The sequence below is a fragment of the Phenylobacterium sp. FG114 genome, assembly GCF_057809855.1.
In genome coordinates, this window is sequence record NZ_JBMDKU010000014.1 from 109,325 (window position 1) to 164,581 (window position 55,257).

Genomic DNA, 55,257 nt, shown 5'->3' on the forward strand with positions numbered 1-55,257 from the left:
CGCAAACCCCGCATCAGCGCGCTGGTCCGCCGGTCGACGAACCGGGCCATCAGCTTTTCGTGCAGGGTGTCGGAGAGCCGGTCCTCCAGGGCGCGGGTCTTGCCCTGCCACTCGGCCGGGTCGACCAGCCAGTCGGGGCGGTTCGCGACATAGGCGAGCGTCCGCACGCTGGCGAGGCGGGCGGCCAGGGTGTCGATCTCCCCGTCGGTGAGATTGAGCTGTTCGTACTGCCGCGCGATCCACTCGTCGCCGATCCGGCGGCGGCGCTCGGTGAGCTGGAGGAAGAAGGCCTTCACCAGGCCGGTGTGCTCGTCCCTCGCCACCTTGCGGAAGTCGGGCGTCTGGCAGACGTCCCAGAGCCGCATCAGGTTGGTTCTGTCGCGCGTGCGCGTCTGGACGACCTCATCCTCGGCGAGGGATTTGAGCGTGGTCTCGTCCAGCGCCTCGGCGGCAAGCTTCAGACCCTGGCGATCGGGCAGGGCGGCCAGGCTCTTCTGCAGGGCGGAGAGCGAGCCGAAATCCAGCCTGTGGTTCCGCCATTCCGCCCCGGCGATGGGTTCGAAAGCATGCTGCTCGACGGCCTCGACCAGGTCGGGGTCCATGTCGTCGGCCTCGCCGGTGACCCCGAAGGTGCCGTTGGTCTGGTAGCGCCCCGCGCGCCCGGCGATCTGGCCGATCTCCTGCGGGTGCAGATACCGGGTCCGCCGCCCGTCGAACTTGCGCAGGCCCGCGAAGGCCACGTGGTCGACATCCATGTTGAGGCCCATCCCGATGGCGTCGGTGGCGACCAGGAAATCCACTTCTCCGGACTGATAGAGCGCCACCTGGGCGTTGCGGGTGCGGGGGCTGAGCGAGCCCATGACCACGGCCGCGCCGCCGCGCTGGCGGCGGATCAGCTCGGCGATAGCGTAGACATTCTCGGCGCTGAACGCGACCACGGCCGAGCGTCGGGGCAGGCGGGTCAGCTTCTTGGGGCCGGAATAGGTGAGGGTGGAGAACCGGTCGCGCGTCTGGATCTCGGCGTGTGGCAGGAGGCGCCGCACCAGCGGCGCCATGGTCCCGGCGCCCAGCAGCATGGTTTCGGACTTGCCGCGGGCGTGCAGCAGGCGGTGGGTGAAGACGTGGCCGCGCTCGGGGTCGGCGCAGAGTTGGATCTCGTCGACCGCCAGGAATTCCACCTCGACGCTGAGCGGCATCGCCTCGACGGTGCAGACGTAATACTGCGGGCGGGGCGGGACGATCTTCTCCTCGCCGGTGATCAGCGCCACGCAGCGCGGGCCACGCGCCTTGACGATGCGATCGTAGATCTCGCGGGCCAGCAAACGGAGCGGCAGCCCGATCATGCCGGACGCGTGCCCCAGCATGCGCTCCACCGCGAGGTGGGTCTTGCCGGTGTTCGTGGGCCCCAGCACCGCCACCAATCTGGACGGCGCCGCGCCCGAAGGGCGATCGCTCATGGTCTCAACGTGGGGTGGCCGCGAGAGTCGGGCAAGCGCGGCTTATCGTCATGTCCGAGCGTTCAGGATCGCCAGGAGTTCCGGCACGCATACCGCCGAATTCTCCGCCGCCATTTCGACCATCTCGGGGTAGGTGACGTGGCTGTCCTCGCCGGCGAGGTCCGACAGGGTGCGGATGACGTACAGGGGAACGCCCCAGGCCTGGGCCACCTGGGCGACCGCGCCGGATTCCATGTCGATGGCGTCGGCGCCGAATGCGGCGCGAAGCTGTTCGCGCGTGGCGGCGCAATTCAGGAAGTAGTCGGCGGTCACCACGGCGCCGCGCAGCACCGGGTGCGAGAGCCTGGACCGCGCCGAAAGCGCCAGCCGGTCGAGGTGTTCCGCGACGGCCTGGCTGACCGGCGCGGCCGCGGTCAGGGTCGGCGCGCCAATCGGGATGACGCCCGAGGGCGTGGGGACGAACCGCCCGTCCGCCACATAGCCATAGTCGTGGATCGCCAGCCGGTCGGCCAGCAGCACCGTGCCGACCTCAAGCTCGGGATGCAGGCCGCCGGCCACGCCCGAGAAGACCAGCGCCTGCGCGCCATAGGCGCTGAGCAAGAGGGTGGCGGCCGCGGCGGCGTTGACCTTGCCGATGCCGCAAAGCGCCAATGCGATGCCGGAGCCGTCGTGCTCGCCGGTCCAGACCCGGGTCGGGCCCCGGGTTTCGGGTTCGAAGGGGAGGTGGAGGCGGCTGCGGACGGCGGCCAGTTCCTCGGGTGTCGCGCAGAGAATGCCAACGGTCGTCACGGCCCGAACCTAGCGGGCGGCGCCGTCAAGGCAAACACCGTTCGCAGCTTGGGAATTGCACGCCGCCGCCCGCCCGCTAGGGTCGCGGCAATTCAATCCTCCGGGAATCCCAGACTCATGACCACCCGCCGTCACGTGCTCCTCGGAGGCGCCGCCCTCGGGCTCGCCGCCTCGCCGCTCTCCGCCATCGCGCTCGAAGGACAGGGCGTCAGCGACCCGCGCCTCGCCAAGCTCCTGGACGCCTTCGTCGAGGAGATCCTGGCGGACTCGCCCCAGACCGCCAGCAGCATCGGCAAGGACAAGGGGCCGCGCGCCGGCCTGAGGCGCCGCCTGGACGACATCTCCTCCGCCGGCCGGACGCGCCAGGTCGCCGGCTATGCCGACCGCGCCAAGCGGCTGCGCGCCATTCCCCGGACCAGCCTCTCGGGCCGCGACCTGACCACCTATGACAGCGTGCTCTACGCGCAGGACGTGGGGGCCGAGGGCGGCAAGTTCAGCTACGGCAAGGACTATGCGAACCCCTATGTGGTCAGCCAGCAGGACGGCACGGTCGCGAACACCGGCGAGTTTCTGAACGCGCAGCACCTGATCGAGACCAAGGACGACGCGGAGGCCTACATCGCGCGCCTGGAGCAGTACGGAACCGCGCTGGACCAGGAGAGCGACCGGATCAAGGACGCGGCGGGCAAGGGCGTGGTCCTGCCAGACTTCCTTCTGGCCACCGCGTTGGCGCAAGGCGCGGAACTGCGGGGGATGGACCCCGGCGCCACCCGGCTGGTGGGCTCGCTGGCGGACCGGACCAAGGCCAAGGGCATCGACGGCGACTGGCAGGCGCGCGCCACCGCCATCGTCGCCCAGAAGGTGTTTCCCGCCCTGGACCGCCAGATCGCCGTGCTGAAGGCGCAGCAGCCGCGGGCGACGCATGACGCCGGGGTCTGGAAGTTCCGCGATGGCGGCGACTACTACCGCTGGGGCCTGAAGTACAACACGACGACCGACCGCACCCCGGCCGAGATCCACAAGACCGGCCTGGACCAGGGCGCCGAGATCGACGCCATGATGGACGGCATCCTGAAGGCGCAGGGCTACACCCAGGGGACGGTGGGCGAGCGCATGGGCGCGCTGACCAAGGACCCGAAGTTCCTGTACCCGAACACCGAGCAGGGCCGGCGGGACGCCATCGCCTACATCGAGGGCCGTATCGCGGCGATCCGCCCGCTACTGCCCAAGATCTCGAAGCTGGACCTGAAGGCGCCGGTTGAAGTGCGGGCCGTGCCCAAGGAGATCGAGGCCGGCGCCGGCCTGGGCTACATGAACTTCGCCGCGCTCGATGGCTCACGGCCGGCGATCTACTACGTGAACCTGCGCGACATGGCGAACTGGCCGAAATACACCCTGGCCAGCCTGTCGATGCACGAGGCGCTGCCCGGCCACGCGTGGCAGGGCGCCTACCTCGCCGAGCGGCCCGGCGACATCCACACCATCGCCTCGCTGATGAACTTCGGCGCCTTCACCGAAGGCTGGGCGCTGTATGCCGAGCAGCTCGCCGACGAGGCGGGCCTGTACGCCGACGATCCGATGGGGCGCCTGGGCTACCTGCAGGCGCTGCGCTTCCGGGCGGCCCGCCTGGTGGTCGACACCGGCCTGCACGACAAGCGCTGGACCCGCGAGCACGCCATCGATTGGATGGTGGCGGCCACCGGCCGCTCGGCCGCGGCGATCACCAGCGAGGTCGACCGCTATTGCGCGAGCCCCGGCCAGGCCTGCGCCTACAAGACCGGGCACAACGAGATCGTCCGGCTGAGGGCCAAGGCCAAGGCGGCGCTGGGCGACCGCTTCGACCTGCGCGACTACGACGATGCGGTGGTCACCACCGGCGGCTGCCCGCTGGCGGTGCTGGAGGGCGTGATCGACCGCTACGTGACCAAGACCAAGGCCGCCTAGGCGCGGCCAGCGGCCCGCTGTCGAGCGCGCCCTACCTCTCCAGGCGGAAGCCGAGGGGTAGGAGCGCCTCGATGGCGTGGCTCTCGGTGGACCCGTCCTCTGCCACGCTGACCACCTCGCAGCCCGGCTCCGAGAACTCCCAGATCTTCTGGCGGCAGCCTCCGCAGGGCCAGATCAGGCCGGGCAGGGACGAGGCGACCCAGACGCGCGTCAGGCGCTTCTGCCCCGCCGTGATCGCCGACGAGATCGCGCTGGCCTCCGCGCAGACGCCTTGCGGATAGGCGGCGTTCTCGACGTTCACGCCGTAGTGGATCTGGCCATTCGCGCACTCGACCGCGGCGGCGACATGCACGCCGGAATAGGGCGCATGGCTGTGCGCGAGCAGGCGGCGAAGTTCGGAGGCGACGGCCGGGGGCGCGGAGGCGGTCATGTGCGGAGGAAAGGTCCCGGAAGGCGGAAGGGACGATGAAGTCTAGGGCGAGGGATCGGGGTCGTCCATGCCGCAGCGCCCAAAGGCCGCCGTCTTCCACCGCGATTGGATAACCTTCCCACCCTCGCCCGAATCGGAGGCCGGCATGCGCACCCTGCTGATCACCGCCCTGTGCGCATTCGCGCCCGGCCTCGCCATGGCCGCGCCGCTGCCCGCGGAGGTGGCCCGGATGATCGAGGCGGCCGCTGAGACGCCGGGTGCGCTGGCCACGGTGGCCGAGGTCGCGCGACGAACGCACCCGGAGTCGCTGGCCGAGATCGACGCCCAGGTGGCCGCACTGACCTCGCGCGCCGAGGAGGAGAGGATCGCCCGCATCACGTCCCTGCGTTTTCGCGATGGCTGGAAGGGCGAGGGCCAGGCCGGCGGCTTCATCAGCACCGGCAACAGCGACGACGTGGGCGTCTCGGTTGGCCTCAAGTTCGCCAAGGAGACCCTGCGCTGGCGCCACGAGGTGCGGATGGCCGGCGACTATCAGCGCTCGGACGGCCAGGTTTCGAAGGAACGCTATTTCGCGAGCTACGCGGGCCAGTGGAAGCTGAACGGACGCGCCTTCGTCGCCCCGTCGCTGTCCGCCGAACGCGACCGGTTCGCCGGCTACCGGAGCCGATTTTCGGAAAGCGTGGGCGTCGGCTATCGCCTGATCGACCGGCCCGGGCTGCGGTTCGACGTCCAGGCGGGCCCGGCGCTTCGCCAGATCAGCTACTATGACCGAGGCGACGAGATCGCCTTCGCCGGCCGCCTGGGCGGAGACCTGGCGTGGACGGTCCGCCCCGACCTGGTGTTCACCCAGAACACCACGGTGTTCCTGGACACGATGAGTTCGACCCTGACGTCGACCACGGCGCTCACCACCAAGCTGCGGGGCGACCTGTCGGCCCGCGCCTCGTTCGACATCCGGGTGGAGACCGAGCCGCCGTCGGACCGGGAGCACACCGACACCACCACCCGGGCCAGCCTGGTCTACAGCTTCTAGTCCAGGGTGCGGCGGTAGCGAGCCATGGCCAGCGCCGTGACCACCAGCACGAACGCCGTCAGGGCAGAGAGCTCGCGCCACTGGTCGCCCAGGTCCTGCGATTTCAGCAGCGAGCCGCGCACGACACGCAGGAAATGGGTGACCGGGATCACCTCGCCGATCCACTGGGCCCAGGCGGGCATCCCGCGGAACGGGAACATGAAGCCCGACAGCAGGATCGACGGCAGGATGTAGAAGAAGCTCATCTGCATCGCCTGGAGCTGTGACCTGGCCACCGTGGAGATCAGGAAGCCCAGCGCCAGCGAGCCGGTGATGAAGAGGGTGATGCCTGCCGAGAGGCCCAGCCAGCCGCCGGCCATCGGCACCTGGAACAGGACCGCCGCCATGACCAGGATGATCGCCGTCTGCACCAGCCCGACCATGACGTAGGGCGCGAGCTTGCCGATCATCACCTCCAGCGGCTCAAGGGGCGTGGAGAGCAGCGTCTCCATCGTCCCCCGTTCGGTCTCGCGGGTGACGCTGAGCGCCGTCATCATCACCAGGGTCAGCGACAGGATGATGCCCAGCAGGCCTGGCACGATGTTGTAGGCCGTGATGGCCTCGGGATTGTACTTGCGGTGGACGACCACCTCGAACGGCGCGCTCCCCATGCGCGGCGCGAGCGCGCCGGTCAGGTCGTGCGCCAGGGCTTGGTTGGGCAGGGCCGCCAGGGCGGCGACCGCCCCGCCGGTGGCCGAAGGATCGGTGGCGTCGGCCTCCACGAGGATCTGGGCCCTGTCGCCGCGCGCCACCCGGCGGCTGAAATCGCCGGGCACGGTGACGGCGAACTGGGCGTCGCCGTTGCGCAGCAGGCGGTCCAGCTCGGCGGGGCTGCGGGCCTGGGCCACGAAGTCGAAGTAGAGCGAGTTCTTCAGCGCCGCCGTGATCGAGCGCGCATAGCGGCTGTCCTCCTGCATCAGGACGGCGGTGGGAAGGTGGCGCGGCTCGGTGTTGATCGCGTAGCCGAAGAGGGTGAGCTGGACGACCGGGATCGCCAGCATCATGGCGTAGGTGATGCGGTCGCGGGTGAGCTGCTTGAACTCCTTCACCAGCACGGCGAACACGCGGATCCAGGACAGACCGGTCATTGGACGTTGTCCTGACTCTGGCCCATGAGCTGGATGAAGACGTCCTCCAGGGTCGCGGGGACCTCGGTCCAGCGGTAGGGCTCGCGGCGATAGGGCAGGATCGCGGCCTCCAGCGCCGCGCGGTCGGTCCCGCTGACGTGGATCGCTGCGCCGAACGCCGCGGCGGTCTCGACGCCGGGCTTACCCGTCAGTTCGTGCGCCAGCTTGTCCGCGTTGGCTCCTTCGCCGTGGAAGGTGATCAGGCCCGACCGGGCGATGACCTCGGCGGCGGTGCCGCGTGCGATCAGCCGGCCGTAGCTGATGTAGGCGATCTCATGGCACCGCTCGGCCTCGTCCATGTAGTGGGTGGAGACCAGGACCGTGAGGCCTTCGGCGGCCAGGGCGTGGATCTCGTCCCAGAAGGTGCGCCGCGCCTTGGGGTCGACGCCGGCGGTGGGCTCGTCCAGCAGCAGCAGGCGGGGCTCGTGCAGGGTGGCGGTCGCCAGGGCCAGCCGCTGCTTCCAGCCGCCCGACAGCGTGCCGGCAAGCTGGCTCCGCCGGCTCGTGAGGCCCAGCCTTTCCAAGGCGCGATCCACCCGTTCCCGGCGGCGGTCCAGGCCGTAGACGCGGGCGGTGAATTGCAGGTTCTCGGCGATGGTGAGGTCCTCGTAGAGCGAGAACTTCTGGGTCATGTAACCCGTGCGGCGCTTCACCTCCTCAGCCTGGGCGATGATGTCGAAGCCCAGCGCCTCGCCCGACCCGCTGTCCGGCGTCAGCAGGCCGCACAACATTCGCAGCGTGGTGGTCTTGCCCGAGCCGTTGGGGCCGAGGAAGCCGCAGATCCGGCCTTGCTCCACCTGGATCGTCACGTCGTTGACCACATGCTTGGTCCCGAAAGACTTGTTCAGGCCACGGACGTCGATGGCGAGGTGAGAGGCGGGCGCCGTCAAGACAGCGGTTCCACATCCACCGGCTGGCCGGGATTGAGGCGGCTGCTGGGGCGGGCCTCGACGAGGTAGACCAGCCGGTCGCGAGCCTCGCGGCTGTAGATCACCGGCGGGGTGAACTCCGGGCGCGGGCTGATGAACTCGATCCGGGCGGAAAGTCCCTTGGCGCAGCCGTCGCAGGCGAAGCGGACCGTGCGGCCCATCCGATACGCGGACAGTTCCTTCTCCGGCACGAAGAACCGGACCTTGATCCGCTCGTCCGGCAGCAGGCTGAGGATGGGCTGGTTGGCGGGGGCCCATTCGCCGGGGTGGAAGAAGACGTCCTCGACCCGAGCCTTGGCCGGGGCCTTCGGCGACACCTCCGCGAGGCGGGCGGCCGCGCCGGTGACCGCGGCCTGGGCCTGGGCCACGCGGGCGTCGGCGGCGCGGATCTGGTCCTCGCGGGCGCCCAGGGTGGCGGCGTCGCGCTGCTTGCGGGCCGCGCGGACCTGGGCGACGGCGGCGTCGGCGGCGGCCTTCGCGTCGTCCAGCCGGGCGGGCGCATACCAGCCCTGGCGCACCAGAGGCTGGATGCGGCGAAGGTTGGCGCGGGCGTCGCGGGCGCGGGCCTCGGCGGCGGCGATGTTGGCTTCGAAGACCGCCAGTTCGGTCGGCCGCTGGCCCTTGCGCGCGTCGATGGCCTGGGCCTCGGCGGCGGCGGCCTCGGCCGAGGCCTGGTCGGCCTGGGCGCGAACCTGGGCCGGATCGACGACGAACAGCGCCTGACCGGCGGCCACGTCCTGGCCGCGCACCACGCTGACGCTGCGCACCGTACCGGCGACGGGCGCGGCGAGGTACAGGGGCTCGCCCTCGATATAGCCCGACAGCGTCCTGGGCTCGCCCATGCGCGGGATCCAGACGACCAGTCCGACGATGACGGCCGCGGTGGCGACCAGGCCGATCACGAGGAGGGGCGGGCGGTTCATGCGCGGGCTCCGTCGGTGAGCATGCCGCAGAGCAGGGTGTCGATGTGCTGGTTCATCAGGACCGGCAGGTCGAAGGGTTCGGCGCCGATGGGGACGAAGGTCTCGCGCCAGAGCACGCCCACCAGCAGCGGGGCGATGAGCTGGAGGGCATAGGCGCGGGGGTCGCCCGGCTTCACCTCGCCCCGCGCCTGGGCGGCCGCGATCGCCGCCGACATGGCCCCCAGGGCCTGGGAGACCAGCTCGTCGTGCCAGACCCTGGCGATCTCGGGGAAGTTCCTCGCCTCGCCCACCACCATCTTCAACACGCCGCCCAGCGGCGTGTTGGCCACCACGATCGCGACGTGCGCCGTCACCCCCCGCAGGAGGTCGGAGAGCGGACCGGGATGGGCCGCCGCCATGCCCTTGATCATCCCGATGTTGGGCGCGATGGCCTGCTCCACCACCGCGCGGAAGATGTCCTCCTTGGTCTCGAAGTAGAGGTAGATCGCGCCCTTCGAGACGCCGGCCGCGCGCGCGATGTCATCCAGCTTGGCGGCCGCAAAACCCTTCTCGGCGAAGATGGTCAGCGCCGCCTGCACGATTTCCGCCGGCCGGTCGGCCTTGCGTCTACGGAACTTCGGCGCGCCGGCGTCCATGGCGATAGCTCTTTAAATAACTGACCGGTCATTTAATAACATGTGCGGCAAAGCCGCGCAACACGCCGAGGTGACGACGGGTCGCATGGTTAAAATTGAGGTGTCCGCCTAGTTTTTGCCCCGGTCCGAGGTCAGGACCCATCGCATCGCCGCGGCAGACGCGGCGTCCCAGTCAATCCGCCACAAAGCTTGGCATTAGTCCGAGCTCGGCGTGCATTTGTTGAGTGAAGGGTCCTGGATGAAGTTGGGCGTGTCTGCGCGTGTGCTTGAAGCGGTCGAAAAAAAACCAGCGTTGTTGGCGTCTATAGTCGTGCTTGTTGGTGCGACGGCCGCCGCCGCGGCGCCGCTCAGCCAGTCCGAGCATCGCGCTCAACTCGCCACGGCGATGGAACGCGCAGTCGAGAAAGTGGCTCCCACGGTCGAGCCGGCTCCGGTGATGAAACTGGTCTGGGACGGCGCCGACCTCGACGGCGACGGCCGGGCCGACTTCACCAACCCGACCGGCCGCGAGCCGCGCACGCACGACGCCTATGGCGACGGCGAGTTCGGCGCCCGCCGCGATGGCGGCAGCCGACGGCACGAGGGGGTCGACTACACGGCTAGGCCCGGCCAGGACGTGGACGCTCCCATCTCCGGCTATGTCACCAAGATAGGCTACGCCTACGCCGGCGACGCGAACCTCAAGTTCGTGGAGATCACCAACCCCGCGCTGAACTATGCCGCGCGCGTCTTCTACGTCGAACCCAAGGTGCAGGTCGGCGAGACCGTCGCCATGGGCAGGCCGATCGGCACGGCACACACGCTGCAACGCAAGTATCCCGGCGGCATGACCGACCACGTTCACCTTGAACTGATCGATCGCCGCGGCGCCCGTGTCGACGCTACCCGCATGATCACGGCGGAATACCGGCCCTTCCCCGCGCCAGGCGCCGTCACCGTGGCCGCCGCGGACTGAGTCCCGGGCGGCTGGCTTCCGCGCCTCGGGCGGGTCCGCTACTTCAAAGCATAGGCGATGACGTAGTCGCCCTTCGCCGGAGCCATGGCCGCGCCGCCCGCCGTAACCACGACGTACTGCTTGCCGGTCTTGGGCGAGACGTAGGTCATCGGCGTGCCCGCCGAGGCGACCGGCAGTGGGGCCTGCCAGAGGACCTTTCCCGTGGCGTTGTCGTAGGCGCGCAGATAGGCGTCGGTGGTGGCCGAGCGGAAGGTGACCCCGCCGGCGGTGGTGATCGGCCCGCCGATGCCCAGGGTTCCGATCGGGATCGGCAGGCCGGACTTAAGCCCCAGCGGCGCCTGGGCCTCGGCCGTCCCCGCGGGCACCCGCCAAACGATCTCGCGGGTGCGCAGGTCGATGGCGGTCAGCATCCCGTGAGGGGGCTGGACGCAGGGCGCGAACAGCGGGCTGAGAAACCAGTTGTTGTCGGCCTCGTAGGGGACGGCCTTGCGGCTGGGCGGCGGCCGATCGGACTTGATGCGGCTGACATCCACCTCCGGCTTCGACGACTTTCTGAGCGCCACCGTCTGCGGCATGCGCACGTCGCTCACGATCAGCAGGCCGCGGCGGGCGTCATAGGCGCCCGAGCCCCAGTTCATGCCGCCGGCGTTGCCGGGATACTGCAGCGAGGGCCGCTCGGGGCTGCCGGGTGGGGTGAAGTCGCCCTCGTAGCGCAGTTGCTGGAAGCGGATGCGGCAGTAGAGCTGGTCCAGCGGGGTGGCGCCCCACATCATCTTCTCGTCCAGCCGCTCGACGCCGATGGTGGGCATCTCGACGGAATAAGGCTGGGTGGGGAACACCCACTCGCCGGGCTGGGCGCCGCCGGGCACGCGCACCTCGACCACGCGGGTCAGCGGCTTGCCGTCGCGGCGGTCGAGCACGAAGATCTGGCCGCGCTTGGTGAGCTGGACCAGCGCCGGCGCCGTGCCGCCCGCGACCGGGAAGTCGATCAGCATCGGCTGGCTGGGCACGTCGTAATCCCACAGATCGTGGTGCACGGTCTGGAAGGTCCAGCGCATCTTGCCGGTATTCACGTCGACGGCGACGACCGAGGAGGAATAGGCCTCCGACGCCATCGAGCGGTGCGAGCCCCAATAGTCGGGCGTGGCGTTGCCGATGGGCAGATAGATCAAGCCCAGGTCCGGGTCGAAGGCGGGCGTCGACCAGACGTTGGGCGTGCCGCGGGTGTAGGTCTGGCCCTCGGGCGGCAGCTTGTCGATGGACGGGTCGCCCAGGTCCCAGGCCCAGACCAGTTCGCCGGTGACCACGTCGAAGGCGCGGACGACGCCTGAGGGCTCGGAGAGCTCCTGGTTGTCGGCCACCCAGCCGCCGATGATGATCTTGTTGCCGATCACCGTGGGCGTGGACGTCTGGAAGTAGAAGCCCGGCTTGATCGGGCCGATGCCGGTGGAGAGGTCGACCACGCCGTCCTTGCCGAAGCCGGGGCAGCGCTGGCCGGTGGTCGCGTCCAGGGCGAAGAGCTGGGCGTTGATCGTCGACGAGATGATCCGCTGGCGGCAGAGCGGAGCCGCCGGCGCGGCGGCCTGCTGGACCGCGGGCGCGGGCGTCGGGGTGGCGTGCGCAGCCTTGGGGGCCGGGGCGGCCGCGGCCTTCGGCGCCGGCGCAGGCTTCGCGGCGGGAGCGGCCTTCGCGGGCGGAGTCGCGGCCTTGGACGCCGGAACCTGTGCGGCGGGCGCACCGGCCAGGGCGACCTTGGGCTGGGTTCCGTCCCAGTAGCCGACGCCGCGGCAACGGTTCCAATACCGGGCCTTCACCTTGGGATCGTGGCGCCACTTCTCCTTGCCGCTGTCGGCGTCCAGGGCGATGACCACATTGGTGGGTGTGCAGACGTAGAGCGTATCGCCCACCTGCATCGGCGTGTTCTGGTCCTGGCTGCCCCGGTTCGGCTTCTCGCCCGAGCGATAGGTCCAGGCGACCTTCAGGTCGTCCACGTTCTCGCGGTTGATCTGGTCGACGGGGGCATAGCGCGCACCGCCGGGATCGCGGCCGTAGTAGCGCCAGTCGGAGGCGGGCTCGGCCGGCGGAGCGACGCCGGTGACCTGGGCCGGAATCTCGGCCTGGCCCCAGGTGTAGGTGGCCGGTACGGCGGCGCCCAGGACGCCTACGCAGGCGAGCGACAGCACGCCGACCGCCAGGGCCGAATAGCCGCGCAGCGGCCCCTTCGGAGCCACGGCGATCACCAGCAGGATGAACAGGCCCAGCACCGCCGGCGCGAAGAGGCGCGGCAGCAGCGGCCAGAACTCGAACCCGGCCTCCCAGACGCCCCAGCCCAGGGTGACGGCCAGCACGACGGCGTAGACGAGCCCCGCGGCCGGGTGGCGGCGGGCCAGCATCACGCCCGAGCCGAGGATCGCGGCGCCCGCCAGCAGGTAGTAGGGCGAGCCGTCCAGAAGGATCAGCCAGGCGCCGCCGGCGAGGATCGCCGCACCCACCAGCGCGACCAGACCGCCGCCGATCGCGGCCCAGATCCTGGCCGGCCAACCCGCTGGTTTGTCAGACGCCATGCGCGCTTCCCCCGAACTCGAGCGCGGACCTTAGGCCCGAATCGCCACCCGCATGAAGGGTGCTGGACCTGACCTCGCCCGCGCGCGATAAACGTACGCAATGTTCTAAAAATGAAGTGCTTCTCGGGAGGGATGAGATGAGGGTCCGAAACATCGCGACGCTGGCGCTGGGCGCGGCCGTGGGACTGATGGCGGCAGCCGCCGCGGCCCAGCCGACGTCGATCAGCTATCCGAAGAACGACTACGCCAAGCCCGAGGCCTGGCTGTGCTGGCCTGGCAAGGCGAATGACGCCTGCGCCATCGACATGACCACCACGGTGATCAAGGCCGACGGCTCTTCCACGGTCGAGTCGTGGAAGTCGGATCCCAAGGCGCCGATCGACTGCTTCTACGTCTATCCGACGGTGTCGACCGACCCGGGCGTCGTCTCGGACATGACGGCCAACGCCGAGGAGCTGAACGTGGTGAAGCAGCAGCTCGCTCGCTTCGGCTCCAAGTGCCGGATCTACGCGCCGCTCTACCGCCAGTTCACGCTGACGGCGCTGCGGGGCATGGTCGAGGGCAAGCCCATGCCGGGCGCCACCGATCCCGCCGTCCGGCAGGTGGGCTACAACGACGTGGTCGACGCCTGGAACCACTACCTGACGAAGGAGAACAAGGGCCGTGGCGTCGTGCTGATCGGGCACAGCCAGGGCTCGGGCGTTCTTCAGCGGCTGATCCCCGCCGAGATCGACGGCAAGCCCGTGCAGAAGCAGCTCGTCTCGGCCTTGATCCTAGGGTCGAACCTGCCGGTGACGAAGGGCCAGGACACCGGCCTCTTCAAATCCATCCCGCTGTGCAAGACCGCGGACCAGACCGGCTGCGCGATCAGCTACGTGACCTTCCGCGACACCGTTCCCCCGCCCTCCAACACCCGTTTCGGCAAGGTGGCGGCTCCCGAGATGGAGGCCGCCTGCGTCAATCCCGCGGCCTTGTTGGGCAAGAGCGACCTGCACGCCTACCTGGCCAACGGCATGAACATCGCCAGCTCGTCGGCCCCGCCGCCCGAGTGGGTGAAAGGCAAGCCCAACCCCAAGACGCCGTTCGTCTCTCTGCCGGGCCTCATCAGCGGTAAGTGCGTGTCGAAGGAGGGGTTCAATTATCTGGAGGCGCACGTGAACGCAGATCCCGCGGATCCGCGCACCGACACGATCCCGGGCGACGTCACCGGCCTGGGCGGGGTGATCGCCAAGGATTGGGGCCTGCACCTGATCGACGCCAACATCGCCATGGGCGACCTGGTCGAGGTGGTGGGCCGGCAGGCCAAGGCCTACGCGGCGAAGAAGTAGAAAGAAGGGGCGCTTTCGGAAGGAAGCGCCCCCTCAAGCCTCTAGCGTCCAGTCAGCTTCCGGCCGGCGAAGATGCCCATGGCCAGGAAGATCAGGAAGCCGACAACGGCGACGAAGAACAGCAGCTTGGCGATACCAGCCGCAGCGCCGGCGATACCGCCGAAGCCGAGCGCCGCCGCCACGATGGCGACGATCGCGAAGATCAGAGCCCACTTGAGCATCGGTTTGTCTCCTCGGTTCGAAACTCGGCCCTGGAAACGCTGGGGAACCTGCACCGTTCCGCGATGACACAAATCCTTGTTTCACCCGAGGGCAGCGCTGATCTATGACCGGCTGACATGGCCAAGAACCCGGAAAGCCCCCTGGAGCCCTTCAAGCGCGCGCTGGCCCACGCGGCGCGATCGCTTGCCGAGACCCCGGACCTGGAAATCGTCTACTCGGGCGAGGGGCCGCAGCTCTCGGGCAACCGGGCGGTGCTTCCGCACCCGCCGCGCGACCTGACGCCGGAGGATGCCGCGCGCATTCGTGGCCTGGCCGACCAGATGGCGCTGCGCATCGCCCACCACGACCCGGCCGCGCATGCGAAGACGCGGCCGCACTCCGGGGCCGGCCAGCCCATCTACGACGCCCTGGAGCAGGCGCGCATCGAGGCCATCGGCGCCACGGCCATGGGCGGGGTGCGCGAAAACCTCAAGGCGGTGCTGAACCACGCTTGGCAGCGGAAAGCCTTCAACGAAGTCGAGGCCATGGCGAACCCGCCGCTGGCCGAGGTGGTGAGCCTGATGGTGCGCGAGCGCCTTACCGGTGAGCCGCCCCCGCCGATGGCGCGCGCGTTGGTCGACATGTTCCGCGCGGACGTCGAGGCCAAGGCCGGCGAAGACCTGGAGCAGCTCGAAGGGTCGTTGCACGACCAGAAGGCCTTCGCGCGCCTGGCCCGCAAGATCATCCGCGACCTCAACATGGGCGACGACCTGTCGGACGCGCCCGAGCAGCCCGATGAGGACACAGAGGGCGGCGAGGAGGGCGATCCCGACGCCACCGACGATCAGGACGACGGGGAGGGCGAGAGCCAGTCGCCCCAGCAGTCGGCCATGGACGACGACGACACCACGGCCCGCGAGGCCGAGGACGCCGACAGCCAGATGATGCAGTCGGACGAGGATCCCGACGCGGAAGACACCGAGGAACCGCCGGACATGGGCGACGGCGAGCAGCCGGCGCGCCCGGATCCGTCGGGCGACAACCGGGCGATCACCTACAAGGTCTTCACCACGGCCCACGACGAGATCGTGGCCGCCGAGGAGCTGTGCGATCCCGAGGAACTGACGCGCCTGCGCGCCTACCTCGACCAGCAGCTCGCCAGCGTGTCGAACGTGGTCTCGCGGCTCGCCAATCGCCTGCAGCGCAAACTTCTGGCCCAGCAGAACAGATCGTGGTCGTTCGACCTGGAAGAGGGTTTGCTCGACACCTCGCGGCTGACGCGGGTCATCACCGACCCCACAGCCTCCCTCGCCTTCAAGGAGGAGGAGGACACCGAGTTCCGCGACACGGTGGTCACCATCCTGATCGACAACTCGGGTTCCATGCGCGGGCGGCCGATCATGGTGGCGGCCGTGTGCGCCGACATCCTGGCGCGGACGCTGGAGCGCTGCGGCGTGAAGACCGAGATCCTGGGGTTCACCACCCGCGCCTGGAAGGGCGGCAGCTCGCGCGAGGACTGGTTAAAGGCCGGCAAGCCCGCGCAGCCGGGCCGTCTGAACGACCTGCGCCATATCATCTACAAGGCCGCCGACGCGCCTTGGCGTCGCGCCCGGCGGAACCTGGGCCTGATGATGCGCGAGGGGCTCCTCAAGGAAAATATCGACGGCGAGGCGCTGATGTGGGCGCACCAGCGCCTGATCGGCCGGCCGGAAGCGCGGCGTATCCTGCTGGTGATCTCGGACGGGGCGCCGGTGGACGACTCGACCCTGTCGGTGAACTCGGGCCACTACCTGGAGCGCCACCTGCGCGAGGTGATCGGCGAGATCGAGGCCAAGAGCCCGGTCCAGCTCATCGCCATCGGCATCGGCCACGACGTCACCCGCTACTACAAGAACGCCGTGACGATCGTGGACGTCGAGCAATTGGCCGGCGCCATGGTCGAGCAGCTCGCCGACCTGTTTGATGAGGAGGTGCGCAAGGTGACCCGCCGCACCGCGAGCCTGCTGGCGCCGCCGCCCAACACCCAGGGTCCGCAGGGCCCGACCCGCCGATCCACCTTCAAGGAAGTGCGGAGGGCCACCGCTTGAGGCCCTGGGCAGGCGCCGCGCTGGCTCTTGCGCTTGCCGCGTGCGCCGCGCCCACGACGCCGCTGCCGGCCTATCCCGTCCCGGTGGGGGCGGCGATCCAGGTCGATGGCCAGCCCGTCCCCCTTGACCCCACGGATCCCGGTCGTCAGCGCATCGGCAACTTCGCCTACGCCGGCGGCGTGGACCTGACCTCGCGCCAGACCAGCCGCCTGCACGGGCTCTCGGACATCAAGGTCGCGCCCGACGGCCGATTCGTCGCCCTGGGCGACCAGTCCGACCTGCTTGAGGGCCGCATCGTGCTGGACGCCGCCGGGCGCCTGGCCGGGATCGCCGACGCGACGATGATCGCGTTGAAGGAAACGACCGGCGTCGACCTCTACGCCGGCGGCCAGCGCGAGTACGATTCCGAGGGCGTGGCGCGCTTCGCCAACGGCGACTTGCTGGCGAGCTTCGAGCAGCACGACCGCATCCTTCTGTTCCCCCGGGATGGAGGCCTGCCGCGCCCGGCGCCGCAGCCGGATGTGAAATACACCGACAACAAGGGGATGGAGGCGCTGGTCACGGCGCCCGAGGTGGCCGCCGACGCCTATCGGGTCGGGCTGGAGGACAGCGGCCACATCTTCCTCTGCCGTCTTTCCACGACTTGCGTTCGGGACCGGGATCTCGACCTGGAGGGTTCGGCCCTGGTGGCCATGGACAACATGCCAGGCGGCGGCCTGGTCTATCTGCTGCGGTCGTACTCGGTGCTGCGCGGCAACGTTGTCCAGCTGCGGATCCTGGACCGGGCCGGCAAGCTGGTGGACCGGCTGGAGATTGCTCGACCCCTTACGGTGGACAATCTGGAGGGCGTCGCCGCCGTGCCGCAGCCGGGTGGCCGCGTACGGTTCTACCTGATCTCGGACGACAACTTCGGCTTTTACGACGGCAAGCCTACAGACCAGCGGACCTTGCTGCTGGCGTTCGACTGGACGCCCGCGAAGTAGGCTTGGGCAAAATGAAAAGGCCGCCCGGTGGGGCGGCCTCTTCGAAATCGGCGATGAGCCGGGCGCTTAGGCCGCGGCTTGCTCGGCCAGCTTGGCCTTCACCTGGCGCTTGATCTTCAGCGCCTTGGCCGACAGGACCTCGTCCTTGGCCTTCAGCAGCACCACGTCGAGCCCGCCCCGGAAGTCCAGGGTGCGGAGCGCCGCATTGGTGATGCGCAGGGTGAAGTTCTGGCCGAGGGCTTCCGACTGCACGGTCGTGGCCACCAGGTTCGGCATGAACCGGCGCTTGGTCTTGATGTTCGAGTGGCTCACGTTGTGGCCGACCATCGGACCGACACCCGTGATTTCGCAGCGGCGCGACATGGCGAGATAACCTTCGCAGGAAACAGGAATGCGACAGGCCGGGGCCCACGCGAAGAGCGGGCGATTTAGAGGAACGGTCCCCGCTCGTCAAGGTGAGCCGGCGGGAAAGCCAAACGGTCGCGCTCCACGAGCATCGTTCGTTGTGGGCCGAAGCGAGTCAGATACAATATGTCGTAGGGAACGAAAGCTGAATCGCTGCGAGTCAGTGATTCGGTCGCGATTCGTTTCGCGCCCGTTCTCTGCCTCAGCTTTCCAGCGTTAAGCTCCACCTTGGGAGGGTCCGATGACGGCTCCGGTCGAGAAACGCGCGCGATTCCGGGACCTGCATCAGAGCGGCTGTTTCGTGATCCCGAACCCCTGGGACGTGGGCAGCGCGAAGATGCTGCAGGCCCTGGGCTTCCAGGCGCTGGCCTCGACCAGTTCCGGCATGGCCTGGAGCCGCGGCCGCCTGGACAACGAGGTCCCGCTGGAGGACGCGCTCTCGCACCTGGCGACCCTGGCGGTGGCCACGGACCTGCCGCTGAACGCTGACTTCGAGAACGGATATGCCGACACCCCCGAAGGCGTGGCCGTCAATGTTCGGCGGGCGCTGGACACCGGCGTGGCGGGACTGTCCATCGAGGACATGAGCCACGACCCCGGCAAGCCGTTGTACGACACGGCGCTGGCCGTGGAGCGGGTGAGGGCCGCGCGGGCGGCCGTGGACGCGGAGGGCTCGGGCGCGGTGCTGGTGGCGCGCGCCGAGGGTCTGCTGATCGGCCAGATGGACGTGAAGGCCACGCTGGATCGCCTGGCCGCGCTGGCCGACGCCGGGGCGGACTGCCTCTACGCGCCCGGCCTGCGGTCGGCGGAGGACATCGCCACGGCGGTGCTCGTCGTCGCCCCGAAGCCGCTCAACGTTCTGATGTGGACCGGTGGGCCGACGGTCGCGGAACTGGCGGACCTGGGCGTGCGCCGCATCAGCGTGGGCGGCGCGCTGGCGCGGGCCGCGTTCGGCGAGTTCATCCGCACGGCGCGCGAGATCGCTGAAGAGGGCCGCTTCGACCGCCTGGCGCAGGCGGCGACCGGCGCCGAGATGAAGGCGCTCTTGAAACCCTAGAGCCGCACCCAGCCCGTCCCTTCGTGCTGGAAGGCGAAGAGGTCAGGGTGGAGGATCTCGGCGATCATCTCGGCCGACTCGACCAACCGCGGGCCGGGGCGATTGAAGTAGTGGTGGCCGTCGATGACGTAGACCTGACCGCGCCGCACCGCGGACAGCGCCGCCCATTCCGGCCGGGCCTGCAGCAGGGGAGCGTCAGCCAGGCTCTGCGCGATGGTGAAGCCGCAGGGCAGCAGCAGGATGACATCCGGGTCCGCCGCCGCCAGGGCCGCCCAGTCCAGCCAGGGCGAATGCTGGCCCGGCATGGCGAACAGGCTCTCGCCGCCCGCGGCCTCGATCAGCTCGGGCATCCAGTTGCCGCCGGCCATGAGCGGGTCGATCCAATCGATGGCGGCGACGGTCGGGCGATGGGCGGCGCGGTCGGCGGTCCGGCGGATGGCGGCGAGACGTCCCTGCAACCTGGCGATGGCGCGCTCCGCCACGGCCTCGGCGCCCAGCGCCTGGCCCACCTTGCGCACGTCGCCCCAGACGTCGGAGAGGTCGTTGGGCTCCAGCGAGACCAGCGTCGGCGCCATGCCCGTCCATTCGCAGAGCGCGTGCTCGAGATCGCCCGGGGTCACCGCGCAGATGGCGCACTGGGTCTGGGTCAGGATCACGTCGGGCTTCAGCGCCCGCAACCGCTCGGCATCGACGCGATAGACCGAGACGCCCTGGGCGATGATCTCGTTCACGCGCCGGTCGATGTCGCGCGATGTGCCGTCCAGCCGCACCTTGGTGGCGCTGAGCGCCGGCAGGCGGCTGACGTCGACCGGGAAGTCGCACTGGTGCGAGCGGCCCACGAGCTGGTCGGCCATGCCCACCGCCGCCACGATCTCGGTGGCGCTGGGCAGCAGGGAGACGATGCGCGGGCCGCTCATGCGGAACGTCCGAAGGCGGGGACCGCCAGCGGGGTGCAGCGCACGACGGCATCCACCGCCAGCAGCCCCGCCAGCCAGGCGGCGTTCACCGCGCCCACCAGGCTGATCACCCCTGGGCGCACTTCGCAGGCGCCGGTGATCACCTGCTCGACGCCCAGTATGACGAGCTGGTTGGCCACGAACGCCGCGACGAAGGCCAGGCCCGCGCGCAGCCAGGCGGGCTTGCCCAAGGTGGCGGCCAGGACGGGCGCGGCGCCCGCCAACGCAGCGAGCGCCGCCGCGCCAAGGCCGAGGCCCCAGGCGATGGTGCTCGGGTCGCGCGGATAGTCATGGAGGCCGAAGCCGATGGCCTGGCCGGCCAGCCAGACCGCAAGCGTGAGCGGGACGGCGCGGCGCATCGGCAGGGCGCCGGCGGCGATCACCGCCACGGCGACCAGCGGCTCTAGGCAACCGGCGATCAGGCAGCCGCCCAGAACCAGGACGACGACACCGGCGGACCACAGGGCGGTCCGGGGTTGGGAGAGAACAACAGACATGGGCCGATACCTCGCGGCGGACGTGACACGTCACCGCGAAGGAGATTCGCCGACCGACAGGGCGTCAGGCGCCTGGCGGCGGTCCATCCACATCGGTGCACCCCGCCCAATGCGCTCGCGCGTGACCACGGCTCGTGGCAGGTCTCCTGGCTCGCGGGTCGTCGCCTCGGGACCGGCCTTCCCAGGGCGTTGCGGCCCCAGTGGCTTTGGTGGTCTTCGGCTCGCCGCTTACAGTTGCGGGGGCAGCCGCGGCCTTGGACGCGAACGTCCGCACCGCATTCCCTCTAGGCCCTCTCGGGCGCCACGGCCGATGATTGCCTCGCCGTGGCGCGTGCGGTCAAGCCACTCGGACGCGGGCCGTCGATTCGGGCAGGTCCTGACCGAAGGCGCGCTGGTAGAACTCGGCGACCGTGCCGCGCTCCAGCTCGTCGCACTTGTTCAGGAAGGTCATCCGGAACGCGAGGCCGATGTCGCCGCCGAAGATCTCGGCGTTCTGGGCCCAGGTGATCACGGTCCGCGGGCTCATGACGGTCGAGATGTCGCCGTTCATGAAGGCGTTCCGGGTCATGTCGGCCACGCGCACCATGGCGTTGATGGTGCGCTTCCCCTCGGCTGTCTGGTAGCCGGGCGCCTTCGCCAGCACGATCTCGGCCTCGGTGTCGTGGCTGAGGTAGTTCAGCGTGGTCACGATCGACCAGCGATCCATCTGGCCTTGGTTGATCTGCTGGGTGCCGTGGTAGAGGCCGGTGGTGTCGCCCAAGCCGATGGTGTTGGTCGTCGAGAACAGGCGGAACCAGGGGTTGGGCCGGATCACGCGGTTCTGGTCGAGCAGGGTCAGCTTGCCCTGCGCCTCCAGCACGCGCTGGATCACGAACATCACGTCCGGCCGCCCCGCGTCGTACTCGTCGAAGACGAGGGCGATGGGCCGCTGGATCGCCCAGGGCAGCATGCCTTCGCGGAATTCGGTGACCTGCTTGCCATCCTTCAGGACGATGGCGTCCTTGCCGACCAGGTCGATGCGGCTGACGTGGCTGTCCAGGTTCACCCGGATCAGCGGCCAGTTCAGGCGCGCGGCCACCTGCTCGATGTGGGTGGACTTGCCCGTGCCGTGATAGCCCTGGACCATCACGCGACGGTCGTGGGCGAAGCCCGCGAGGATCGCCCGCGTGGTCTCCGGGTCGAACTTGTAGGCCGGATCCACATCCGGCACGTGCGGGTCGCGCTCGCTGAAGGCCGGGACCTTCATGTCCAGGTCGATACCGAAGGTCTCGCGGACGTCGACCTCCGTGTCGGGGGTGAGCGTGATGAGCTTGTCTTCGGTGATGTCGAAAGCGGCCATGACGCGGTTCGATTACAAGCTTGCCGTCGCGTACGCAAACAGGTGTTTTGTGCAAAGGCGAAGGAGGAACCGCCATGCTGATGGAAGCGCAGAGCGCCTATCGCACGATCCGGGTCCAGTCCCGGGAAAGTGGCTTCGGCGCCGAGGTCACCGGCATCGACCTTTCCAAGCCCCTGGGCGAGGTCGCGCTGGCCGAGGTCAAGGACGCCTGGGCGCGCCACGCGGTCCTGGCTTTTCCCGGCCAGCCGCTGACCCTGGACGAGCTGGAAGCCTTTACCCTGCAGATCGGGCCGTTCGGTCACGATCCCTATGTCGCGCCGATGGCCGGCCACCCGAACGTGCTGGAGGTGCGCCGGGAGCCCGACGAGAAGACAACGCCCTTCGGCGGCAACTGGCACTCGGACTGGAGCTTCCAGGAGCGACCTCCCGCGGCCACCATCCTGCGTTCCGAGATCATCCCTCCCGTGGGCGGCGACACGCTCTATGCCGACGGCGCGGCGGCCTACGAGGCGCTGTCCGACGAGATGAAGGCCCGGCTGGCTCCGCTCCGCGCGGTCCACTCGGCGACCCGCGCCTACGGCCCGAAGAGCGGTTACGCCCGCGAACTCGACGTGCGGTCCATGCCGATCATCGTCAGTCCGGAGGCCGACAAGACCTGGGCCCACCCCCTGGTTCGGACCCACCCTGTGACGGGCCGCAAGGCGCTCTTCATCTCGCCGGTCTACACGGTGGGCATCGAGGGCATGACGCCCGACGAGGCCGACCCGCTGCTGGGCGAGCTGTACAAGCACATGGTCCAGGACCGGTTCGTCTACCGCCACGTATGGCAGGCGGGGATGCTGGTGATCTGGGACAACCGCTGCACGATGCACAATGCCCTGGGCGGCTATGACGGGCACCGGCGGGTCATGCACCGCACCACGGTGGCGGGGGAAATCCCGGTCTAGGCGGCCTGGACCACGGGGCCGCCGGTCTTCGCGCGGCCGGCCGCGTAGCAACCCACGCCCAGCGCGCAGCCCAACGAGATCATGACGCTCTCGCCGCCGTCTTCGACCACGCCGGCCAGGAGGTCGAGGCCCTCGGCCCACGGGCTTGAATGGAGGGCGTCGACGCCGACCCCGAACACGGCCGCGCCCAGCGGCGCCGCCGACAGCATCATGGCGGCCCGGCGCGCCCTCGGTGTCGCCTTGCGCCAGGTGAGGGCCAGCAAGATCAGGAAGCCGCCGCCGGCAGCCGCGAACGCCATCAACTCGCCCAGGTCGCGCGACCGGTTGAGGCCGAGGGTCAGGCCCTGAAGCATATGGCGGGCCAGGGTCATGCCCAGCCGCTCGTGGATCGCCAGGGCGTTGTCCAACACCATCCAGGCGTTGAGAGCGCAGAGAACCCAGAGGATCGGCGCACGCTGGCGGCGCGCCAGCAGCCCTATGGCCAGCGCCGTGACGGCCGACTTGAGGTACTCGAAGCCCTCCGCCACACCGAGTTCGACATGCATGTCGAACATCAGGTCCTTGAACCCGGCCGGCGCACGTCCGGCCTCCGCCTGAAGGTGGAGGAGGTCCAGTCCGATGAGGGCGACGTCGATCGGAAGCAGCCCCAGGAACACCAGCAGGGCCATCCGGACGTCGAGTTCTGGGTCCGAGACCGTGTCCACTCAGCGCCCCGTCCGCCGTGTCGCATGACAACGGTATGACGGATTCCCGACTTAGTCCAAGGCGTCGGGCGCCGGGCGCAGGAAGACCAGGCCCGCGAAACTCAGCAGCCCGGCCGCGACGAGGTACAGGCCGACGGGGACCAAGCCGCCGCGGTCCGCCAGCGCCTGGGCGGCGACAGGGGCCAGGCCGCCTCCGATGATCCCGCCTACGTTGAAGGCCATGGAAGCCCCGGTGTAGCGCACCCGCGGCGGAAACAGGCTGGGCAGGAAGGCGCCCAGCGGCCCGTAGACGAAGCCCATCGTGAGCAGCGCCAGGGACAGCCAGGCCCAGATCAGCGGCAGCGAGCCCGCGCCCATCATCGCACCCATGGCCAGCCCGACCACCACCGTTCCGCCGCATCCGGCCAGGAGCACGCGTCGAGGGGTGGCGGCGTCCGACCAGTAGCCCGCGGCGACGATGCCGGCCGCCAGGAACAGGATCGCGCCCAGCTGCACGGCCAGGAAGGTCTCGCGACTGTAGCCCAGCTTCCCGGTCCCGTAGCCCAGGGCGAAGGCGGTCGAGATGTAGAAGAGCGCGAAGCAGGCCACGACGGCGAAGGTGCCGCCGAGCAGCGCGCCGGTGTGTCGCTTCAGCACCTCGGCCATGGGCACATGGCTGGCCTCGGCCTCCGACATCGCCTTCCTGAAGGCGGGAGTCTCACCGATCCTCAGCCGGATCCAGAGGCCCAGGCCCACGAGGATCGCGCTGGCCAGGAACGGCAGCCGCCAGCCCCAGGCCAGGAAGTCGTCGGCCGGCATCGCCACGCCGAGGATCAGGAACAGGCCGTTTGCGGCGATGAAGCCCACCGGGGCGCCGAGTTGCGGAAACATGCCGAAGCGCGCGCGCCATCCGGGTGGTGCGTTCTCGACCGCCAGCAAGGCCGCGCCGCCCCACTCGCCGCCCAGGCCGAACCCCTGACCGAACCGCAACAGGCAGAGCAGCGCGGGCGCGATCCAGCCCGCGACCGCATAGCTGGGCAGGAAGGCGATCAGCAGCGTCGAGCCGCCCATCAGCATCAGCGAGGCCACCAGCGTCGACTTGCGCCCGATACGGTCGCCGAAGTGGCCGAAGAACGCCGCGCCCACCGGCCGGGCGAAGAACGCCACGGCGAAGGTGGCGTAGCTTTGCAGGAGCTGGGCGCTGTCGGACGACTTCGGGAAGAACAGGTGCGGGAACACCAGCGAGGCGGCAGTCGCGTAGATGTAGAAGTCGTAGAACTCGACCGCCGTCCCCACGAGGCTCGCCGCCAGCACGCGGCGGTTCGATGCGCTGCCCGCGCCGGCTTGGGTGGTGGTGGTCAAGCAGAACTCCCCCTCGTTCCGCACGGCTTCGCCCCCAAGCGGTCCGCGGTCAAGCGCCCTGGGCTCGCGTCCGAGGCCAGTGTTGTCCAGGCGGCCCGTTGAGCAAGGGCGCGTTTGCGACTACCTCGGAAGCATGAGCGCCGAGATCGATCCCTTCTACGCCATCTCCGTCAGCGGGCTTGCGCACCGCCTGAAGGCCGAGGGCCGCTCGATCATCCACATGGAGTTCGGCCAGCCGTCCACGGGCGCGCCCAAGGCGGCGATCGAGGCGGCGCACGGCGTGCTCGACCGCGAGGCCATGGGCTATTGGGAGAGCGCGCCGCTCAAGGCCCGCATCTGCCGCCACTACGCCGAGACCTACGGCGTGACGGTGGAGCCCCAGCAGATCACGCTCACCTGCGGCGCCTCGCCGGCGCTGGTGCTGGCGCTGTCGGCCACCTTCAACCCGGGCGACGTGATCGCCATGGCGCGGCCGGGCTACGTGGCCTACCGCAACAACGTCAAAGCGCTGCACATGGTCCCGCTGGAGATCGCCTGTGGGGCCGAGACGCGCTTCCAGCTCACCGCCGAAATGTTGGCGAAGATCGAGCCCGCACCCGCCGGTGTGATCCTGGCGAGCCCCGCGAACCCCACCGGCACCGTGATCCCCGGGCCGGAGCTGGATGCCATCGCCAAGGTCTGCCGCGAGCGGGGCATCCGCATCATCTCGGACGAGATCTACCACGGCCTCAGCTACGCCGAGCCCACGCACTCGATGCTGGAGTACGAGCCCACGACGATCGTCGTGAACAGCTTCTCCAAGTATTTCAGCATGGCCGGCTGGCGGCTGGGCTGGCTGATCGTGCCCAAGGCCGAGGCCTCGCGCGCGGTGGCCTACATGGGCGCGCTGTTCCTGACCGCGCCGTCGCTGGCCCAGCATGCCGGCCTTGTGGCCATGGACTGCCGCGACGAGCTGGAGGGCCACGTCGCCACCTACCGCCGCAACCGCGAGCTCCTGCTGGAAGCGCTGCCGGCCTTGGGCCTGGAGAAGATCGCCCCGCCAGACGGCGCCTTCTACATCTGGGCCGACGTGGGTCAGCTCACCGACGACAGCCTGTCGTTCTGCAAGCAGCTCCTGCAGGACACCGGAGTCGCCACCGCGCCCGGCATCGACTTCGACCCCGTCGAGGGCCGGCATTTCATCCGGATGAGCTTCGCCGTCTCGACCCCCGAGATCGAAGAGGCGATCCGCCGACTGGTCCCCTGGTTCGCCGCCGCACGGGCCCGGGCGGCGGCCTAGGGCTGGCGGTAGACCCGCCCCTCCTTCATCACGAACCGAACGTCCTTCAGCGCGGTGATGTCCTTCGTCGGATCCCCGGCCACCGCGACCAGATCCGCCAACTGTCCCGGCGCGACCCGCCCCAGCTTGTCGTCCAGCTTCAGCAGCCGCGCGTTCACCGCCGTCGCCGCGGTCAGCGCCTCGGCTGGTGTCATCCCGGCCTTCACCATCCAGTCCAGCTCGCGCCAGCTCTGCCCGTGCGCGAAGACGCCGACGTCGCTGCCGGCGCCGACGGTGACGCCCAGCTTCAACGCCAGCTTCACGGTCTCGGCCGCGCGGGCCATGGCGGGCGAGGGCGGTCCCTCCGGCTTGTAGCGCCCACCATACTCCGAGGTCGCCGCGACGGCTTCCAGGGTCGGGATCAGCGCCGTGCCCCTGGCCTTCATGAGCTTCAGCGTCGCCTCGGACGCCTCGTAGCCGTGCTCGATGGTGTCGACCCCCGCGGCGACCGCGCGGCGGATGCCCTCGCCGCCCGCGGCGTGGGCGGCCACCGGCCGGCCCCAGTCGTGGGCGGTCTGGACCAGCACCTCCAGCTCGCGCTGGGTGAAGGCCGGCTTCACCGAACCGTCGGGGCCGATGCGGTAGTCGGCGTAGACCTTGATCCAGTCGGCCCCCAACGCCGCCTGCTCGCGCACGGCGGCCACGATCTCGGCCTCGCCCGAAACCTCCTGGGCGCCCTGCGGCAGGTCCATGTCCGAGCGGAAGCCCTTGCGCGGGCCATAGGCGCCCCTGGCCACGATGGCGCGGGTGGTGACCAGCAGGCGCGGCCCGGCGATGGTCCCGTCGGCGATGGCTTTCTTCAGCGAGACGTCGGCGTCGCCCGCGCCCTCGGTGCCCAGCTCGCGCTCGGTGGTGAAGCCCGACATCAGGGTCCGCTCGGCGTCGCGACCGGCGCGCAGCACCCGGTAGAACGGCGCTTCCTTCAGGACCTGATCGTCCCAGCTCGCCTGGTTGTACGGGTGCAGCAGCAGGTGCGAGTGCATCTCGATCAGGCCGGGGATCAGGGTCGTGCCGGGCAGGGCCATGACCTGGGCGCTCCCCGCGTCGACTTCCGCCCGCGGTCCCACTGCGACGATCTTCTGGCCCTCGACCAGGACGACCCAGTCGGCACGGGGCGCCGCCTGGCCGGCGGTCCATACGGCGTCCGGCTGCAGCAAGATGCGCGGGGCGGCCTGGGCGGCGGCCGGCCCCACCAGCGCCAAGGTCGCGAATATTCCCGAAAGTGCTCTATTCAACCGATTTGACTCCGATAAGCGGAATGATAGGGAGTATTGAAGCGCTGCGGAGGCCCGCTTGTCCGAGGAAATCTACACCGTCGAGCAGTTCGCCGAGCGGCTGAAGCTGCATCCCAAGACCGTGCTCCGATTCATTCGCGAGGGGCGCCTGCGCGCGGTGAAGGTGGGGAAGTCGTACCGGATCCTGCGCAGCGAACTGGAGGCGATGACCGGCGTCGTCCACGCCAAGGGCGTCGCGGCCTCGGCGCGCGTGACCAGCATCGTCGACCTGCCGGACGTCGGCGCCGAGCTGGCGCAGCGACTGGCGCGCCAGGTCCCGGCCGTCCGCATGGCCCAGGAGGCGCAGGCCGATCCCATGAGCCTCGACGTCGCCTACGACCCGGCGCGGCGGCATCTGAAGATCGTGATCGTCGGCTCGATCGAGGACACCGCCGTGATGCTGAAGATGGTCCAGGTGATCGCGGGGGACGGCGAATGATCGTCGAAACCCTGGGCGGCGTCGCGGTCCACGTCTGCGGCGCCGATGGGCCGAAGCTGGACGGCGAGCGCGCCGCCACCGACATCATCGGCGACCTGTTCGGCACGGGCGCGCGGGTCGTGGCGATTCCGGTGACGCGGCTGGGCGATGGATTCCTCACGCTCAGCACGCGGCTGGCGGGCGAAGTGATCCAGAAGTTCGTGAACTATGGCTTCCAGGTCGCCTTCGTCGGCGACATCTCGGCGGCCGTGGCCGCCAGCGACGCGCTGCGCGACTTCGTGCGCGAGTCCAACCGCGGCCGGCATGTCTGGTTCGTGGCCGACATGGGCGAGCTGGAGGCGAAGCTGGGTTGACCTCGGCGGCGTCCGCGTCCTCTTTCTCGCCGTCATCCCAGGAGAAAGCCCATGCAGACCCGCAAGCTCGGACCGTTCGACGTTTCCGCCATCGGCCTGGGTTGCATGAGCCTCAGCCGCGCCTATGGCCCACCGCCCCCGCGGGAACAGGCCGAGGAGGTGCTGCTGGGCGCGCTGGACGCCGGCTACACCTTCTTCGACACTGCGGTGGTCTATGGCCTCGGCCACAACGAGACCCTGGTGGGTGAGGTGCTCAGCCCACACCGCTCAAAGTTCACCCTGGCCTCGAAGTGCGGGATCACCGACGCCACCGGCACGCAGCGCGGCATCGACGGGCGGCCCGAGACCATCAAGGCCCTGTGCGACGTGAGCCTGAAGCGCCTGCAAACCGACGTCATCGACCTGTACTACCTGCACCGCTGGGACAAGAAGGTGCCGATCGAGGAGAGCGTCGGCGCGCTGGCCGACCTAGTGAAGGCGGGCAAGATCCGGACGATCGGCCTCTCGGAGGTGTCGTCCGACACCTTGCGCCGGGCGCACGCCGTCCACCCGATCGCCGCCTTGCAGACCGAGTATTCGCCCTGGACCCGCAACCCCGAGCTGGGCGTGCTGGACACTTGCCGCGAGCTGGGCGTGGCGTTCGTCGCCTTCTCGCCGGTGGGCCGGGGCTTCCTGGCCGGCGGCTCGCCCGACCCGTCGCAGTTCGAGGACGCCGACATCCGCAAGGCGATGCCGCGCTTCCAGGGCGAGGCCTATCAGGCGAACCTGAAGCTACTTGACGCCTTCAAGGCCATCGCCGCCGACGCGGGCTGCACCCCGGCCCAGCTCTGCATGGCGTGGTTGCTGGCCAAGGACGAGATCATCATCCCGATCCCCGGCACCTCGAAGCCGGCGCACATGCGCGAGGATGCGGCTGCCGCCGACGTGGTGCTGTCGCCTGAGATCATCGCCCGGGTTGACGCCACGGTGAATGGCGACACGGTCTCTGGGGCCCGCTACTCGCCGCCGTTGCAGGCTGCGGTGGACACCGAGCGGATGCCGTCCGAAGCCTAGATCCGGCGCTCCAGGCCTTCCCAGAAGGGTTCGCGCAGCTTCCGCTTGAAGATCTTGCCGGAATCCTCGCGCGGCAGCTCGGCGGCCAGGTCGATTCGGCGCGGCATCTTGTAGCCCGCGACGTGGGCGCGGAGGTATTCCTTGACCGCCGCCTCGCTGAGGTCCGCCCCCTCGCTGGGCTGGACCACGGCGTAGACGCCCTCGCCGAACTCCTCGTCCGGGATGCCGAACACCGCGCAGTCGGCGACGCCCGGCATCTTCAGCAGCTCGGCCTCGATCTCGGCGGGATAGATGTTCACCCCGCCCGAGATGATCATGTCCTTGGCCCGGTCGCAGAGGTAGAGGAACCCGTCCTTGTCGAGATAGCCGATGTCGCCCGGCGCAATCAGCCCGGCCTTCTCGCTGTCGCGCCGCTTCTGGTCGTCGCCGTGGTAGGTGAAGTCGGCCATGTTGCGGATGCGGGCCAGCACCTCGCCGATCTCGCCGGCCGGCAGGCTGTTTCCCTCGGCGTCGACCACCCTGACATCGGCCTCGGGCCAAGCCTTGCCCACGGTGCCCGGGTGGCTGAGCCAGTCCTCGGACGTGCAGAAGGTGACGGCCGAGACCTCGGTCGAACCGTAGTATTCGTTGATGACCGGTCCCCACCATTCGATCATCGCCCGCTTGATCGGGGGCGGGCAGGGCGCCGCGGCGTGCACCACGAACTTCAGGGACGAGAGATCGTACTTCGCCTTCACCTCGTCCGGCAGCTTCAGCAGCCGGTGGAACATGATCGGCACCATGTGCAGGTGCGTGACGCCATGCTGCTGGATCAACGCCAGCAGCTCCTCGGGATCGAAGCGAGGCTGCAGGATCACCGTCCCGCCCAGCCGGGCGGCGGTCAGGCCGTAGGCGTTCGGCGCCGAGTGGTACATCGGGCCGGTGACCACGGTGACCATCTCGTCGGGGGCGCCGAAGCCCATGAAGCCGAAGGCGCGGCCGATGACCATGGCGGTGGTCATCGCCTGCTCGGCGCTGGGTGGCGCGCGGCGCACGCCCTTTGGCCGGCCGGTGGTGCCGGACGTGTAGATCACGGTCCCCGGCGCTTCCGCGCCTGAGGGTGGCAGCGGTTCGAAGCCCTCCAGCCAGCTCGACCAGTCGATCATGCCTGGCGGAACCGGCGCGGGATCGATCCCGTAGGCCTCGGCGATCTCGGGCGGGGTCGGCACGACCAGCACCGGCACGCCCGGCGGCAAGGCCTCCCGGATCGGCGGGATCAGGTCGGCGTGGATGACGATCGCCTTGGCGCCTGAGTTCTCGAACAGATAGGCCGCCTCGTCGGGCGTGTAGTGCCAGTTCACCGGGGTCGGGTAGGCGCCCAGCAGGCCCGCCGCCGCGCTGGCCTCGAAGAAGGGCAGGTCGTTGCGCAGGTAGAGTGCGACCAGGTCGCCGGCGCCCAGACCCAGGCTGGCTAGGCCCGCCGCCGCCCGCGCCGCGCGATCCTGCAGGGTATCGAGCGCCAGGCTACGCGCGCCGCTGATCAGCTGTCCCATCACCGCTCCTCCCGACCGCGCCTTGTTTTCCCGCGAGTGTACGCGCGCGGCGCGCCGGAGCCAGCCCCTCCGCCTATAGGGCGTTGACGGGCAGACGGAGGAAGATGTGACCGCCGGGCGAGGGCGGTGGCAGCGCCCCGCCTCGAATGTTCACCTGAAGCGACGGCAGGATCAGGGTCGGCGCCGACAGCGTGGCGTCCCGCGCCCGCCGCATCGCCACGAACTGGTCTTCGGAGACGCCGTCGTGGACGTGAACGTTGTCGGCGCGCTCGTCGGCGACCGTGGTCTCCCACCGGAATTCGCCACGGCCTGGCGGCAGGTAGTCATGGCCTACGAAGATGCGGGTCTCCGCGGGCAGCGAGAGGATCTTGCGGATCGAACGGTAGAGCGTCGCTGCGTCACCGCCGGGAAAGTCGGCGCGCGCGGTGCCGTAGTCCGGCATGAACAGGGTGTCCCCGACAAAGACCGCATCCCCGATCCGATAGGTCACGCAGGCCGGCGTGTGTCCCGGCGTGTGCATGACGCTCACCGTCAGCCCGCCGAGCCCGAACGTTTGGCCGTCGTCGAGCAAAAGGTCGAACACCTGTCCGTCGGGCGAAAGCTCGTCCGCCTCGAAAAGCGGGATGAAGGTCTTCTGCACCTCGCGGATCCGGGCGCCGATCGCCACCCGGGCGGCCGTATTCCGGCGCAGGTAGTCGGCCGCGGAGAGATGGTCGGCGTGTGCGTGGGTCTCGAGCACGTAGGCGAGTTCAAGCTCCTGATCGCGGACCGCCGCCAGCATAGCGTCCGCCGACACGGTCGAGATCCGCGCGGCTTTCGGATCGAAGTCCAGCACGGGGTCTATGATCGCCGCGGCCTTGGTGACGGGATCCGAGACCAGATAGCTGGCGGTCGACGTCGCCGGGTCGAAAAAGGTCTGCACTCGAGCCTGCATGGGAACTCCTTCCGGTCCCTATATATTAGGTATTGCTAAATTAGACAATACGCATATATAGGCCTCATGTTGGATTTCGACGCTGCCCTGTTCGAAGCCAGCGCCAACAAGGCGGCCCGGCTGCTTCGCGCTCTGGCGAACGAGCGCCGCCTGATGATCCTGTGCCAACTCACGAACGGAGAGCTGTCGGTGGGGGAAATCGGTCGCGGGTCGGCCTCTCGCAATCAGCGCTTTCACAGCACCTCAGGGTGCTGCGTGACGAGCAGATCGTCGCGAGCCGCCGTGAGGCCCAGACCGTCCGATACCGGATATCGGACCCCGACGCCGTGAAGGTGGTCGGCACGCTGGCCCAAGTCGCCCGTCCTGGACGCGTGGAGGCGAAGCCATGAGCGCCAAGCCGATGCCCTTGACGTCGGCCGGTTGCACCGTCCGGGCGTCCGTCGCCCCCAGCAGGGGACGCTGAGCCATGGAAGGGTTCTGGCCATATCTACTGGCCGTGTTCAGCGGGGCGGTCGTCGGTCTGCTGCTCAGCGTGTTCGGCGGCGGCGGGTCCGTGCTGGCGACCCCGCTGCTGATCTACCTGGTCGGCGTTCGCGACCCGCATGTCGCCATCGGCACCTCCGCCGCCGCCGTGGCGGCCAACGCCGCCGTGGGGCTTTGGGCCCAGGCCAAGGGCGGGCGGGTGAAGTGGCCGTGCGCCCTGGTGTTCGGCGGCGCGGGACTCGCGGGCTCGCTGGCGGGCGCGCATCTGGCCAAGCAGGTCGATGGCTCGACCCTGCTGATCTGGTTCGCCGCGGCCATGGCGCTGGTCGGGGCGTCGATGCTCTGGCCCCGCAGGAACACCGGGGACCCGGATGTGCGCCTGACGGCCGCCTTCACGCTCAAGCTCGCGCCTCTGGGCGTCCTCACCGGGCTCGCGGCCGGCTTCTTCGGCATCGGCGGCGGCTTCCTGATCGTGCCCGGGCTCATGGCGGCCACCGGCATGACCCTGGCCCATGCCGCGGCCTCGTCGCTGGTCTCGGTGGCTCTCTTTGGCGCCGCCACCAGCGCGAGCTATGCCGTCTCGGGCCTCATCGACTGGGGAGTCTTCGCCGCCCTTGTGGCGGGCGGCGGGGTCGGCGTGTTCCTCGGGGGACCGGTGGCGCGCGCCCTGGCCGGCCGCGCCGACCTGGCGCGTCGCCTCTTCGCCCTGATGGTGATCGCCACGGCCGCCTACGTCGCCCTTAGATCGGCCTGACGCGGCGCCGCCCTAGCGCAGCGGCCGCGGGAATTTAGGCAGGCTGTCGAAGTCCTCCGGCACGTGTTCAAGGATGACGCGCGCCTTGGTGTCCGCCGCGATCTTCTCGACCTTGTCCATGCTCTTCAGCGTCTGGTCGCGGCTGGTGTTGAACCGCGGCACGCGGCGGCCCGCGCGGCTGTCGGCGATGTGCCACATGTCGCCCGTGAGCAGGACGGGGCCGCTTTTCAGCCGAACCAGCAGCACGGTATGGCCGGGCGTGTGGCCCGGTGTCTGGATGATGGTGACCGACGTGTCGCCGAAGACGTCGTAGGTCGCGTCCCCCTCGATCAGCACGGTCTTGGCGTTCTCCAGGGCGGAGTAGGCGGCGAACTGCGCGCCGGCGCTGCGGGCGGCGGGCCGGAAGGCGTGTGCCCGCTCGTCGGCGTCGACGATCCAGGTGGACCCCGCGAACAGGCCGGCATTGCCGATGTGGTCGAAGTGGCTGTGCGAGATCGACAGGTACTCGATGTCGGCCGGCGCCAGGTCGAGCTGCGCCAGCTGGTCGGTCAGCTTCTTCGTCACCACGATCCCGCCGGGGGCGGTGTGGTCCGGCATGTCGTAGATCGCCTGCGGGACACCCGTATCCCAGATCAGGTCGCCCTTGGGATGGCGGATCAGGTAGCAGGGCACGATCATGCTCGCCTTGCGGCCCTTGTAGGACCCGTCGTCGGCATAGCCGTCGGCGTTCTCCATCGTGAGACGACCGCAGTCCATGGCGTAGAGCTCGAGCTGCTTGGGCGGAGCCTTGGCGGCCATGGCGGCGCCGGCGGCGAGCAGGGCGGCGGCCGCGACGGCGGGGCCGAGCAGGCTGAGCTTCATCGGGTTTCCTCGACAGGTTGTTCGTTGGCGGGAGGGTGACCTCGGACCGGCGCGAAGTCACGCCCGCCGATTCCGGTTGACCGAGCGCCACTGTATCGTAATTGTATGATTGTATGCATACACAGGATCAATTGCTGAGCCGCCTGCGGGTCGAGGACACTGGCGTCCCGATCTATGTGCAGCTCCGCGAGCAGTTCCTTCGGGCCATGGGAGCGGGGCTGCTGAAGCCCGGCGACCAGATGCCCACCATGCGCCAGGTGGCGGTCGCGCTTCGGATCGACCTCAACACCGTGCGTCATGCCTACGACGAGCTCGAACGGGCCGGCGCCGTGGCCCTGGTGCGGGGGCGCGGCAGCTTCGTCGCCGAGCCGCCGGCGGCGCTCGAAGGACCCGACCATGACGCCGAGGCCGAGCGGCTTGCCCGCCAGATCCTCGCCACCGCCGCGGCGGCTGGGGTCGACCCCCGGCTGCTCGCTCAGAAGATCACGGCGCTGGCCGCCGCGAAGGAGGAAGTCCGATGATGAACGCCTCTAGCCCGAACCTGCGGATCGACAGCTTCGGCATGCCGAAACTGCGTGTCGCCAATCCGCTCGCCGTGGTGCTTTCGAGCCTCGTGATCACCGGCGGCGCGATCCTCGCGGCCGCGGTCGAGGGCGGCGCCTCCAAGTGGGCGGGCGCCATCCTTATCGTGATCGGCGCGCTGATCCCGCTGACGCTCAAGCTGGCCAACCAGTGGGAGCGGGCGGTGGTCCTGCGCCTGGGCCGCCTGAACAGGATCGCCGGACCGGGCCTCTTCCTGATCATCCCGGTGATCGACCAGGTGGCCTACTGGATCGACCAGCGGATCCAGACCACCGAGTTCAACGCCCAGCAGGCGCTATCCAAGGACACCGTGCCGGTGAATATCGACGCCGTCGTCTTCTGGCAGGTGCACGACACCGAACGGGCGGCGCTGGAGATCCAGGACTATCGACGCGCCATCGCCCAGGTCTCCGAGACCTCGCTGCGCGAGATCGTGGGTTCGTCGATGCTGTCGACCCTGCTGGCCGAACGGGCGAAGGGAGACGAGATCCTGCGCGAGGTGATCGGCCGCAAGACCGCCGATTGGGGCATCTCGGTGATCTCGGTGGAGATCCGCGACATCGGCGTGCCCGCCGGACTGCAGGACGCTATGAGCCGCCAGGCGCAGGCCGAACGCGAGCGGCTGGCGCGGGTGGCCCTGGGCCAAGCCGAACAGGAAGTGGCGATCAAGTTCGTCGAGGCGGCGGAAATCTACGGCCGGTCGCCTGCCGCGCTCCAGCTCCGCGCCATGAACATCATCTACGAGACCACCAAGGAGGGCGGCGCGACGATCCTGCTGCCCACCGCCATGGTCGACGCCATGAATCCGGGCGGCGTGCTGGGGATGACCCAGGCCGCGCTGTCCGCCCAGCAATCCAAGACCTGAGGAGGGGCAGATGGGGGCGATCGTGATGCGCTGGACGGTGGGCCTCGCGGTAGCGGCGCTGGCTATCGGCCTGCTGCTGGCCGATGCGGCCCGGGCGCAGGACGCGGCAGGCGACTGGGTGGGCGTCATGAGCACCCAGAGCACCGGCGATCTCACCCTGGCGCTGCACCTGAAGAAGGGAACGGCCGGCTACGAAGCCACGCTCGACACGGTGGAGCTCGGCTCGAAAGGCGTGCCGATCAAGGTCGTGGCCGCCACGCCCGAAAAACTGGTCCTTGAGGTTCCGTCTGTCCGCGGCCGGTTCGAGGGGGCCTGGGACGCCGCGGCCTCGCAGTGGGCGGGAACCTGGACCACCGGCTCGGGGCAGGGCTATCCGGTCCGCTTCCGCCGTGGAGTTCCGCCTCCGGCCGCGAGCGTCGAGGGGCTGGACGGCGACTGGCAGGGGGCGCTGAACGGCGGGCCGGCCGGCCTGCTCCGTCTCGCAATCCACATCCGCACGGGCGCGGAGGGAACCCAGGCGGCGCTCGACAGCATCGACCAGGGCGTCGACGGCGTCCCAATCATGGTCCGCCGCGCCGGGCGCGAAGTCACCTTCGACATGCGCGCGCTACGGGCGACATTCGTCGCCGACCTGTCCGACGACGGCGCGACCCTGCAAGGCGAGTTCTCGCAGGGCGGGGCGCTGATGCCGCTGGTCATGAAGCGCAGCGGCGACGGCCCGTCCGCGCTCGCCGGTGCGCCGGTGAGTTCGCCGCCGCCCGCGCGCTGGACCGTGCCCGACGCGGCGGCGATCCGGACCGTTCTGGCCCGACGCATAGACGTGGAACGCCGCGGCGTGGGCATGGTCGTCGGCACGGTCTCCCCCAAGGGACGCCAGGTCGTGGCCTACGGGGCCATGGACGCGGAAGGCGCGCCGGTGACGGGGGACACGCTGTTCGAGATCGGGTCGATCACCAAGGTGTTCACCGGCCTGCTGCTCGAAGACATGGCGCTGAAGGGCGAAGTCGCGCTGGACGACCCGGTGTCGAAATACCTGCCGGCCGAGGTCAAGGTTCCGTCGCGCAACGGCAAGGCGATCACCCTGCGCCAGCTCGCCACCCATACGTCGGGCCTGCCGCGCGACTTCACCCATATCAAGGCCAGGCGCCTGGAGGACATCTATGCGGCTGCGGACGAGGCTCAGCTCTACCAGCTGCTGAACACCTACGAACTCCCTCGCGACCCGGGCGCGGAGTGGAGCTACTCGAACCTGGGCGTGGGCCTGCTGGGCGTCGCTTTGAGCCGCCGCGCGGGCGAGGATCTCGACACGCTCATGCGTCAACGGATCACCGGCCCGCTCGGGATGCCGGCCACCACGATGAATGTCGCCTCAATCGCCAGCGCGCGGCTGGCTGTCGGCCACGACGCGGACCTGCGTCCGGTGGAGCCTTTCCCGACAGGACCCGCTGTCGCCGCCGCGGGCGCCATCCGCTCGTCCGTGAACGAGATGCTGAACCTTCTGGAGGCGGAGTTGAACTACCGCCGGACGCCGCTCGCGGCGGCCATGTCCGGTATGCTGACCGAGGACCGGCCGGGCATGGCGGGCATGCGCCAGGCGATCGGCTGGATGGCGCTCGACCTCCCCAGCGGCCGGGTCTTCACGCATTCCGGCGGAACCGTGGGGCAGCGCGCCTTCGCGGCCTTCAATCCGAAGACCCGGCAGGGCGTGGTGGTGCTCTCCAATTCCGAGGGCGTGGCCGGCGCGGACGACATCGGCCTGTTCGTGATCGCCGGCGTGCCGGTGCGACCCCTGCCGCCGGCGCCGCCGCCGCGCGATCCGCGCCAGACCCGGCCGGAACTGACGCTGACGCCAGAGGCGGCCGCGCCCTATCTCGGCCGGTACAGGTTCAGCCGCAGTATCGTGAGCGTGATCGGCTATGATGCGGGTCATCTGACCGTTCAATCCATCGCCGCCGACAAGACGGGGCCGGCCGTGCCCTTGGCCTTCCATGGCGACGGAGCGTTCTCGCTGGCGCTGGGGGACGCCGACTTGGCCTTCCAGCTCGACCCCGATGGCCGGGCCCGCGTGCTGGTGTTCCGTGGCCGCGCGGGCGAGTTCAGGGCCCCGCGGGTCCTGGAGTAGCGCCCCATCTGAAAGACCCGCGCTCCGCCAACGACGGCGCGCGGGAGCGGCAGGTCGTCGCACCAGCCCGCGGATCGGAACCCATGGCGTCTTTCGGCTCCATCGAACGCCGTGCGGCAAACGAAGCTTAACCAACGTGTCGCCCAGTGGCCGCCCAGCCAGAGGGAACCTCCGTGAGCGACACCTACGCCGTCCGCGAACGTCTCGACTTCATCGGCATGGACGCGTCCGCCCGCGCCGTCCTGCGGAGTCTCAAGCCGTTCATCCAGGCCGAGATCGAGCCGGCTCTGACGGTGTTCTACGCCCGCTTGCGCGAGACGCCGAAGATGCGGGCGTTCTTCAGGGACGAGAGCCGCATCACCGCCGCCAAGGGGGCGCAGGCCCGGCATTGGGGGCTCATCTGCGACGGCGTGTTCGACGATGCCTATGTGACGGCGGTGCGCTCGATCGGACAGACCCACGCGCGGATCGGGCTGGAACCCCGCTGGTACATCGCCGGCTACGCCCTCGTGACGGACACTCTGGTCCGCCGGATCGTGGAGACGCGCTGGCCGAAGCGACTGGGTCGCCGGGGCAGGGACGCCGCCGAGATGGCCGACGCCGTGGCGGCGACGGTCAAGGCGATGATGCTCGACATGGATTTCGCGCTGTCGACATATCTCGACGCGCTGGAAGCGGATCGTGCGCGGTTGCAGGCCGAGCGCGAGATGGCGGAGCGCAACCAAGCGGCGGCGGTCTCGGCCCTCGCGGCGGCGCTGTCGCGGCTATCGAACGGCGACCTGCGCGCGCGGGTCGACGCCGACCTCGCCCCCGAATTCACCGGCCTCAAGGCCGACTTCAATGCGGCGATCTCGGCCCTGGAGCAGGCGGTGGGCGCCGCCAGCGAAGCGGCCCGCGTCGTCAGCGGCGGCGTCAGCCAGATCGACTCGGCGGCCGACAACCTCTCGCGCCGCACCGAGCAGCAGGCGGCGAACCTGGAGCAGACCGCCGCCGCCCTGGAGCAGATCACCGTAGCGGTCCGGAAGAGCGCCGAGGGCGCCCAGGACGCCAGCCGCATGGTCGCGGGCGCCAAGTCGGAAGCCGACCGTTCGGGCGACATCGTGGCCCACGCGATCGGCGCCATGGACCAGATCGACAGTTCCTCGAACCAGATCGGCCAGATCATCGGCGTGATCGACGAGATCGCCTTCCAGACCAACCTGCTGGCGCTGAACGCCGGCGTCGAAGCGGCCCGGGCCGGCGACGCGGGCAAGGGCTTCGCGGTCGTGGCCTCGGAAGTCCGGGCCTTGGCCCAGCGCTCGGCCGAGGCCGCCAAGGAGATCAAGGCGCTCGTCGGCGAGTCCAACGCGCACGTTAAGTCCGGCGTCGAGATGGTGGGTCAGGCGGGCGAGGCCCTGACAGCGATCTCTGAGCGCGTGGCGGCCATCGACATGCTGGTGGCCGAGATGGCGGCGTCGGCGCAGCAGCAGACCCGCGCCATTGGCGAGGTCAATATCGCGGTCAACCAGCTCGACCAGCTGACTCAGCAGAACGCCGCCATGGTCGATCAGACCACCGCCGCGACCACGTCCCTGAATCGCGAAAGCCTGGGCCTGTCGCAACTCATGGACGGCTTCCTGGTCGGGCCTGCGCCGGCCCCGTCCCGAGCGCGCGCGGCCTAGACCATCCCGGCCTTGCGCAGGGCCTGATACGACTTGATCACCCTCTGCAGGCGGTGCTCGCCCGAGCGGTCGCCGTTGTTGGCGTCGGGGTGCAAGCGGCGAACCAGCTCGGTGTAGCGGGCGCGGATCTTGGCGCTGTCGGCGTCATCATCCAGGTCGAGGTCGGCAAGCGCGTTGCGCTCGATCTTGCCCAGCTTGCGGCCCTCGGGCTCGGGCCGGCGCGCCTGGGCGCCTCCGCCGCCGAACATATTGAACGGGTCACGGTAGCCCTGGCCGGTGCCGAACTTCGTTTGAAAGGCCGCGGCCTCGCGGCTCATCCGTCCGGCCTTCATCTCCCAGGTGGGACGCCCGCCCGTCATGAGCTCTTCCTGCTGGCGGCGGCGGACCTCGCCCTCCGGCAGGCCAGCGAAGAAGTTCCAGTTGCGATTGTACTCCGCGGCATGCGGCTGGCAGAACCAGTAGTGCTCGTTGAGCATGTCGCGCGCCTTGGGCGCCCGCGCCGTCGCGGGCCGCCGGCAACCGGGGTGGTCGCAGGCGCGCTCGCCTGGCTTCAGGGCGTGGACGTCCTGTTCCGACTCGTCCTTCTCGGACGGCGGACGGACGCGGATATCCACGAACTTCGGCTTGTATTGAAACGCACCCGGCATGGGCCAAGTATGGGGGGGAGAAACTTCCCTGCAAGAATTGAAGATGCGGCCAATGGGCGCCATATTTGATGTGATCCAAGACAAGCTCACGGCGGCCTTCCAGCCCACACGGTTGGAGATCGTCGACGACTCCGACCGGCATGCGGGCCACAGCGGCGCGCGCGAAGGCGGGGAAAGCCATTTCAACGTGACCATCGAGTCGCCCGCATTTTCGGGAACGCCTCGGGTCGCCCGCCAGCGGATGGTCTACCGGGCGCTCGCCGACGAACTGGCGGGGCCGGTCCACGCGCTGTCGGTGAAGGCGCTGGCGCCCGGCGAGGGCTGAGGCACAGACTAGGATTTGAAGAGCCGCAGCTCGAGGCGGCCAGACGACAATTGGAGGGGACGGCTTGCGGACGACCATCACCGTCAACGGCGAAGCGCGGTCGCTCGACCTCGATCCGCGGACGACTCTGCTCGACGCGCTGCGCGAGCACCTGAAGCTGACCGGCTCGAAAAAGGGCTGTGACCACGGGCAGTGTGGTGCCTGCACCGTCCTGGTGAACGGCGTGCGGATAAACGCCTGTCTCTCGCTGGCCGTCATGCACGACGGCGACGCGGTCACGACCATCGAAGGGCTTGGCAGCCCCGACAAGCTGCACGCCATGCAGCAGGCGTTCCTCAAGCACGACGCCTTCCAGTGCGGCTATTGCACCCCCGGCCAGATCTGCTCGGCGGTGGCGGTGCTCGAGGAGATCGAGGCGGATGTCCCGAGCCACGCCTCCGACGTGGCCGACCGCGCGCGCCTGGCGCCCGACGAATTGCGCGAGCGGATGAGCGGGAACATCTGCCGCTGCTCGGCCTATCCCCAGATCATCGACGCGATCCTTGACGCCGCCGGAGCCACCTCGTGAAGGCCTTCACCTATGAGCGTGCGACCGACGCGCGCGGCGCCGTGGAGGCCGTCACCGCGACCCCTGGCGCGAGGTTCATCGCAGGCGGCACCAACCTGCTGGACCTGATGAAGCTGGAAATCGAACAGCCCGCGCACCTGGTCGATGTCGGTCGGCTGCCGATGGCGAGCATCGAGGACACGGACGAAGGCGGCCTCCGCATCGGCGCCATGGCGACGAACACGCGCGTCGCCTCAGACCCTCGCGTGCGGACACGCTATCGCGTGTTGTCCCAGGCCATCGTGTCGGGAGCGTCGGGCCAGCTGCGCAACAAGGCCACGACCGGGGGCAATCTGCTGCAGCGCACCCGCTGCCCGTATTTCTACGACACCTCCAAGCCCTGCAATAAGCGCCGGCCCGGTGAAGGTTGCGCGGCGATCGAGGGCCACATCCGAGAGAGTGCGATCCTGGGCGTCAGCACCGCCTGCATAGCCGTGCATCCGTCGGACATGGCGGTGGCGATGGTCGCGCTCGATGCGTGGGTCGAGACGCTCACACCGTCCGGGGACGCTCGCCGCTTCCCGCTGATGGAGCTGCATCGGCTCCCTGGAGACACCCCTCACCTCGAGACCCACCTGATCCCGGGCGAACTGATCACCGCCGTCGTCCTTCCCCCACCGCCCGAGGGCGGCCAGCAATATCGGAAGGCGCGCGACCGGGCGTCCTACGCCACCGCCCATGCCAGCGTCGCCATAGCCGGCGGCCGGATCGCCCTGGGCGGGCTGGCTCACAAGCCCTGGCGCGCCGTCGACGCGGAAGCGGCCCTCGCCGAAGGCGCGAGCGCCGCTGAAGCGATGGGCCGCGAATTGAAGGACGCGACCTTGCGTGGCGAGAACGCCTTCAAGGTTCCGCTGGCGACCCGGCTGGTCGCGGCAGCACTTGCCGAGGCTCAACCTCAGGCCGGCAACGGGAGGGACGCATGAGCTCGGTGCACGACTGGGCAGCGCCCAATCCCGTCACGACCAACCGTTCCGGCCTGATCGGCAAGGGCGTCGACCGCTACGAGGGCCCGCTGAAGGTCACGGGCACGGCGGCCTACGCCTACGAGGTCCAGCCGCCCTCGCCGCCGGCGTACGGCGTCATGGTGGGCGCCACCATCGCCACCGGCCGCATCGCCGACGTCGACATCGCCGAGGCGCAGGCCGCGCCGGGCGTGCTCGCCGTCTGGACCCATCGGAACGTCCCGGCCCAACCCCCGCGCGGCACGAAGGTCCATCCGCGTAGCACCGCTGGCTCCCGGCCTGCGCTGGAGAGCGATCGGGTCTTCCACTTCGGCCAGCCGGTCGCCTTTGTGGTGGCCGACACGCTGGAGAACGCCGTCGCGGCCTCGGCCCTCGTGAAGCTGACCTACGAGGGGGATGCGCCCGAGGTGGATTTCCGCGCCCGCCTGGCCGACGCCGGCCAGCCGCCGGGCGAGCAGGATGTCGAGATCGGGGACTTCGACGCCGGCTTCGCCGCCTCGGCGGTGAAGCTGGACGAGACCTGGTCCACGCCGATTCAGAACCATTGCCAGATGGAGCCCTGCGCCTCGCTGGCCTGGTGGGAGGGCGACACCTGCATCGCCCACACGTCCGTGCAGATGGTGAAGCCGGCCCAGCACGGCCTGGCGGAAACCCTCGGCATCGACCGCGACGCGGTGCATCTGCTGACCCGTTATATCGGCGGCGGCTTCGGCGGGAAGGGCCAGACCTACGACGACCTCACCCTGGCGGCCCTCGCGGCTCGCGCCCTGGGGCGGCCGGTGAAGGTGGCTTTCACGCGCCAGCAGATGATGCACGGCACGATCCATCGTCCGGCCACCGTCCAGCGCGTCCGCCTGGGCGCCGAGAAGGATGGGCGGCTGAACGCCTTCTCGATCATGACCTGGACGCACTGCCACCGTGACGGGTCGTTCACCGAGCACGCCTCGAACTTCGCCCGCGCCCTCTACGCCGCGCCGAATCGCCTGACGGGCCATCGTCTGGTGAAGCTGGACCTGCCGGGCGCGGGACCGATGCGGGCGCCGGGCGAAGCCTCCGGCACCATGAGCCTGGAATGCGCCATGGACGAGCTGGCCGAGCAGCTCGGCATGGACCCCGTCGAACTGCGCATTCGCAACGAGCCGCCCGTTGATCCGGAAAACGGCCGCCCGTTCTCGCAGCGCCAACTGGTGCGCTGCCTCAAGGAAGGCGCCCAGCTGTTCGGCTGGGACCGGCGCATGCCGACGCCCGGCCAGGTGCGCGACGGCCGCTGGCTGGTGGGCCTGGGCATGGCCGCGGCCATCCGCGGCAACTTCCTGCTGCCCGCCAAGTGCAGCTTCTCGGTGGACGCCGAGGGGACGATCACCGTGCGCCAGGGCATGACCGACATCGGCACCGGCACTTACACGGTGCTGGCCCAGATCGCGGCCGAGACCCTGGGCGTGCCGCTGGGCAAGGTGGTGGTCGAGATCGGCGACAGCGAACTGCCGCCCGCGCCGGGGTCCGGTGGACAGTTCGGCGCGGCCTCGGCCGGGTCAGCGGCGCTGGCCGCGGGGATGAACCTGCGCAAGGCCATCGCCGAGCTCGCGACCGGCGATCCGGGCTCTCCGCTATACGGCGAGGATCCCGAGCTGGTGACCATCCAGGATGAAGTGGTGGCCATCGAGAACAAGTCCGAGACGCTGGCGGCCCTGGTGGCCCGTGCGGCGCCCGGGGGCCTGACGGTCGAAGGCGACAGCCGTCCGGCCGCGGACATGCGCGAATGGAGCACCCAGACCTACGGCAGCCATTTCTGCGAGGTCGGCGTCGACCCGGTGACCGGCGAGGTGCGGGTGAGCCGGATGCTGGGCGTCTTCGCCGCCGGGCGGATCCTCAACGAGAAGACCGCCAGGAGCCAGCTGACCGGCGGGATGATCTGGGGGATCGGCTCGGCCATCACCGAAGGCAACCTTGTCGACCCTCGCCACGGATCGCTGACGGGCCAGGACCTGGCTCAATACCTGGTGCCGGTGCAGGCCGACATCGGCGAGCTCGACGCCATCATGCTCGACGAGGTGGACGACAAGGCGAATCCGATGGGCATCAAGGGCGTAGGTGAACTGGGCAATTCGGGCGCCGGGGCCGCCGTGGCCAACGCCATCTACAACGCCTGCGGCGTGAGGTTGCGCGACTATCCGATCACGCCCGACAAGCTGCTCGCGGCCCTCATCGCGCAGGGGCGTTGACGCGGCTCCTCCCCGGCGGGCGCCTCGCGCGGAGCCTTATCGCACAAGGGATTGGCGCCGCGGTGGCGTGGCTGTGGCCTGAACGCCTCAGCTCCGAGATATCGACGTTGCGCGATCGGCTTTGCCTTTGAACCTAGGTGGTCCTCACGTTGAGTGTCGGACGTAGGCGTTCGCAGAAGCGCCCTAGGGAAGGACAAAATCATGAAGCGAGTACTGTTCCGCGGCGCCAGTGCACTGGCCGTCGGCGCGTTCGTGTTGGCGGCCCCTGCCTTCGCCATGGCTCAGGCCACTCAGGCGGATGAGGGTCCGACGATCGACGAAATCGTCGTCACCGCGCAGATGCGCGAACAAAGTCTGCAGGACGTGCCGGTCGTGGTCACGTCCGTGAACGCCCAACAGCTGCAGGACGCCGGCGTTCGCGACATCAAGGATCTGACGATCGTCGCGCCCGGCCTCACGGTCACCTCGACCAGCAGCTCCGCCGTCACCACCGCCCGCATCCGCGGGATCGGCACCGTCGGCGACAACCCGGGCCTCGAATCGTCCGTCGGCGTCGTGATCGACGGCGTCTACCGGCCCCGCAACGGCGTCGCCTTCAGCGACCTGGGCGAGACCGAGCGCATCGAAGTGCTGAAGGGTCCGCAGGGCACGCTGTTCGGCAAGAACACGACCGCCGGCGTCATCAACATCATCACCCGCAAGCCCTCGTTCGAGCTGGGGGCGACGTCCGAAGCCCAGTTCACCAACTTCGACGGCTTCGGCGGCTCGATCTCGCTCACCGGCCCGGTCATCGCCGACAAGGTCGCGGCCCGGGTCTACGTCGCGGCTCGCGAGCGCGACGGCTATTACAAGACGCTCGGCCCGGACAACAACGACCAGAACTTCTACACCGGCCGCGGCCAGATCCTGTTCACGCCCACCGACACTTTGGATGTGAACGTCTCCATGGACTACACCAAGCGCGACGAGCGCTGCTGCGGCGCGGTGCAGATCAAGAACGGCGCGACCCAGGCGATCATCAATTCGCTGGCGCCCGGCGGGCTCGCCAATCCCCCCGATCCGGACGAATTCCGCGACTACAGCAACCGCAGCTTCCTGAAGACCGTGAAGGATTCGGGCTGGGCGGTCGAAGCCAACTGGAAGACGCCTTGGCTGGGCGGCGCCAAGCTGACCTCGGTCACGGCCCTGCGCGACTGGAGCCAGACCGGCGGCGCGGACGTGGACTGGACCACCGCCGACATCCTCTACTCGCCGACGCTGCGCGAAAGCTCCAACCCGGGGTCGAGCAAGTTCAAGACCTTCACCCAGGAGGTCCGCCTCGCCGGGGCGACCGACAAGCTGAACTGGCTGGTCGGCGCGTTCTACTCGCGTGAAGACCTGGGCCTGCACGTGCGGACCGTCACCTACGGGACCCAGTACGAGCAGTACGTCAACGCCCTGTTCTCCAACACGCTCTCGTCGGTGTTCACCGGCCGGCCGCTCGGGACCACCTTCGTCGCGGGGCAGGGGCAGGACGACCTCTACAACCAGCGCGAGGAAGGCTTCTCGCTCTTCACGAACAACAGCTACCAGTTCACCGACGCGCTCGAGCTGACGGTGGGTCTGCGCTACACCTGGGAAGACAAGGATCTGAAGTCCTTCTGGAGCAACACCGACGGCGGCTCCGGCTGTTCGCTGGCGCTGGCCCGGGCGGCTGGTCTGGCTGGCCGGGTGCCCGCCGCGCTCATCCGCGCCGACGGCACGCTGGCGTCCGGCCCCTACCAGGTGCTGTGCGCGGCCTCCAACAGCCCGGCCTTCGGTCGCGTGGGCACGAACAAGCAGAGCCTCAGCGAAGATAAGCTGACCGGGACCGCCAAGCTGGCCTACCGGTTCTCGCCGGAACTGATGACCTACGCGTCCTACGCGCGGGGCTACAAGGCCGGCGGCTTCAACCTCGACCGGATCGCGACGACCAACCAGACCGTCGTCGGTCAGCCGACCACGCCGGTGCTGGACACCAGCTTCGCGCCCGAGACCGTCGACTCGTATGAGATCGGCGCCAAGAGCACGCTGCTGAACCGCAAGCTCCTGCTGAACGCCACGCTGTTCTACCAGAAGTACAACGACTTCCAGCTGAACGCCTTCAACGGCCTCGTCTTCTCGGTCGCCTCGGTGCCGAAGGTCGTTTCCAAGGGGGTCGACCTCGACTTCCTGTGGTTCACGCCGATCGACGGCCTGACCCTGAACGGCGGCGTCACCTATGCCGAGACCTACTACCCCAAGAGCAATCCGCTCTTCCTCGGCGGCAACCTGCCCGGCGCGCGGCTTTCGCTGGCGCCGATGTGGTCTGGCTCGCTGGGCGTGACCTACGAGCGCAACATCACCGACGAGCTCGTCGGCCGCTTTGCGATCAACTCCAAGAGCGTGTCTGGCTACAACACCGGTTCGGACCTCGATCCGGTGAAGAACCAGCCCGGCTTCACTCTGGTGAACGCCCGCGTGGGCCTGTCGTCCGCCGACAAGCGCTGGGCGGTGGAAGCCTTCGCCCAGAACCTGTTCGACGACACCTACTATCAGGTGGGCTTCAACGCGGTGCTCCAGTCGGGCTCGTACGACGCCTTCCTGGGCCAGCCGCGCACCTACGGCGTGGCTCTGCGCTACACCTACTGAGTACGGCCGCCCCCGCCGCCTCGCGGCGGGGGCGATCCGCCAGGACGCCTTTGCGCCAGATCAACGCGGGCGGCGCCTCTCCGGCTAGGCTTTAGTCATGGCCTCTGAAACACCCACTGCTCCCGCGCAGCATCGGGAAGCCCAGCTCCGCGGTCTCCTGGAGGAGATCGACGGGCGGTTGATCGAACTCCTGACATCCGGCAAGCGCGCTTCGGGTAAGCGCCTTCGCCGCATCGCGCGCTACGAAGGCGCCCGTGCGGCGGTGCTGCGCCTGCTCGAATGCCCGACGCCGAACCGCTAGCGTCAACCGCGCCCGCCGATCCGCCGACCGGCCTGCTGCGCCGCCTGGGACCGGGGTTGATCACCGGGGCGGCGGACGACGACCCCAGCGGCATCGCAACCTACTCCCAGGCGGGAGCCGTCTTCGGGCTCCAGATGCTCTGGACCGTCGTCCTGACTCTGCCGCTGATGACGGCGGTGCAGGCTATCAGTGCGCGCATCGGCCGGGTCACGGGCCAGGGCCTGGCGCTCAACCTCACGCGCGTCCTGCCGCGGCCGGTCGTCGCCGGGCTGGTCCTGCTCCTGATCGTGGCCAATGTGTTCAACATCGCAGCCGATCTCGCGGCCATGGGCGCCGCGGCCCAGCTCGTCAGCGGCTGGGACGCCCACGCCATGACCCTGGCGTTCGCCGCCGGCTCGCTCCTGATCCAGGTCCTGGTTCCGTACCACCGCTACGTCAGCGTCCTGAAGTGGCTGACCATGGCGCTCTTCGCCTACGTCGGCGTGGTGTTCACGGTGCAGGTGGACTGGCTGGAGCTCGCCGCCCGCACGGCCATGCCGCGGCTGAAGCTGGACCATGCGGCCCTGCTGATGGTCGTGGCCATCCTGGGCACCACGATCAGCCCCTACCTCTTCTTCTGGGAAGCCTCGGAAGAGGTGGAGGAAGAGGAGGAGCGCGGCGCTGGCTCGCTCCTGGACCAGCCGGCCGCCGCGCCGGTGGAACTGCGCCGGATCGCCCTCGACAACGTGCTGGGGATGGGCCTGTCCAACCTCATCGCCTTCTTCATCATCTTGACCACCGCCGTGACCCTGCATGCGCATGGGGTGCGCGACATCCAGACCGCGGCGGAGGCGGCCAGCGCGCTTCGCCCCATCGCCGGGGATCTCGCCTTCGCGTTGTTCAGCCTGGGGGTGGTGGGGACGGGCCTGCTGGCCATCCCGGTGCTGGCGGGCTCGGCGGCCTATGCGGTGAGCGACCTGATGGGCTGGCCGCGGGGCCTGGAGCTGAAGGCGCGGCAGGCGCCCGGCTTCTATGGCGTCATCGCCGCCGCAATCGGCCTCGGTATCGGCGTCGCGGCGATCGGGCTGGATCCCATGCGCGCCCTGTTCTGGAGCGCGGTGGTCAATGGAATCATCTCGGTGCCGATCATGGCGGCGATGATGCTGGTGGCGACCCGGCGGCCGATCCTGGGCCGGTTCACGGCCGGTCCGGCGGTCGCCACCCTGGGATGGGCCGCGACCGCCCTGATGGCTGCCGCCGTCGCGGCGATGGCGCTGTCGGCGTGAAACGCAGAACTATTCTGCACAAACGGTAACTACCGTAGCCGTGGCTGGCGCACTATTTGCTCCCTCGCACCGGGTTGTCCGGTTTCGAGGAGACGAGACGTGAAGCTGCTTCTGGCGATCAGCGCCCTGGTGGGGTCGGTCGGCCTGCTGGTGACCGACTGGGCCGGTCAGGCCTTCCCTTACCTCTAGGCCTCTGGCTCTAGCGAGCCTTGAGCTCGCTTAGCACGCGCGCGAGATCGCCCTCACGGAAGGGCTTCTGCAGCACCGGCGAACCCCGATCCACATCGCGAAGGCCCGCATCGCCATAGCCCGTGGCGAAGGCGAACGGCGCGCCCTTTTCCCGCAGCAGGTCGGCGAGGGGGAAGATCGGCTGGCCGCCGAGGTTCACGTCGAGGACGGCGCAGTCCAGTTCGGCCTGCTTCGCCAGTTCGATCGCCTCGTCCAGGCGCGAAGCGGGGCCCACGACCGTGCAGCCGAGGTCGCTCAGCATGTCCTCGATCAGCATGGACACCATCATTTCGTCCTCGACCACGAGGACGCGAAGCCCCTCCAGGCTCGTCTGGGCGGTCATTCCATGCACTCCAACACGAAGGCCAGCGTCATCCGGCATCGTTCAATCACACCTGTCTAGTTGAACATGAACTGAATGTCGCGGGAGGTGTTAGGCAATCGCCCGTCGCGTGCATCGCTTCCCTCCCGCCCTCAGTCCCTCGCGTGGAGAACGGCCCAGCTTCGCCCTGGTTCCGCGTCGCGCCGCATTCGGTGCGCGCCTGGGTCGCATGGGGTGCGACGCGCGGTCTTCGTGCTTTGGAAACCACTCTTCGCGAGAATCGCCTGGCGATTGAGGGCAGATCCCATGTTCGATTTCACCGTGCGGGCCCGTAGCGGCCATTGGGTTCTCCAGGACGCCGAAGCCGGCGACCTGGGCGCCTACGAGACGCGTGACGAGGCCCTCGCCGCCGCCGGCGACTGGGTGCGCCTGATCGAGATGCCCTGGCCGGTGCTGGTCTGCGACGCGGACGGCGAATGGGACCAGACCGTGGTGGAGCCCACCTGCCTCCACTGAGGCGTCACAGGCGGCTCAGACGTCACATTACGCGTCGTTTAAGTATTAAGCGTCTGTAATATTCTTAAATCGGTGTCATTACTCCCTATTCACGGGTTTTCATCCGTGGTCGCGAGTATTCGTTTCCTTGCCGGCGGACAACACCGCCGGAGCACAGACCGCTCCGAAGGAAACGACCATGAACAAGCTCAACCTGACCAACCGCATCTCCGGCCTTGCCATGCTGGCCCTCGCCGCGCTCCCCATCGCGTCGCTCCCGGCCTCGGCCTTGGCCGCGCCTGCCGCCGTCAAGGTCGCCGACATCAACCTGCTCACCTCCGAGGGCATGGCCACCTTCGCCAAGCGCGCCGACTACGCCGCCCGCGACTTCTGCCGCGACGAACGCAGCCTGAGCGCCGCCGCCCACTGCCGGGCCGGCGTGAAGCTGGAGCTCTCCGAGAAAGTCGCCGCGCTGCGCACCGCCCAGGCCGCGCAGCCGGCCAAGACCTTCGCCGCCCGCTAAGCTCTCCCTTCGAATAGCGGACGTGCGAAAAGGCCCACAGCCGCCCCAGCTGTGGGCCTAATCGCGTCTAGACCTTCGCCAATACTCAGGCCGCGGCGTCGACCAGGACGACTTCAGAGTCTTCCAGCGCTGTCACCTTCAGGACGTCTTCGTCCTTCACCGCCGCGCCGTCCCGGGCGTTCAGCCGAACCCCGTTGACCTCGATGGCGCCGACCGCCGGCACGAGGTAGGCGTGCCGGTCCTTGCCCAGCACATACTCTGTGGTCTCGCCGGCCTTCAGCGTGGCGCCCGCCACCCGGCCGTTGGTCCGGATCGGCAGCACGTCCGCATCGCCGGGGACACCGCTGGCCAGGGTAACGAACTTCCCGGCCCGGTCGCCCTTCGGAAAGGGCTTGGCGCCCCAGCTGGGCTGGCCGCCACGCTCGGACGGCTCGATCCAGATCTGGAACAGCGTCGTGGTCTCGGGCTCGAGATTGTACTCGGCGTGGCGGATGCCTGTCCCGGCGCTCATCACCTGGACGTCGCCGGCCGCGGTGCGGCCCTCGTTGCCCAGGCTGTCCTTGTGCGTGATCGCCCCAGTCCGGACGTAGGTGACGATCTCCATGTCCGCATGGGGATGCGGCGGGAAGCCGGAGTTCGGGGCGATCTCGTCGTCGTTCCACACGCGGATCGGGCCCCAGCCCATGTTCTGCGGGTCATAGTAGTTGGCGAACGAGAAGTGATGGCGAGCCTTGAGCCAGCCATGGTCGGCGCCGCCGAGGCGCGCGAAGGGTCTGCGGTCGATCATCTCGAAGTCTCCCGGTTGGCGCGGGTGGCCGCGCCGTTCGAGGGGTAAGATAATGGCTCTGTTCGGGTGATAAATCGCGGCTGAAGGAGAAGATTATCTCTCTGGCGGAAGCAATAGGGGCCGGCTGACACAGGCCTGCGGTCCGCCTTCAGGCGCGGTTCATTACGCTGAAGCTCCACTGGCGCGGCAATTGGCTGGAGGCCCTTCGACATGAGCAAGACGTTCTGCATCGCCGCGCTGGCGGCCCTCGCTGTGGGAAGCGGCGCTCACGGCCAACCGTTCCGCGGCGGATCGGCGACGCTTTACGATCAGCCGAACTTCCAGGGCAACTCGGTGACGATCACCCAGTCCGCGCCCGACCTCGGCAAGTGGCGCTTCAACGACCGCGCCCAGAGCGCCCGGTTCGAAGGCCGCTGGCTGATCTGCGAGCACGACGACTTCAAGGGCCGCTGCCAGGAGGTTCGCGGCGAGGTGGCCAATCTGCACACCCTGGGCCTGATGGCGCAGATGTCGTCCCTCGAGCCGGTCGGCGGGCGGCCGGGCGGTCCCGGCCCCGGCCCTATCCCGGGCTTCCCCGGTCGTCCCGATGGTCGCGGCGTCGACGGGACGGTCACCGTGTTCTTCGCGCGCCCGACCCTGGGCGGCATCGACGTGGCGGCCGGAAGCCGCGGCGCGGACATGTATTGCCGCCGCCAGGGGCTCGGCCCGGCGGTCTGGTACGACTCCAGCCAGCGCGCGAGCCAGGCCGTCGGGCCTGAGGGCCAAATGATCGGCCGCTCCTCCGTGATCCGCGATCTGCTGTGCCGGAAGTATTGACCGGAACTGACCATCCTGCCCCTCTCCAGCCCAGGTTGGGGAGGGACAGATGCGTCGGATTGGAATTTCCGCGGCCGCCATCCTGCTGATGGGCGCCGCGCCCGCGTCCGACTGGCGGCCGCTGGATCCTGAGAACACCCTGGTCATCGGAACGACAAAGGGACAGGTCGTCGTCGAACTGAGGCCAGAGTTCGCGCCGAAGGCCGTGGAGCGCATCAGGCTCCTGACCCGCGAAGGCGTCTACAGCGGGCTACAGTTCCACCGGGTGATCGACGGCTTCGTCGCCCAGACCGGCAATCCTAACAACCGCGATGGCGGCGCCTCGGCCCATCCCGATCTACCGCCGGAGTTCGGCTTCCGAATACCCGAGGAGGCCGCCACCGTGGTCGTCGACCGCAGCGACGCGCGGGACGGTTTCGTGGGCGCCACCCCGTTCCAGGCCGTCTCGGCGGCCGAGCAGGCGCGGGGGCCCGACAAGCGGCTGCGCGGCTGGGGCGCCTATTGCCCGGGGGTCGTGGGCATGGGGCGCCAGGCCGACCCGGGCACCGCCAACAGCGAAATCTTCTTCATGCGCGGCCCGTCGCGCCGGCTGGATCACGAATACACCGTCGTCGGCCGCGTGGTGGCGGGGCGGGACGCGATCCAGGCGGTGGCGGTCGGAGAGCCGCCCAAGGTTCCCGACCTGATGCTCAAGGTGCGGATGCTGGCCGACATTCCCGAGACCGAGCGGCCCAGGATCGAGGTGGCCGACACGCGCGGCCCGGCCTTCCAGGCCAAGGTCGCGGCCCTCAAGCGAGAAAAGGGCGCCGCCTTCAGCATCTGCGACGTCGAGGTCCCGATCCGGCTACGGTGAAGCTCCTGCGACGATGCGCGCAATTGTTGTCGTTCCCGCCCACCCGTACAGCCGGTTGCACGGGAACGGGACGCAGAATGCGCTTTGAAGTCGTAGAGGAACCGGACGGCTGGGTCGTCCGCCGGGAAGGTCGCGAGCTTGGCCGCTTTGCGGACCAGGAACGGGCGTTGCACGACGTCGCCGAACGCCTGCGTGACGCAGACGGCTCGGCGCCCGCATCGCTTTCGATGCGCTATCAGCCGCGCGCCGCCTAACCTAAGCGCTTGCGGGCCAGATGCCCGCCGGGCCACATCGCGGGTGAATCATCCCGCGGGGCCAAGTCTTGAAATTCCTTCGATCCTTGAGCGTCCAGGTGCTGATCGCGCTGGCGTTGGGCGTGGCCGTGGGCGCGTTCGCCGCCGCGTACGGCGGCGACGGGGCGCGGCGGCTGATCGAGGGTATCGAGGCGCTGGGCGGGCTGTGGCTGAACGCCCTGCGCATGACCGTCGTGCCGCTGATCTTCGCGGTTCTGGTGACCGGCATCGCCCAGGTTTCCGACGCCGCGGCCACGGGCCGCCTCGCGGCGCGCGCGGTGCTCTGGTTCTTCGGCCTCCTGCTGCTTTCGGCGGTCGTCTCGGTCCTGCTGTGCAACGGCGTGCTGGCGGTCTGGCCGGTCGGCGAGACGGCCGCCGGCGCGCTGCGGGCCGGCGCCCAGGCGCCCGCCGCCGACGTGGCGACCGCCCCGGACTTCGTCGCGTGGGTCAAGAGCCTGGCGCCGTCCAACCCGATCAAGGCCGCCGCCGAGGACGCGATCCTGCCCGTGGTCGTGTTCGCCGTCTTCACCGGCTTCGCGCTCACCCGTCTGACCGACGGCAAGGGGAAGACCCTGCTCGACGTCTTCCAGGCGCTGGGCGAGGCGATGATCGTCATCGTGCGCTGGGTGCTGCTGGCGGCGCCCATCGGCGTGTTCGCGCTGGGCCTGGGCGTGGGCCTGCGCGCGGGCGTCGGGGCGGCGGGGATCCTCGGCCAGTACATCGTGGTGGCCTCGCTGGCCGGCCTGGTCATCGCGATCGTGGCCTACGTGGTGGCGATCACGGTCGGCCGCGTGCCGCTGGGCCGCTGGGCGCGCGCCACGTCGCCGGTGCTGGCGACGGCCTTCGCCACCCAGTCGTCGCTGGCCTGCCTGCCCGCGATGATCGAGCGCTCGCGGGACGACCTGGGTGTGCCCCAGCGCATCGCCAACCTGATCCTGCCGCTGGCGGTCGCGGTGTTCCGCATGACCAGCCCGGCGGTGAACCTGGCCGTCTGCGTCTTCGTCGCCCACGTCTACGGCCTGCAGCCGTCGATGCTGCAGTACACCGGCGCGGTGTTCGTCGCCTTGGCCGTCAGCGTCGGGTCGGTGGGCCTGCCGGGCCAGGTGTCGTTCATCGTCAGCGTCGCGCCGATCTGCATAGCGCTCGGCCTGCCGATCGAGCTGCTGCCGATCCTGCTCGCCGTAGAGGTTGTTCCCGACATCTTCCGCACGCTGGGCAACGTCTGCGGCGACATGGCGGTCACCGCGATCTTGGCTCGCAACGAGCCCAACACCGAGACGACTACCCAAGCCTGAGCGGTTCCGGCATGGTCCGGCCCGCATGAAGAACGAACCCTTCTTTCGAAAAGACGGCGATCTTTTCGTCCCGACCACCGCGGGCATCGGCCCCTGGGACAAGAACTCACTCCATGGCCGGGTGATCATCGGCCTGCTCGGCGCCGAGATCGAAAAACGCCATGGCTCGGCCGAGTACATGCCCGCGCGCCTGACGGTCGACATGTACAAGTTGCCGGACCTGTCGCCGGTCGAGGTGGTGACCCGCACGGTCAAGGACGGCTATCGCATCAAGGTGATCGACGCCGAGTTCATCTCGGGCGGCGTCAGCGCGGGTCGCGCGACCTGCCAACTCCTGCGCAAGACCGAGAACGCCCCCGGCAATGTATGGAAGCGCGAGCCGTGGGGCGCGGCGCATCCGGACGACCTGCCCCAGGCGCCCGAGAGCCCGATGGGCGGCATGTGGAAGGTCAAGCCGATCTCGGGCCAGATGCGCGGCGTCGAGCCCCGCCGCCTCTGGATGGCGGAGGTTCGCGAGGTGGTCGACGGCGACCCGCTGACGCCCTTCGTCCGCGTCGCCGTGGCCGCCGACTTCGCCAGCCCCTTCGCCCACGTCGGCGACCAGGGCCTGGGCTACATCAACACCGACGTGACGCTGTACCTGCACCGCGAGCCGGTGGGCGAGTGGATCGGCTTCGAGAGCCTGACGCACGGCGCCACCGACGGCGTCGCCGTGGGCGACTGCCTGCTGCACGACGCGCAGGGGCATATCGGCTCGGCGAGCTGCACGGCGCTGGCGCAGAAGCGGAAGCTGTAGCACCTAGGGGCGATGTTCCCCGCCCAGCCCCGCCAGGAAATCCTGGACCTCCGGATGTCGAAGATCCGCGAGGTCGCCAACGCCGGGATGGGCCGCGACGACATCCTGGCGTTCTGGTTCGGCGAGGGCGATCGGCCGACGCCGGAGTTCATCCGCCAGGCGGCGGCCGACGCCCTGCTGGCAGGCCGCACCTACTATACCCACAACCTGGGCCGCCCAGATCTGCGAGAGACCCTGTCGCGCTACCTGACCGGTCTGCATGGCGCGCCGATTGCGACGGACCGCGTCGCCGTGACCAGTGCGGGCGTCAACGCCCTGATGCTGGCGGCCCAGCTCGTCATCTCGCCCGGGGACCGGACGGTGGTGGCGGGGCCGATCTGGCCGAACGTGGTGGAGATCCCCAAGATCCTGTCCAGCCGGGTCGAAGTCGTGCCCGTGGAGGCGGGGCAGGGCCGTTGGCGGCTCGATATGGACCGGTTGATGGCCGCGCTGACGCCGGGCACCAGGGCGCTGTTCCTGAATTCGCCGAACAACCCGACCGGCTGGACGATCCCAGCCGAGGACCGCGCGGCGATCCTGGAGCGCTGTCGGCAATACGGCATCTGGCTGATCTGCGACGACGTCTACGAGCGCCTGGCGTTCGACCGGCCGTCGGCGCCGTCGTTCCTCCCGCTGGCGACGTCGCAGGACCGGATCATCGGCGTGAACAGTTTCTCGAAGGCCTGGCGCATGACCGGATGGCGCCTGGGCTGGATGGTGGTCCCGCCGACGCTGCTGGAGAGCCTGGGGGTGCTCGTCGAATACAACACCTCCTGCGCGCCGGACTTTATCCAGGAAGGCGCCAAGGTGGCCGTGGAGCAGGGGGAGGCGGTGGTGGCCGAGCTCAAGGCGGAACTGGCGGCCGCCCGCGACCAGGTGATCGGTGCTCTGCGCACCTTGCCGGGCGTCGAGGCGCCCACGCCCGACGGCG

At 69.4% G+C, this 55,257-nt stretch carries 54 protein-coding genes, 1 pseudogene and 1 riboswitch (2 of these 56 only partly in view); of the genes and pseudogenes, 33 read left to right on the top strand and 22 right to left on the bottom strand.

What is annotated here, in order from left to right; genetic code table 11:
- Positions 1-1,457 carry the 5' portion of a helicase-related protein gene (locus ACODSY_RS21115; RefSeq protein WP_488953860.1) on the bottom strand. 1,084 nt of this gene lie to the left of the window's left edge, so 1,457 of the gene's 2,541 nt are visible here — the first part of the coding sequence; it begins with the start codon at positions 1,455-1,457; its stop codon lies off the left edge, out of view.
- Between the two features lie 48 nt (positions 1,458-1,505).
- Positions 1,506-2,246 carry a 5'-methylthioadenosine/adenosylhomocysteine nucleosidase gene (locus ACODSY_RS21120; RefSeq protein WP_488953861.1) on the bottom strand — a complete coding sequence of 247 codons (741 nt, stop codon included), beginning with the start codon at positions 2,244-2,246 and terminating at the stop codon, positions 1,506-1,508.
- A 117-nt stretch (positions 2,247-2,363) separates the two neighbouring features.
- Between ACODSY_RS21120 and ACODSY_RS21125 the strand changes: the two genes are divergently transcribed.
- The gene (locus ACODSY_RS21125) at positions 2,364-4,190 is read left to right on the top strand and encodes a DUF885 domain-containing protein (protein WP_488953862.1); all 1,827 of its coding nucleotides are present in this window, start codon (positions 2,364-2,366) and stop codon (positions 4,188-4,190) included.
- 31 nt (positions 4,191-4,221) lie between these two features.
- On the opposite strand, the gene cdd is transcribed toward ACODSY_RS21125, so the two are convergent.
- A complete protein-coding gene (cdd, locus tag ACODSY_RS21130; RefSeq protein WP_488953863.1) occupies positions 4,222-4,620 on the bottom strand; it encodes a cytidine deaminase in 399 nt (132 codons plus the stop codon).
- A gap of 145 nt (positions 4,621-4,765) precedes the next feature.
- Between cdd and ACODSY_RS21135 the strand changes: the two genes are divergently transcribed.
- The gene (locus tag ACODSY_RS21135) at positions 4,766-5,653 is read left to right on the top strand and encodes a DUF481 domain-containing protein (RefSeq protein WP_488953864.1); all 888 of its coding nucleotides are present in this window, start codon (positions 4,766-4,768) and stop codon (positions 5,651-5,653) included.
- On the opposite strand, the gene ACODSY_RS21140 is transcribed toward ACODSY_RS21135, so the two are convergent.
- The 4 genes from ACODSY_RS21140 to ACODSY_RS21155 are packed head-to-tail and all read right to left on the bottom strand — an operon-like array spanning position 5,650 to position 9,306.
- Entirely contained in the window at positions 5,650-6,780 is a 1,131-nt protein-coding gene (locus tag ACODSY_RS21140) for an ABC transporter permease (RefSeq protein ID WP_488953865.1), read from the bottom strand. The genes ACODSY_RS21135 and ACODSY_RS21140 overlap by 4 nt on opposite strands.
- Positions 6,777-7,709 carry an ABC transporter ATP-binding protein gene (locus tag ACODSY_RS21145; protein ID WP_488953866.1) on the bottom strand — a complete coding sequence of 311 codons (933 nt, stop codon included), beginning with the start codon at positions 7,707-7,709 and terminating at the stop codon, positions 6,777-6,779. Before ACODSY_RS21145 ends, ACODSY_RS21140 begins: the two co-directional genes overlap by 4 nt.
- The gene (locus ACODSY_RS21150) at positions 7,706-8,671 is read right to left on the bottom strand and encodes an HlyD family secretion protein (RefSeq protein WP_488953867.1); all 966 of its coding nucleotides are present in this window, start codon (positions 8,669-8,671) and stop codon (positions 7,706-7,708) included. Before ACODSY_RS21150 ends, ACODSY_RS21145 begins: the two co-directional genes overlap by 4 nt.
- The gene (locus ACODSY_RS21155) at positions 8,668-9,306 is read right to left on the bottom strand and encodes a TetR/AcrR family transcriptional regulator (protein ID WP_488953868.1); all 639 of its coding nucleotides are present in this window, start codon (positions 9,304-9,306) and stop codon (positions 8,668-8,670) included. The genes ACODSY_RS21150 and ACODSY_RS21155 overlap by 4 nt, the downstream gene beginning before the upstream one ends.
- Before the next feature lie 310 nt (positions 9,307-9,616).
- Between ACODSY_RS21155 and ACODSY_RS21160 the strand changes: the two genes are divergently transcribed.
- Entirely contained in the window at positions 9,617-10,261 is a 645-nt protein-coding gene (locus ACODSY_RS21160) for a peptidoglycan DD-metalloendopeptidase family protein (protein ID WP_488953869.1), read from the top strand.
- Between the two features lie 38 nt (positions 10,262-10,299).
- Here ACODSY_RS21160 and ACODSY_RS21165 read toward each other — a convergent pair whose 3' ends face one another.
- Positions 10,300-12,825: a membrane-bound PQQ-dependent dehydrogenase, glucose/quinate/shikimate family gene (locus tag ACODSY_RS21165; RefSeq protein ID WP_488953870.1), complete on the bottom strand. Its 2,526-nt coding sequence runs from the start codon at positions 12,823-12,825 to the stop codon at positions 10,300-10,302.
- A 137-nt stretch (positions 12,826-12,962) separates the two neighbouring features.
- Here ACODSY_RS21165 and ACODSY_RS21170 point away from each other — a divergent pair, with 137 nt between their 5' ends.
- Positions 12,963-14,153: a DUF3089 domain-containing protein gene (locus tag ACODSY_RS21170; RefSeq protein ID WP_488953871.1), complete on the top strand. Its 1,191-nt coding sequence runs from the start codon at positions 12,963-12,965 to the stop codon at positions 14,151-14,153.
- Between the two features lie 41 nt (positions 14,154-14,194).
- On the opposite strand, the gene ACODSY_RS21175 is transcribed toward ACODSY_RS21170, so the two are convergent.
- Positions 14,195-14,374, bottom strand: a complete 180-nt coding sequence (locus tag ACODSY_RS21175; protein ID WP_488953872.1) for a DUF1328 family protein — start codon at positions 14,372-14,374, stop codon at positions 14,195-14,197.
- Positions 14,375-14,491: 117 nt separating this feature from the next.
- On the opposite strand from ACODSY_RS21175, the gene cobT reads away from it, so the two are divergent.
- Both cobT and ACODSY_RS21185 read left to right on the top strand, forming a co-directional pair.
- A complete protein-coding gene (gene cobT, locus ACODSY_RS21180; RefSeq protein ID WP_488953873.1) occupies positions 14,492-16,441 on the top strand; it encodes a cobaltochelatase subunit CobT in 1,950 nt (649 codons plus the stop codon).
- The gene (locus ACODSY_RS21185; protein ID WP_488953874.1) at positions 16,438-17,424 is read left to right on the top strand and encodes an esterase-like activity of phytase family protein; all 987 of its coding nucleotides are present in this window, start codon (positions 16,438-16,440) and stop codon (positions 17,422-17,424) included. The genes cobT and ACODSY_RS21185 overlap by 4 nt, the downstream gene beginning before the upstream one ends.
- A 66-nt stretch (positions 17,425-17,490) precedes the next feature.
- On the opposite strand, the gene rpmB is transcribed toward ACODSY_RS21185, so the two are convergent.
- On the bottom strand, positions 17,491-17,787 hold the full coding sequence (gene rpmB, locus ACODSY_RS21190; RefSeq protein ID WP_488953875.1) for a 50S ribosomal protein L28: 297 nt from the start codon (positions 17,785-17,787) through the stop codon (positions 17,491-17,493).
- A gap of 283 nt (positions 17,788-18,070) precedes the next feature.
- Here rpmB and ACODSY_RS21195 point away from each other — a divergent pair, with 283 nt between their 5' ends.
- On the top strand, positions 18,071-18,886 hold the full coding sequence (locus ACODSY_RS21195; RefSeq protein WP_488953876.1) for an isocitrate lyase/PEP mutase family protein: 816 nt from the start codon (positions 18,071-18,073) through the stop codon (positions 18,884-18,886).
- Here ACODSY_RS21195 and ACODSY_RS21200 read toward each other — a convergent pair.
- The 3 genes from ACODSY_RS21200 to cobS all read right to left on the bottom strand — a co-directional run bounded on the left by ACODSY_RS21200 (position 18,883) and on the right by cobS (position 21,678).
- A complete protein-coding gene (locus tag ACODSY_RS21200; protein WP_488953877.1) occupies positions 18,883-19,803 on the bottom strand; it encodes a cobalamin-binding protein in 921 nt (306 codons plus the stop codon). The genes ACODSY_RS21195 and ACODSY_RS21200 overlap by 4 nt on opposite strands.
- Positions 19,800-20,339, bottom strand: coding sequence for a hypothetical protein (locus ACODSY_RS21205; protein WP_488953878.1), 540 nt, complete (start codon positions 20,337-20,339; stop codon positions 19,800-19,802). Before ACODSY_RS21205 ends, ACODSY_RS21200 begins: the two co-directional genes overlap by 4 nt.
- Positions 20,340-20,458: 119 nt before the next feature.
- Positions 20,459-20,660: riboswitch (cobalamin riboswitch) on the bottom strand.
- Between the two features lie 16 nt (positions 20,661-20,676).
- The gene (gene cobS, locus ACODSY_RS21210; protein WP_488953879.1) at positions 20,677-21,678 is read right to left on the bottom strand and encodes a cobaltochelatase subunit CobS; all 1,002 of its coding nucleotides are present in this window, start codon (positions 21,676-21,678) and stop codon (positions 20,677-20,679) included.
- Positions 21,679-21,752: 74 nt separating this feature from the next.
- Between cobS and ACODSY_RS21215 the strand changes: the two genes are divergently transcribed.
- On the top strand, positions 21,753-22,625 hold the full coding sequence (locus tag ACODSY_RS21215; RefSeq protein WP_488953880.1) for a TauD/TfdA dioxygenase family protein: 873 nt from the start codon (positions 21,753-21,755) through the stop codon (positions 22,623-22,625).
- Here ACODSY_RS21215 and ACODSY_RS21220 read toward each other — a convergent pair.
- The gene (locus ACODSY_RS21220; RefSeq protein ID WP_488953881.1) at positions 22,622-23,329 is read right to left on the bottom strand and encodes a hypothetical protein; all 708 of its coding nucleotides are present in this window, start codon (positions 23,327-23,329) and stop codon (positions 22,622-22,624) included. The genes ACODSY_RS21215 and ACODSY_RS21220 overlap by 4 nt on opposite strands.
- A 51-nt stretch (positions 23,330-23,380) precedes the next feature.
- Positions 23,381-24,670, bottom strand: a complete 1,290-nt coding sequence (locus ACODSY_RS21225) for an MFS transporter (RefSeq protein WP_488953882.1) — start codon at positions 24,668-24,670, stop codon at positions 23,381-23,383.
- Positions 24,671-24,803: 133 nt separating this feature from the next.
- Between ACODSY_RS21225 and ACODSY_RS21230 the strand changes: the two genes are divergently transcribed.
- Positions 24,804-25,949, top strand: a complete 1,146-nt coding sequence (locus tag ACODSY_RS21230; protein WP_488953883.1) for a pyridoxal phosphate-dependent aminotransferase — start codon at positions 24,804-24,806, stop codon at positions 25,947-25,949.
- Here ACODSY_RS21230 and ACODSY_RS21235 read toward each other — a convergent pair.
- Positions 25,946-27,181 (bottom strand): metal-dependent hydrolase family protein, encoded by a 1,236-nt coding sequence (locus ACODSY_RS21235; protein WP_488953926.1) that lies wholly within the window; start codon positions 27,179-27,181, stop codon positions 25,946-25,948. The two genes, ACODSY_RS21230 and ACODSY_RS21235, sit on opposite strands and share 4 nt — an antisense overlap.
- Before the next feature lie 100 nt (positions 27,182-27,281).
- On the opposite strand from ACODSY_RS21235, the gene ACODSY_RS21240 reads away from it, so the two are divergent.
- The 3 genes from ACODSY_RS21240 to ACODSY_RS21250 are packed head-to-tail and all read left to right on the top strand — an operon-like array spanning position 27,282 to position 29,107.
- Positions 27,282-27,701: a helix-turn-helix domain-containing protein gene (locus ACODSY_RS21240; RefSeq protein WP_488953884.1), complete on the top strand. Its 420-nt coding sequence runs from the start codon at positions 27,282-27,284 to the stop codon at positions 27,699-27,701.
- Complete coding sequence (locus ACODSY_RS21245; RefSeq protein ID WP_488953885.1) at positions 27,698-28,054, top strand: DUF4180 domain-containing protein; 357 nt, start codon at positions 27,698-27,700, stop codon at positions 28,052-28,054. The genes ACODSY_RS21240 and ACODSY_RS21245 overlap by 4 nt, the downstream gene beginning before the upstream one ends.
- A gap of 51 nt (positions 28,055-28,105) precedes the next feature.
- Positions 28,106-29,107, top strand: coding sequence for an aldo/keto reductase (locus tag ACODSY_RS21250; protein ID WP_488953886.1), 1,002 nt, complete (start codon positions 28,106-28,108; stop codon positions 29,105-29,107).
- Here ACODSY_RS21250 and ACODSY_RS21255 read toward each other — a convergent pair.
- Together ACODSY_RS21255 and ACODSY_RS21260 are read right to left on the bottom strand one after the other, a co-directional pair.
- Positions 29,104-30,639, bottom strand: a complete 1,536-nt coding sequence (locus ACODSY_RS21255; protein ID WP_488953887.1) for an acyl-CoA synthetase — start codon at positions 30,637-30,639, stop codon at positions 29,104-29,106. The two genes, ACODSY_RS21250 and ACODSY_RS21255, sit on opposite strands and share 4 nt — an antisense overlap.
- A 73-nt stretch (positions 30,640-30,712) precedes the next feature.
- Complete coding sequence (locus ACODSY_RS21260; RefSeq protein WP_488953888.1) at positions 30,713-31,573, bottom strand: MBL fold metallo-hydrolase; 861 nt, start codon at positions 31,571-31,573, stop codon at positions 30,713-30,715.
- Positions 31,574-31,639: 66 nt separating this feature from the next.
- Here ACODSY_RS21260 and ACODSY_RS21265 point away from each other — a divergent pair.
- Both ACODSY_RS21265 and ACODSY_RS21270 read left to right on the top strand, forming a co-directional pair.
- A pseudogene (locus ACODSY_RS21265) lies at positions 31,640-31,962 on the top strand (ArsR/SmtB family transcription factor).
- A 77-nt stretch (positions 31,963-32,039) separates the two neighbouring features.
- Positions 32,040-32,810, top strand: coding sequence for a sulfite exporter TauE/SafE family protein (locus ACODSY_RS21270; protein ID WP_488953889.1), 771 nt, complete (start codon positions 32,040-32,042; stop codon positions 32,808-32,810).
- 12 nt (positions 32,811-32,822) lie between these two features.
- Here ACODSY_RS21270 and ACODSY_RS21275 read toward each other — a convergent pair whose 3' ends face one another.
- On the bottom strand, positions 32,823-33,671 hold the full coding sequence (locus ACODSY_RS21275) for an N-acyl homoserine lactonase family protein (RefSeq protein ID WP_488953890.1): 849 nt from the start codon (positions 33,669-33,671) through the stop codon (positions 32,823-32,825).
- Between the two features lie 113 nt (positions 33,672-33,784).
- Between ACODSY_RS21275 and ACODSY_RS21280 the strand changes: the two genes are divergently transcribed.
- The 4 genes from ACODSY_RS21280 (at position 33,785) to ACODSY_RS21295 (ending at position 38,901) form a co-directional block, all read left to right on the top strand.
- Positions 33,785-34,192 (top strand): GntR family transcriptional regulator, encoded by a 408-nt coding sequence (locus tag ACODSY_RS21280; protein WP_488953891.1) that lies wholly within the window; start codon positions 33,785-33,787, stop codon positions 34,190-34,192.
- On the top strand, positions 34,189-35,118 hold the full coding sequence (locus tag ACODSY_RS21285) for a slipin family protein (RefSeq protein ID WP_488953892.1): 930 nt from the start codon (positions 34,189-34,191) through the stop codon (positions 35,116-35,118). Before ACODSY_RS21280 ends, ACODSY_RS21285 begins: the two co-directional genes overlap by 4 nt.
- A 10-nt stretch (positions 35,119-35,128) precedes the next feature.
- Positions 35,129-37,240 (top strand): serine hydrolase domain-containing protein, encoded by a 2,112-nt coding sequence (locus tag ACODSY_RS21290; protein ID WP_488953893.1) that lies wholly within the window; start codon positions 35,129-35,131, stop codon positions 37,238-37,240.
- A 173-nt stretch (positions 37,241-37,413) separates the two neighbouring features.
- Positions 37,414-38,901, top strand: coding sequence for a methyl-accepting chemotaxis protein (locus tag ACODSY_RS21295; protein ID WP_488953894.1), 1,488 nt, complete (start codon positions 37,414-37,416; stop codon positions 38,899-38,901).
- Here the strand turns inward: ACODSY_RS21295 and ACODSY_RS21300 are convergent.
- Positions 38,898-39,548, bottom strand: coding sequence for a DnaJ domain-containing protein (locus tag ACODSY_RS21300; RefSeq protein ID WP_488953895.1), 651 nt, complete (start codon positions 39,546-39,548; stop codon positions 38,898-38,900). The two genes, ACODSY_RS21295 and ACODSY_RS21300, sit on opposite strands and share 4 nt — an antisense overlap.
- Before the next feature lie 52 nt (positions 39,549-39,600).
- Between ACODSY_RS21300 and ACODSY_RS21305 the strand changes: the two genes are divergently transcribed.
- From ACODSY_RS21305 to ACODSY_RS21335, 7 genes are all read left to right on the top strand, one after another.
- Positions 39,601-39,873, top strand: a complete 273-nt coding sequence (locus tag ACODSY_RS21305) for a BolA family protein (RefSeq protein ID WP_488953896.1) — start codon at positions 39,601-39,603, stop codon at positions 39,871-39,873.
- A 64-nt stretch (positions 39,874-39,937) separates the two neighbouring features.
- Positions 39,938-40,441, top strand: coding sequence for a 2Fe-2S iron-sulfur cluster-binding protein (locus ACODSY_RS21310; protein ID WP_488953897.1), 504 nt, complete (start codon positions 39,938-39,940; stop codon positions 40,439-40,441).
- Complete coding sequence (locus ACODSY_RS21315; protein ID WP_488953898.1) at positions 40,438-41,403, top strand: FAD binding domain-containing protein; 966 nt, start codon at positions 40,438-40,440, stop codon at positions 41,401-41,403. The genes ACODSY_RS21310 and ACODSY_RS21315 overlap by 4 nt, the downstream gene beginning before the upstream one ends.
- Positions 41,400-43,664 (top strand): molybdopterin cofactor-binding domain-containing protein, encoded by a 2,265-nt coding sequence (locus ACODSY_RS21320; RefSeq protein WP_488953899.1) that lies wholly within the window; start codon positions 41,400-41,402, stop codon positions 43,662-43,664. Before ACODSY_RS21315 ends, ACODSY_RS21320 begins: the two co-directional genes overlap by 4 nt.
- Positions 43,665-43,865: 201 nt before the next feature.
- Positions 43,866-46,313 carry a TonB-dependent receptor gene (locus tag ACODSY_RS21325; RefSeq protein WP_488953900.1) on the top strand — a complete coding sequence of 816 codons (2,448 nt, stop codon included), beginning with the start codon at positions 43,866-43,868 and terminating at the stop codon, positions 46,311-46,313.
- Positions 46,314-46,410: 97 nt separating this feature from the next.
- The gene (locus ACODSY_RS21330) at positions 46,411-46,614 is read left to right on the top strand and encodes a hypothetical protein (RefSeq protein WP_488953901.1); all 204 of its coding nucleotides are present in this window, start codon (positions 46,411-46,413) and stop codon (positions 46,612-46,614) included.
- Positions 46,593-47,879, top strand: coding sequence for an NRAMP family divalent metal transporter (locus ACODSY_RS21335; RefSeq protein WP_488953902.1), 1,287 nt, complete (start codon positions 46,593-46,595; stop codon positions 47,877-47,879). The genes ACODSY_RS21330 and ACODSY_RS21335 overlap by 22 nt, the downstream gene beginning before the upstream one ends.
- Before the next feature lie 199 nt (positions 47,880-48,078).
- Here the strand turns inward: ACODSY_RS21335 and ACODSY_RS21340 are convergent, their stop codons facing one another.
- Positions 48,079-48,450 carry a response regulator gene (locus tag ACODSY_RS21340; RefSeq protein ID WP_488953903.1) on the bottom strand — a complete coding sequence of 124 codons (372 nt, stop codon included), beginning with the start codon at positions 48,448-48,450 and terminating at the stop codon, positions 48,079-48,081.
- A gap of 285 nt (positions 48,451-48,735) precedes the next feature.
- On the opposite strand from ACODSY_RS21340, the gene ACODSY_RS21345 reads away from it, so the two are divergent.
- Positions 48,736-48,945, top strand: coding sequence for a hypothetical protein (locus ACODSY_RS21345; protein ID WP_488953904.1), 210 nt, complete (start codon positions 48,736-48,738; stop codon positions 48,943-48,945).
- Between the two features lie 178 nt (positions 48,946-49,123).
- Positions 49,124-49,447: a UrcA family protein gene (locus ACODSY_RS21350; RefSeq protein ID WP_488953905.1), complete on the top strand. Its 324-nt coding sequence runs from the start codon at positions 49,124-49,126 to the stop codon at positions 49,445-49,447.
- Positions 49,448-49,532: 85 nt separating this feature from the next.
- Here the strand turns inward: ACODSY_RS21350 and ACODSY_RS21355 are convergent, their stop codons facing one another.
- Positions 49,533-50,234 carry a pirin family protein gene (locus tag ACODSY_RS21355; RefSeq protein WP_488953906.1) on the bottom strand — a complete coding sequence of 234 codons (702 nt, stop codon included), beginning with the start codon at positions 50,232-50,234 and terminating at the stop codon, positions 49,533-49,535.
- A gap of 210 nt (positions 50,235-50,444) precedes the next feature.
- Between ACODSY_RS21355 and ACODSY_RS21360 the strand changes: the two genes are divergently transcribed.
- The 6 genes from ACODSY_RS21360 to ACODSY_RS21385 form a co-directional block, all read left to right on the top strand.
- Entirely contained in the window at positions 50,445-51,050 is a 606-nt protein-coding gene (locus ACODSY_RS21360) for a beta/gamma crystallin-related protein (protein ID WP_488953907.1), read from the top strand.
- A gap of 49 nt (positions 51,051-51,099) precedes the next feature.
- Positions 51,100-51,903 carry a peptidylprolyl isomerase gene (locus ACODSY_RS21365; RefSeq protein WP_488953908.1) on the top strand — a complete coding sequence of 268 codons (804 nt, stop codon included), beginning with the start codon at positions 51,100-51,102 and terminating at the stop codon, positions 51,901-51,903.
- Positions 51,904-51,980: 77 nt separating this feature from the next.
- Entirely contained in the window at positions 51,981-52,157 is a 177-nt protein-coding gene (locus ACODSY_RS21370) for a hypothetical protein (protein ID WP_488953909.1), read from the top strand.
- Between the two features lie 86 nt (positions 52,158-52,243).
- Positions 52,244-53,491, top strand: coding sequence for a dicarboxylate/amino acid:cation symporter (locus ACODSY_RS21375; RefSeq protein WP_488953910.1), 1,248 nt, complete (start codon positions 52,244-52,246; stop codon positions 53,489-53,491).
- 25 nt (positions 53,492-53,516) lie between these two features.
- Entirely contained in the window at positions 53,517-54,287 is a 771-nt protein-coding gene (locus ACODSY_RS21380; protein WP_488953911.1) for a thioesterase family protein, read from the top strand.
- A 12-nt stretch (positions 54,288-54,299) separates the two neighbouring features.
- A protein-coding gene (locus ACODSY_RS21385) for a pyridoxal phosphate-dependent aminotransferase (RefSeq protein ID WP_488953912.1) crosses the window boundary here: on the top strand, positions 54,300-55,257 show its 5' portion. Its footprint extends 206 nt past the window's final position; the window shows 958 of its 1,164 coding nt (coding positions 1-958); its start codon is at positions 54,300-54,302; its stop codon lies off the right edge, out of view.

Coding starts and splice junctions, on each gene's coding strand:
- ACODSY_RS21125 (WP_488953862.1), top strand. CDS start 2,364: ATGACCACCCGCCGTCACGTGCTCCTCGGAGGCGCCGCCCTCGGGCTC.
- cdd (WP_488953863.1), bottom strand. CDS start 4,620: ATGACCGCCTCCGCGCCCCCGGCCGTCGCCTCCGAACTTCGCCGCCTG.
- ACODSY_RS21135 (WP_488953864.1), top strand. CDS start 4,766: ATGCGCACCCTGCTGATCACCGCCCTGTGCGCATTCGCGCCCGGCCTC.
- ACODSY_RS21140 (WP_488953865.1), bottom strand. CDS start 6,780: ATGACCGGTCTGTCCTGGATCCGCGTGTTCGCCGTGCTGGTGAAGGAG.
- ACODSY_RS21150 (WP_488953867.1), bottom strand. CDS start 8,671: ATGAACCGCCCGCCCCTCCTCGTGATCGGCCTGGTCGCCACCGCGGCC.
- ACODSY_RS21155 (WP_488953868.1), bottom strand. CDS start 9,306: ATGGACGCCGGCGCGCCGAAGTTCCGTAGACGCAAGGCCGACCGGCCG.
- ACODSY_RS21165 (WP_488953870.1), bottom strand. CDS start 12,825: ATGGCGTCTGACAAACCAGCGGGTTGGCCGGCCAGGATCTGGGCCGCG.
- ACODSY_RS21170 (WP_488953871.1), top strand. CDS start 12,963: ATGAGGGTCCGAAACATCGCGACGCTGGCGCTGGGCGCGGCCGTGGGA.
- ACODSY_RS21175 (WP_488953872.1), bottom strand. CDS start 14,374: ATGCTCAAGTGGGCTCTGATCTTCGCGATCGTCGCCATCGTGGCGGCG.
- cobT (WP_488953873.1), top strand. CDS start 14,492: ATGGCCAAGAACCCGGAAAGCCCCCTGGAGCCCTTCAAGCGCGCGCTG.
- rpmB (WP_488953875.1), bottom strand. CDS start 17,787: ATGTCGCGCCGCTGCGAAATCACGGGTGTCGGTCCGATGGTCGGCCAC.
- ACODSY_RS21195 (WP_488953876.1), top strand. CDS start 18,071: ATGACGGCTCCGGTCGAGAAACGCGCGCGATTCCGGGACCTGCATCAG.
- ACODSY_RS21200 (WP_488953877.1), bottom strand. CDS start 19,803: ATGAGCGGCCCGCGCATCGTCTCCCTGCTGCCCAGCGCCACCGAGATC.
- ACODSY_RS21205 (WP_488953878.1), bottom strand. CDS start 20,339: ATGTCTGTTGTTCTCTCCCAACCCCGGACCGCCCTGTGGTCCGCCGGT.
- cobS (WP_488953879.1), bottom strand. CDS start 21,678: ATGGCCGCTTTCGACATCACCGAAGACAAGCTCATCACGCTCACCCCC.
- ACODSY_RS21215 (WP_488953880.1), top strand. CDS start 21,753: ATGCTGATGGAAGCGCAGAGCGCCTATCGCACGATCCGGGTCCAGTCC.
- ACODSY_RS21230 (WP_488953883.1), top strand. CDS start 24,804: ATGAGCGCCGAGATCGATCCCTTCTACGCCATCTCCGTCAGCGGGCTT.
- ACODSY_RS21245 (WP_488953885.1), top strand. CDS start 27,698: ATGATCGTCGAAACCCTGGGCGGCGTCGCGGTCCACGTCTGCGGCGCC.
- ACODSY_RS21250 (WP_488953886.1), top strand. CDS start 28,106: ATGCAGACCCGCAAGCTCGGACCGTTCGACGTTTCCGCCATCGGCCTG.
- ACODSY_RS21255 (WP_488953887.1), bottom strand. CDS start 30,639: ATGGGACAGCTGATCAGCGGCGCGCGTAGCCTGGCGCTCGATACCCTG.
- ACODSY_RS21260 (WP_488953888.1), bottom strand. CDS start 31,573: ATGCAGGCTCGAGTGCAGACCTTTTTCGACCCGGCGACGTCGACCGCC.
- ACODSY_RS21270 (WP_488953889.1), top strand. CDS start 32,040: ATGGAAGGGTTCTGGCCATATCTACTGGCCGTGTTCAGCGGGGCGGTC.
- ACODSY_RS21275 (WP_488953890.1), bottom strand. CDS start 33,671: ATGAAGCTCAGCCTGCTCGGCCCCGCCGTCGCGGCCGCCGCCCTGCTC.
- ACODSY_RS21280 (WP_488953891.1), top strand. CDS start 33,785: ATGCATACACAGGATCAATTGCTGAGCCGCCTGCGGGTCGAGGACACT.
- ACODSY_RS21285 (WP_488953892.1), top strand. CDS start 34,189: ATGATGAACGCCTCTAGCCCGAACCTGCGGATCGACAGCTTCGGCATG.
- ACODSY_RS21290 (WP_488953893.1), top strand. CDS start 35,129: ATGGGGGCGATCGTGATGCGCTGGACGGTGGGCCTCGCGGTAGCGGCG.
- ACODSY_RS21300 (WP_488953895.1), bottom strand. CDS start 39,548: ATGCCGGGTGCGTTTCAATACAAGCCGAAGTTCGTGGATATCCGCGTC.
- ACODSY_RS21305 (WP_488953896.1), top strand. CDS start 39,601: ATGGGCGCCATATTTGATGTGATCCAAGACAAGCTCACGGCGGCCTTC.
- ACODSY_RS21320 (WP_488953899.1), top strand. CDS start 41,400: ATGAGCTCGGTGCACGACTGGGCAGCGCCCAATCCCGTCACGACCAAC.
- ACODSY_RS21325 (WP_488953900.1), top strand. CDS start 43,866: ATGAAGCGAGTACTGTTCCGCGGCGCCAGTGCACTGGCCGTCGGCGCG.
- ACODSY_RS21330 (WP_488953901.1), top strand. CDS start 46,411: ATGGCCTCTGAAACACCCACTGCTCCCGCGCAGCATCGGGAAGCCCAG.
- ACODSY_RS21335 (WP_488953902.1), top strand. CDS start 46,593: ATGCCCGACGCCGAACCGCTAGCGTCAACCGCGCCCGCCGATCCGCCG.
- ACODSY_RS21340 (WP_488953903.1), bottom strand. CDS start 48,450: ATGACCGCCCAGACGAGCCTGGAGGGGCTTCGCGTCCTCGTGGTCGAG.
- ACODSY_RS21345 (WP_488953904.1), top strand. CDS start 48,736: ATGTTCGATTTCACCGTGCGGGCCCGTAGCGGCCATTGGGTTCTCCAG.
- ACODSY_RS21350 (WP_488953905.1), top strand. CDS start 49,124: ATGAACAAGCTCAACCTGACCAACCGCATCTCCGGCCTTGCCATGCTG.
- ACODSY_RS21355 (WP_488953906.1), bottom strand. CDS start 50,234: ATGATCGACCGCAGACCCTTCGCGCGCCTCGGCGGCGCCGACCATGGC.
- ACODSY_RS21360 (WP_488953907.1), top strand. CDS start 50,445: ATGAGCAAGACGTTCTGCATCGCCGCGCTGGCGGCCCTCGCTGTGGGA.
- ACODSY_RS21365 (WP_488953908.1), top strand. CDS start 51,100: ATGCGTCGGATTGGAATTTCCGCGGCCGCCATCCTGCTGATGGGCGCC.
- ACODSY_RS21370 (WP_488953909.1), top strand. CDS start 51,981: ATGCGCTTTGAAGTCGTAGAGGAACCGGACGGCTGGGTCGTCCGCCGG.
- ACODSY_RS21380 (WP_488953911.1), top strand. CDS start 53,517: ATGAAGAACGAACCCTTCTTTCGAAAAGACGGCGATCTTTTCGTCCCG.